General features: G+C 71.3%; 33 protein-coding genes, 1 tRNA gene, 1 CRISPR repeat array and 1 riboswitch (1 of these 36 only partly in view). Of the genes, 25 read left to right on the top strand and 9 right to left on the bottom strand.

Going from position 1 to position 43,256, the window contains the following annotated elements:
* From cas3 to ACIOGX_RS15105, 13 genes are all read left to right on the top strand, one after another.
* On the top strand, nt 1-677 hold the 3' portion of the coding sequence (gene cas3, locus ACIOGX_RS15045; RefSeq protein ID WP_401913276.1) for a CRISPR-associated helicase Cas3'. It extends 1,729 nt beyond the left edge of the window; the window shows 677 of its 2,406 coding nt (coding positions 1,730-2,406); the start codon falls outside the window, past its left edge; it ends in the stop codon at nt 675-677.
* Between the two features lie 10 nt (nt 678-687).
* Nucleotides 688-1,080, top strand: coding sequence for a hypothetical protein (locus ACIOGX_RS15050; protein WP_401913279.1), 393 nt, complete (start codon nt 688-690; stop codon nt 1,078-1,080).
* An 86-nt stretch (nt 1,081-1,166) separates the two neighbouring features.
* Nucleotides 1,167-2,831, top strand: coding sequence for a type I-E CRISPR-associated protein Cse1/CasA (casA, locus tag ACIOGX_RS15055; protein ID WP_401913282.1), 1,665 nt, complete (start codon nt 1,167-1,169; stop codon nt 2,829-2,831).
* Nucleotides 2,828-3,475, top strand: a complete 648-nt coding sequence (casB, locus tag ACIOGX_RS15060; RefSeq protein WP_401913285.1) for a type I-E CRISPR-associated protein Cse2/CasB — start codon at nt 2,828-2,830, stop codon at nt 3,473-3,475. The genes casA and casB overlap by 4 nt, the downstream gene beginning before the upstream one ends.
* Before the next feature lie 22 nt (nt 3,476-3,497).
* Complete coding sequence (cas7e, locus tag ACIOGX_RS15065; protein ID WP_401913288.1) at nt 3,498-4,679, top strand: type I-E CRISPR-associated protein Cas7/Cse4/CasC; 1,182 nt, start codon at nt 3,498-3,500, stop codon at nt 4,677-4,679.
* A 14-nt stretch (nt 4,680-4,693) separates the two neighbouring features.
* A complete protein-coding gene (cas5e, locus tag ACIOGX_RS15070) occupies nt 4,694-5,416 on the top strand; it encodes a type I-E CRISPR-associated protein Cas5/CasD (RefSeq protein ID WP_401913291.1) in 723 nt (240 codons plus the stop codon).
* 67 nt (nt 5,417-5,483) lie between these two features.
* Complete coding sequence (cas6e, locus tag ACIOGX_RS15075; RefSeq protein WP_401913294.1) at nt 5,484-6,137, top strand: type I-E CRISPR-associated protein Cas6/Cse3/CasE; 654 nt, start codon at nt 5,484-5,486, stop codon at nt 6,135-6,137.
* Between the two features lie 396 nt (nt 6,138-6,533).
* On the top strand, nt 6,534-7,091 hold the full coding sequence (locus ACIOGX_RS15080) for a type I-E CRISPR-associated protein Cas6/Cse3/CasE (RefSeq protein WP_401913297.1): 558 nt from the start codon (nt 6,534-6,536) through the stop codon (nt 7,089-7,091).
* A 12-nt stretch (nt 7,092-7,103) separates the two neighbouring features.
* On the top strand, nt 7,104-8,162 hold the full coding sequence (cas1e, locus tag ACIOGX_RS15085; RefSeq protein WP_401913300.1) for a type I-E CRISPR-associated endonuclease Cas1e: 1,059 nt from the start codon (nt 7,104-7,106) through the stop codon (nt 8,160-8,162).
* Between the two features lie 91 nt (nt 8,163-8,253).
* On the top strand, nt 8,254-8,568 hold the full coding sequence (gene cas2e, locus ACIOGX_RS15090; protein ID WP_401913303.1) for a type I-E CRISPR-associated endoribonuclease Cas2e: 315 nt from the start codon (nt 8,254-8,256) through the stop codon (nt 8,566-8,568).
* A gap of 263 nt (nt 8,569-8,831) precedes the next feature.
* Nucleotides 8,832-9,592: a CRISPR direct-repeat array (repeat unit 25 nt; unit sequence CGGACCACCCCCGCCTGCGCGGGGA).
* A 752-nt stretch (nt 9,593-10,344) separates the two neighbouring features.
* A complete protein-coding gene (locus tag ACIOGX_RS15095) occupies nt 10,345-11,418 on the top strand; it encodes a helix-turn-helix domain-containing protein (protein WP_401913306.1) in 1,074 nt (357 codons plus the stop codon).
* Between the two features lie 351 nt (nt 11,419-11,769).
* Nucleotides 11,770-12,567 (top strand): phytanoyl-CoA dioxygenase family protein, encoded by a 798-nt coding sequence (locus ACIOGX_RS15100; RefSeq protein WP_401913309.1) that lies wholly within the window; start codon nt 11,770-11,772, stop codon nt 12,565-12,567.
* Between the two features lie 139 nt (nt 12,568-12,706).
* Entirely contained in the window at nt 12,707-13,459 is a 753-nt protein-coding gene (locus tag ACIOGX_RS15105; RefSeq protein WP_401913311.1) for a DUF6309 family protein, read from the top strand.
* On the opposite strand, the gene ACIOGX_RS15110 is transcribed toward ACIOGX_RS15105, so the two are convergent.
* A complete protein-coding gene (locus ACIOGX_RS15110; protein ID WP_401913314.1) occupies nt 13,388-14,152 on the bottom strand; it encodes an SDR family oxidoreductase in 765 nt (254 codons plus the stop codon). The genes ACIOGX_RS15105 and ACIOGX_RS15110 overlap by 72 nt on opposite strands.
* A gap of 131 nt (nt 14,153-14,283) precedes the next feature.
* Here ACIOGX_RS15110 and ACIOGX_RS15115 point away from each other — a divergent pair, with 131 nt between their 5' ends.
* Both ACIOGX_RS15115 and ACIOGX_RS15120 read left to right on the top strand, forming a co-directional pair.
* On the top strand, nt 14,284-15,678 hold the full coding sequence (locus tag ACIOGX_RS15115; RefSeq protein WP_356509382.1) for a glutamate-1-semialdehyde 2,1-aminomutase: 1,395 nt from the start codon (nt 14,284-14,286) through the stop codon (nt 15,676-15,678).
* Nucleotides 15,679-15,797: 119 nt separating this feature from the next.
* The gene (locus tag ACIOGX_RS15120; RefSeq protein ID WP_356509384.1) at nt 15,798-16,010 is read left to right on the top strand and encodes a hypothetical protein; all 213 of its coding nucleotides are present in this window, start codon (nt 15,798-15,800) and stop codon (nt 16,008-16,010) included.
* A gap of 167 nt (nt 16,011-16,177) precedes the next feature.
* Here the strand turns inward: ACIOGX_RS15120 and ACIOGX_RS15125 are convergent, their stop codons facing one another.
* On the bottom strand, nt 16,178-16,924 hold the full coding sequence (locus ACIOGX_RS15125; RefSeq protein WP_401913437.1) for an HAD family hydrolase: 747 nt from the start codon (nt 16,922-16,924) through the stop codon (nt 16,178-16,180).
* Between the two features lie 65 nt (nt 16,925-16,989).
* On the opposite strand from ACIOGX_RS15125, the gene ACIOGX_RS15130 reads away from it, so the two are divergent.
* From ACIOGX_RS15130 to ACIOGX_RS15150, 5 genes are all read left to right on the top strand, one after another.
* Entirely contained in the window at nt 16,990-17,199 is a 210-nt protein-coding gene (locus ACIOGX_RS15130) for a hypothetical protein (protein WP_356509386.1), read from the top strand.
* A 61-nt stretch (nt 17,200-17,260) separates the two neighbouring features.
* Nucleotides 17,261-17,334, top strand: a tRNA-Met gene (locus ACIOGX_RS15135).
* A 455-nt stretch (nt 17,335-17,789) separates the two neighbouring features.
* Nucleotides 17,790-18,977, top strand: a complete 1,188-nt coding sequence (locus ACIOGX_RS15140; protein WP_383965662.1) for a PP2C family protein-serine/threonine phosphatase — start codon at nt 17,790-17,792, stop codon at nt 18,975-18,977.
* Nucleotides 18,978-19,374: 397 nt separating this feature from the next.
* Nucleotides 19,375-19,528: riboswitch (cyclic di-AMP (ydaO/yuaA leader) on the top strand.
* An 11-nt stretch (nt 19,529-19,539) separates the two neighbouring features.
* Nucleotides 19,540-20,565, top strand: a complete 1,026-nt coding sequence (locus ACIOGX_RS15145; RefSeq protein ID WP_401913319.1) for a M23 family metallopeptidase — start codon at nt 19,540-19,542, stop codon at nt 20,563-20,565.
* Between the two features lie 190 nt (nt 20,566-20,755).
* Nucleotides 20,756-21,700 carry an aldo/keto reductase gene (locus ACIOGX_RS15150; protein ID WP_401913322.1) on the top strand — a complete coding sequence of 315 codons (945 nt, stop codon included), beginning with the start codon at nt 20,756-20,758 and terminating at the stop codon, nt 21,698-21,700.
* Nucleotides 21,701-21,817: 117 nt separating this feature from the next.
* Here ACIOGX_RS15150 and ACIOGX_RS15155 read toward each other — a convergent pair whose 3' ends face one another.
* From ACIOGX_RS15155 to ACIOGX_RS15170, 4 genes are all read right to left on the bottom strand, one after another.
* Nucleotides 21,818-23,158 (bottom strand): PrsW family intramembrane metalloprotease, encoded by a 1,341-nt coding sequence (locus tag ACIOGX_RS15155; protein ID WP_356509392.1) that lies wholly within the window; start codon nt 23,156-23,158, stop codon nt 21,818-21,820.
* A gap of 130 nt (nt 23,159-23,288) precedes the next feature.
* Complete coding sequence (trmB, locus tag ACIOGX_RS15160) at nt 23,289-24,047, bottom strand: tRNA (guanosine(46)-N7)-methyltransferase TrmB (protein WP_401766145.1); 759 nt, start codon at nt 24,045-24,047, stop codon at nt 23,289-23,291.
* A gap of 109 nt (nt 24,048-24,156) precedes the next feature.
* On the bottom strand, nt 24,157-25,380 hold the full coding sequence (lhgO, locus tag ACIOGX_RS15165; RefSeq protein WP_356509394.1) for an L-2-hydroxyglutarate oxidase: 1,224 nt from the start codon (nt 25,378-25,380) through the stop codon (nt 24,157-24,159).
* Nucleotides 25,381-25,508: 128 nt separating this feature from the next.
* The gene (locus tag ACIOGX_RS15170) at nt 25,509-26,987 is read right to left on the bottom strand and encodes an MFS transporter (RefSeq protein WP_129769960.1); all 1,479 of its coding nucleotides are present in this window, start codon (nt 26,985-26,987) and stop codon (nt 25,509-25,511) included.
* 582 nt (nt 26,988-27,569) lie between these two features.
* Between ACIOGX_RS15170 and ACIOGX_RS15175 the strand changes: the two genes are divergently transcribed.
* On the top strand, nt 27,570-29,678 hold the full coding sequence (locus ACIOGX_RS15175; protein WP_356509397.1) for an asparagine synthase-related protein: 2,109 nt from the start codon (nt 27,570-27,572) through the stop codon (nt 29,676-29,678).
* Between the two features lie 259 nt (nt 29,679-29,937).
* On the top strand, nt 29,938-33,615 hold the full coding sequence (locus tag ACIOGX_RS15180) for an AfsR/SARP family transcriptional regulator (protein WP_401913327.1): 3,678 nt from the start codon (nt 29,938-29,940) through the stop codon (nt 33,613-33,615).
* 71 nt (nt 33,616-33,686) lie between these two features.
* On the opposite strand, the gene ACIOGX_RS15185 is transcribed toward ACIOGX_RS15180, so the two are convergent.
* Nucleotides 33,687-35,960 carry a sigma-70 family RNA polymerase sigma factor gene (locus ACIOGX_RS15185; RefSeq protein ID WP_401913330.1) on the bottom strand — a complete coding sequence of 758 codons (2,274 nt, stop codon included), beginning with the start codon at nt 35,958-35,960 and terminating at the stop codon, nt 33,687-33,689.
* Between the two features lie 243 nt (nt 35,961-36,203).
* Nucleotides 36,204-37,109 (bottom strand): TetR/AcrR family transcriptional regulator, encoded by a 906-nt coding sequence (locus ACIOGX_RS15190; RefSeq protein WP_401913333.1) that lies wholly within the window; start codon nt 37,107-37,109, stop codon nt 36,204-36,206.
* A 333-nt stretch (nt 37,110-37,442) separates the two neighbouring features.
* On the opposite strand from ACIOGX_RS15190, the gene ACIOGX_RS15195 reads away from it, so the two are divergent.
* A complete protein-coding gene (locus ACIOGX_RS15195; RefSeq protein WP_356509404.1) occupies nt 37,443-38,831 on the top strand; it encodes an FAD-dependent oxidoreductase in 1,389 nt (462 codons plus the stop codon).
* Between the two features lie 183 nt (nt 38,832-39,014).
* On the top strand, nt 39,015-40,805 hold the full coding sequence (locus ACIOGX_RS15200; RefSeq protein ID WP_401913336.1) for a SpoIIE family protein phosphatase: 1,791 nt from the start codon (nt 39,015-39,017) through the stop codon (nt 40,803-40,805).
* A gap of 56 nt (nt 40,806-40,861) precedes the next feature.
* Here ACIOGX_RS15200 and ACIOGX_RS15205 read toward each other — a convergent pair whose 3' ends face one another.
* Nucleotides 40,862-42,163, bottom strand: coding sequence for an MFS transporter (locus ACIOGX_RS15205; RefSeq protein ID WP_401913442.1), 1,302 nt, complete (start codon nt 42,161-42,163; stop codon nt 40,862-40,864).
* 142 nt (nt 42,164-42,305) lie between these two features.
* On the opposite strand from ACIOGX_RS15205, the gene ACIOGX_RS15210 reads away from it, so the two are divergent.
* Nucleotides 42,306-42,872 (top strand): MarR family transcriptional regulator, encoded by a 567-nt coding sequence (locus ACIOGX_RS15210; RefSeq protein WP_356509408.1) that lies wholly within the window; start codon nt 42,306-42,308, stop codon nt 42,870-42,872.
* The last annotated feature ends 384 nt before the right edge of the window (nt 42,873-43,256 follow it).

Here is a 43,256-nt window from a genome sequence, read left to right on the forward strand (position 1 = left end):
TGGCCCAGGCGATCTCCGCGCTGCCCGAGGAGAACCGGCCGGAGCTGGTGCTGCTGCATGCACAATTGACCGCCGCCGAACGCGCGGCGGCCGAGACCTTTGTGCGGTCCCGGTTCAGCCCGCAGGGCGGGAGGAGCGGAGAGCGGCCGACGAGTGCGATCGTGATCGGCACGCAGTTGCTGGAGCAGGGTATCGATGTGGACTTCGACGTGATGATCAGTGCGCTCGCGCCCGTGGACAGCCTCATCCAACGTATGGGACGTATTCAGCGACACAGTCGGCGTGGACCTCTGCTGCTGGCGTTGACCGGCGTAGAGGAACTGGAGAGCAAGGTCGTTTTCCCGCCGCGCACGACCGGGGTGTATGACGAGGCGGTGCTCCTGCGGACCTGGGCACTGCTGCGTGGCCGCGCGGAAGTGCGCTGTCCTGAAGACGTTCAGGCGTTGGTGGACGCCGTCTACGGCGAACAGACGGCGGTCACATGTCCTCCGGAGTGGCGCGGGCAGTGGGACCGAGCAGCCGCTCGGCACGATCGGCGCCGTCGTCGGGACGAGGCGGAAGCGGTGTGGCTGCGTCTGCCGCAGCCGCGCCAGGACTTGCAGGTGCAGGAGCTGACGCGACGGCCCGGAAGTGCTCGTCGTACACGTATCCAACGCGGCGAGCCCCGTGGGGCATGAGGAGAAGCCGGTGGAGGGCAGCGAGGTTCCGTCGTGGGACGCGGCGACCGCCGGCGTCGAGGTGGTGGTGACGCACCAGGTGCTCGGCACACACCTGGTGACGCCGCACGCCGGAGGCGACCCGTTGGATCTGGGGTGGGAAGGGCCGCTCCCGCGGGATGTCGTGGACGTGCTGCGCGGATCGTCGCTGCTGCTCCAGGCCGGCGGGGATGTGCCGCAGGCGGTGATCGAGGAGCTGTGGGAATGGCCGGTTCCCCTGCTGTTCAGGGGTTCTCCGTGGCTGCGTCGTGCCCGCGCGCTGGTACTCATCGACGGGCGGACCGAGGTCGCGGGAGCAGGCATCGGCTACCTGGCAGGCCTGGGTCTGTGGGTGGATGTCAATACCACCGATGAGACCGGATAGTCACCATCTGTGGCGTTCCCCCTTCGACTGTCAGAGGCGTCTGCAAGACTCATTCGCCGTTACGCAAGCTGACGTTGAGGGGAATTGTGAGCTTCGATCTGCTCAGTGAGCCGTGGCTGCCCATGGTGGACAGCGGAGGCGAACCCGTCGAGGTCGGTCTTCGCCGGGCGTTGTTGGAGGCGGGTGCGTTTCGTCGGCTGGCAGGGGAAGCCCCGACGGTGACGGCAGCCCTGCACCGTCTGGTGCTGGCGCTGGTTCACCGCGTCTACGGGCCGGCGAGTTCGGACGAATGGGCCCTGCTCTGGGCCGAGCCCGAAGGACTTCCGCCCGGGCCACTCGACGAGTACACCGCCAGACACCCAGGCGCGTTTGACCTGCTGCACCCCGAGGAGCCGTTCCTCCAGTGCCCGCCTCTGAAGGTCACAGCCCCTGGCACAGCGGGGAAGATAGTCGCGTTCCGCGCCACAGGCAGCAACCGCACGCTGTTCGATCACACGACCGCCGACGACCGCCTGACGCTGTCCCTCGCGGAGGCCGCTCGCTGGATGGTGACCACCCTCGCTTACGACACGTCCGGCACCAAGCAGAGCTTCACCACGGTCCGTATCTCCGAGGGGGGACTGGCCAACAGGTTCGGCACCGCACTGATGGAAGGGAAGACGTTCCACGAGACGCTGCTGCTGAACACAGTGCTCTACAACTCCGACGCCGAGCTACCGCTGGGCACCACCGCCCAGGACCGGCCCGCCTGGGAAGCACCGCCTCCTGAGCCGGAGCCTGACGAACGCCCTCCGTACGGCTGGACGGACTTGCTGACCTGGCCCTCGCGGCGCATCCTGCTGCACACCCGGCAGGAGAACGACGCGACTCTGGTCGACGGGGTTGTCCTCACCCCCGGCACGCGCCTCACCGCCGACCTGGACCGCGTCGAACTCATGGCGGGTTTCCGCCGCCCCTGGCTCAAGGGCAACCAGCAGGGCCGGATGGAGCCCGTCGCGCTGGACGAACTGCGAGGAATCTGGCGGCACAGCCAGGATCTACTGCTTTCCAGTGAGCGCCGGTGGTGGAACACGTTCCAGGCCAAACTGCGCGACCGCGACCTGCTGCCCGCCGAGGAACCCGAACGGCAGCGCCCGGCCGCGCTGAACCACATCGCCGAGTTGGTCGAAGACGGTCTGATCCCAGAGGAGACGGTCTACACCTTGCGGGTTTTCGGCCAACAGCTTGGCGACAGAGGCGGCGACACCTACTTCTGGCAAGAGGAATCGGTGCCCGCCCCGGTCGCTCTGCTGCGCGCGGAGAACGCCCGGATCGGCTACCTCATCGGATACGCCGTATCCCTGGCCGATGACCTCGGTGAGGCCTTGACCATGTTGCAACGCGATTACTACACCGCCTTTCACGGGGACCGCCCGTCGAAGGGCCGTCGGCAGGGCACGCCGGTCGAGGCAGTGACCGGTTACTGGCCGAGGCTGACCGTTCCGTTCGCCGACCTCCTGCGGGAGCTGGGCACGGCGGTGCTCTCCGGAGACAGCGAAATCGTCCCCATGGAGCGCTGGGGGAATCGCACGGTGGAACTGGCCGATCAGGACGCCCGACGCTGGCTGCACGGCACACCGCGCCGTGACCGGCTCGTTCTCGCCGCCGCTGCCTGCTGGGAGGCGTATGAAGAGCAACGTCAAAGCCTGGGGCGGGTCTTCCGCAATGGCCTGGACCGCTACAGCCCATCGCAAGAAGAGAGGGCCTCATGACAATCTCGGTCGTCAACAACTCCGCGCCTGCTTTACGGCAGCGGCGCGGAGCTTTCGTCACCCACCTCTACCGACTGCAGCGTGACCTCTCTTCGCCACACCGTCCGGTCGCCTCCGACGCCCGACGCCAGTTGGCCGTACTGCGCAGAGCCGGCAGCGGACCGCGCTACGAGGCCCAGGGCTACGAAATCCTCTTCGCCTTCGACCCACCGCGCGAGGAAGAGCGTATGTGGTTGACCACCGCGACGCTGTTCGCCCAGCACCCCCGACCACAGTTCGCCGAGCCGTGGCGCCGCGAGTCGATCGGCACCGCGATGGGCCTGCTGGCACAGCAGCGCCAAGGCTCGATCGCGCGGCGCTTCACCCAACTGGTGTCCGTGGAATCCGCAGCACTGCCGTATTACCTGAGGCAGGCCCTGCAACTGGTCGGCGACGGCTCTGTCGGGGTCGATTTCTACCGGCTCCTGGACGAACTGGTCGTCCTGCTCGGTAGCGACCGCACCAGTGCCGGCGAGGACCATCGGGCCCAGATCCGGCTGGACTGGGCGCGCGACTACAGCCGGGCCCAGCGCGGTACTCGGGGGCGCCGCACGACCTTGCCGCCCACAGCTTCCGCCCCTGTCCCCGATGCTCCGACCGACTGACCGCTTCATCCAAGGAACTTCCATGCTCATCGAGCTGCACCTGCTTCAGTCCTTCCCCGTGTCCAACCTCAACCGGGATGATCTCGGCCAGCCCAAGACCGCCCTGTTCGGCGGACACACCCGTGCCCGGATTTCCAGTCAGTCCCTCAAACGGGCCGTCCGGAATCTGTTGCCCCAGCATGGTCTGGATCTGTCCGAGACCGGTGTGCGTACGAAACGGTTACGTGACGCCGCCGGCGCTCTGCTGAAGAGCGCAGGCCGCGACGAGGAGCAAGCCAAGGACATCGTCCAGGCCGGCCTGGAAAGTCTCGGCTTCGGCGTCGACGCTCGCGGTCTGACCGAGTATCTTCTCTTCGTCGGTCACCCGGCCGCGAAGGCACTCGCCGAATACTGCGACCTCAATTGCGATCAGCTCGCCAAGGTGGTCGCCGCCAAGAAGGCCGCCGCCACGAAAAGCGCCGCGAAGAAGGCTGTCGCGGACGATGAGAAGAAGCCGCGAGTGGTCAAGTCGGGGAAGACCAAACCTGACAAGACTGCGATTGAGGCGGCACGCCGCATCCTGGATGCCACTCGCGCCGCGGATGTCGCTTTGTTCGGACGCATGATCGCCGACAATAAGGACTTCTCCGTCGACGCGGCTTCCCAGGTCGCTCACGCACTGTCCACTCATGCGGTCACTACCGAATTCGACTACTACACGGCAGTCGACGACTTCCGCCCCGGTGACGAGCCCGGCGCGGACATGATCGGTACGGTCGACTTCAACACCGCCTGCTACTACCGCTATGCCAACCTCGACCTCGGTCAACTCACCAAGAATCTCGCCTCTGACGCGGACCTTGTCACGCGTAGCGCCCAGGCCTGGCTGCATGCCTTCATCCATGCCGTCCCCGGAGGCAAGCAGAATTCCACCGCGGCGCGGACGATGCCCCACACCCTGCTGGGCGTCGTTCGTGACAACGGCGCCTGGAACTTGGCCAATGCCTATCTTCAGCCCGTAAGCGGAAGCGCTGATCTGATGGCGGCCTCCACCGAGCGCCTCATCCAGCACTTTCAGCAACTGAGTACCTTCTACGGCACCGACTCGGTACGCCGTACTGTCTTCTCCGCCATCGACGGACATCTGCCCGGGGTTCCGGAGAACGAGACCGCGCTGAACGTCGACGACTTCGTCACCCGCCTCGTCACCGCCACCACAAGCTGAACGGCGACGACGCCATGCCCATTCTGTTCCTGCATCTCGACGCTCCCATGCAGTCCTGGGGCACACGTTCCCATTTCGGCAGTCGCGACACCGCGACCGAACCTACAAAGTCGGGCCTTGTCGGACTTATTGGTGCGGCCCTCGGCGTGGCCCGTGATGACACCGAGATGATCAAAAAACTCGCCGCTCTCCGCCTGGGTGTGCGCGTCGATCGGGAAGGCACCCTCGAAGAGGACTACCACACCGTACAGAACGTTCCCAATACGACAGGTAAGGGCCACCGCGGCGTGATCACGCGCCGCTACTACCTGGCTGACGCTCTCTTCCTTGCCGCTTTTGAGGGTCCTGCCGAGGAACTCCACGCGATCCACCACGCTTTGGAACACCCGCGCTGGCCGCTGTTCTTCGGCCGTAAGGCATTCCCGCCGGCCCGTCCACTGGTCGTACCCCTGGGAAGCGAGCTGTTCCCGTCCATCACCGAGCAGACTCTGGAAGAAGCCCTCCATCAACACCCTTGGCTCGAGGCGGACACCGCCGTCCGTCATCGCGCCGCGCAGCCAGGCGAATCACTCTGGCTGCGTGCGGTTGTTGAAAGCGATCCCGCCCACCCCGAGGCCGAATTGCGCCACGACCACCCGGTCACCTTCGAGCAGAACAATCGTCGGCACCGTACACGCACCGTACGCACCTTCCACATCCCCGTCTCTCCTGGACTCCTCAGTCGTGCTCAGTCGTAGCCCGCACGCCCCAGCGCAAGAGAGCCCGGTCGCTGCACCAGGGCCGCCCATCTCGAAGGACAAGGACATGACCATCCTCTGGCTGACGCGCCTCGTGCTCGATCCGCGTAACCGCGAGGTCGCCAGAGACCTCGCGAGCGCCGTCAGTCTGCACCGTCGGATCATGTCGCTTTTTCCCGACAACGTCGGCAGCCAGGCTCGCCACGACCTTGGCGTCCTCTTCCGTGTCGAAGACGGTCCTGCGGGATCCCACTTGCTCATCCAAAGCGGTCATGAACCCGACATCAAGCGACTCCCCGACGGCTACGGGCAAGCCTGGACGAAACCCCTGACACCGATGCTGGACTTTCTCAGCCCCGGGCTCCCCCTCCGCTACCGCATCGCGGCCAATCCCATCCGCAAGCCGGGGAAGACCACCCGTGAGTTGTACGGACTGAAGCCCATCGTCCCGCTCAGCGGCGATGCCGCGCGCCAATGGTGGCTCCGACAGGCCCAGCAGTCCGGGCTGCATATCCACGCCGCCCACGCGTCACCCCTCAGCCCCGTTGGTGGACAACGCGCCAGGGGCCAACGCATCCACCACGCCCGCTGCCTCTTTGAAGGCACCGCCACTGTCGCGGATCCTGACCTGCTCCGCAGGAGAGTCGCCGAGGGCATCGGTCGCGGCAAGTCCTATGGCTGCGGTCTCCTCAGCCTCGCCCCGGCAGCGACGCTCAGTTAGCACACGGACCAGGGGAAACAGCGCCCGTACTCGTGGTTTTGCTCGGTACGGCCATTGGCCAGATCGGTGTCGTGGCTGTTTGCACTCCGGTCGCCGTCGAGCTGTGATCCATCGGTCTGGGTGATGGGATCAGCCGCGCGGCTCTTGGGGCGAGCTGAGGTGATCTGCGGCTACGAAGTGGCTGATGCTGAACGTGCGACTGTGCCTCAGCAGGATTTATTCGCCTGCTGAGGCACGTCAGTCGCTGCAGACATGACTCTCGTGCCGTTTCCTGCGCGACGCGGCAAGCAGGAGTGAGGCCCCGTCCCGTTGCGTCCCTGGTGGCCAGGAATGACCTGCGGCCGTAGTCGAAATCGCAAGGGTGCTTCTTTCCGACGGTGCCCTCGCCCCCCCCGCATGGTCCAGAGCCGCGTCGCTCCTGACCCCACCCGGCTTCCCCAGGGATACGCCGAGGTCCAGGCCAGGGACATGCACGCCCTCTTCGGCGCGCTGCGCCCCGGCCTCGTCGTGCGCTACCGGCTCCTCGGAAACACGGTCCGCTGGTGCGGTCGCAACAGCACGGCGGGCAGGTGGAAGCAGGCCATCCCGCTGCACGGCGAGGAAGCCGACCGCTGGTGGACGGAGCGCGCGACGGCCGCCGGTCTGTCGCTTTGTACGGTCCTCTCCGATTCGGCGGAGACGCTCAGCACATGGCACGCGGACGCCCGCGACCAAAACGCCGGGCAGAGCAAGGAAGAAGGCGGTGGGCGCCGGCCGGCGGTGGCCGGAGTGGTCGGTGGACGCCGCTCGCGAGAAGGGCAGGTACTGGTGCCCCGTCAGGCCACGCTGTTCGAAGGGGCCGCCGTCGTGCGCGACGCGGAGGCGCTGCGGGACGCGCTGCTCAACGGCATCGGCCGCAGCAAGTCGTACGGGTTCGGGCTGCTCAGCCTCGCGCCCGGCGTCCAGGACGGTTGAGGGCGACGCACCATGACCGACTCCCGCTCTCCGCACGACAAGGGCACAGCGCGCCGTCGTATCGCCGCACCCACGCTCGCCATGCTTCCCCGGGTGGGGGACTCCCTGTCGTTCCTCTACGCGGACGTGGTCCGTATCGTCCAGGACGACACCGGGGTCTGCGCCGAGACGACATCCGCGGACGGCGAGACGACCCGTGTCTACCTGCCGACGTCGGCGCTCTCCTGCGTCCTGCTCGGTCCTGGAACCTCCATCACCCAACCCGCCATGGCCACCTTCGCCCGGCACGGCACCACGGTGGTGTGCGCGGGATCCGGCGGTGTCCGCTGCTACTCCGCGACCACGTCCGACGCGCTCACCACCCGGTGGCTCGAACACCAGGTCCACCAGTGGAGCGACCCCGAACGCCGGCTGGCGGTGGCCAGGCAGATGTACCTCATGCGCTTCAACGACGAGGTCCCCGCGACGACGCCGCTCAACGCGCTGCGTGGCCTGGAAGGCCAGCGCGTCAAGGCCCTGTACCGGCTGCTCGCCCAGCAGCACGGCATCGGCCGGTTCCGTCGCAATTACGACCCGGCGGCCTGGGACGACCAGGATCCGGTCAACCTGGCCCTGTCCTCGGCCAACACCTGCCTGTACGGCATCGTGCACGCGGCTCTCGTCGCCCTCGGCTGCTCACCGGCGCTCGGCTTCGTACATCAGGGAAAGCAGCACGCCATGGTGTACGACGTCGCCGACCTCTACAAGGCGGAACTCACCATCCCGCTGGCGTTCTCCCTCCACGATTCGCCCCACCCCGAGGCCATGGCCCGCCGAGGCTTCCGCGAAGGGCTCCGCCTGTACAAGCTGATGCCGAGGATCGTCGCGGACGTACAGGCCCTCTTGGCGCCGGGCGAGGCGCGGCCATTGCCGGACGGGCATGCGGTGGAGATGGTCAACCTCTGGGATCCGGAGGTCGGTTCTGTTCCGGCGGGCGTCAACTACGCCCAGCAGGCGGACACCTCGTACGTCCCCGACGCCGACGAAGCTCCACCCGAGGCGGATCGCTCCCCGGAGACCGGATCGAGCTGACGCATGGAGCTCCACACCCGTGAGCTGCGGCTCCTACACGGCGGCTCCGCTTCCACGATGCCTCTGCCCGCCCCGAGGAAACCGGTGATTCATGCCGTCCATGACGGTTCTCTCCACCACATCCGTCCCTGACCACGTCCGCGGCGCACTCACCCGCTGGATGATCGAAGCCACCCCCGGCCTCTACGTCGGGACACTCTCGGCCCGCGTCCGCGACGAACTCTGGCGTGTGGTCAGCGCTTCGGTCGGCTCCGGTGCCGCTGTACTGATCCACCCGGAGGCGAACGAACAGGGCTACGCGCTCCAAACGGCGGGCGAACGCCGCAGAGCCATGGCTGATTTCGACGGCTTGACCCTGGTTGCTTTCCGCCCGGAGGAGTACCAAGAAATGACGGACCGCTCCTAGAGGCCCTGCTCAGGAGGTGTGCTTCCCGCGCGGGCGGGGGTGAGCCGTGCCAGACCGGGTCTCCGATGTACGTGAATCAGTGCCTCCTGCGCAGGGGGAGCCGGCACACCGCGACCTTGGCCAGACCACGGCCTCGCGCTTTCATTGCGGGCGAGGGGGAGGGGAGGAGGAACCGGCGTGGATCGCCGCCATCGGCTGGGGCGCTGAGTGCTTCCCCCCCGCCCGTGGCGGGGTGAACCGGTCATCGCTCCCAACCTCCATTGAAGGGTTCCCCCGCCTGCGCGGGGACCACCGAGGGGAGCAAGATCCCGTTATTTAGTGTGACGGAACACCCCCGCCCGCGCGGGGACCACGGACGCGGTCCGGCGGGTCTGCCCGAGCTTGTCGGAACACCCCCGCCTGCGCGGGGACCACGAACAGCGTGCGCAGGACCTCGGGCTGCTTGGCGGAACACCCCCGCCTGCGCGGGGAGCACCGAAGGCCTCCCCACCGAGCCCGAGATGCTGCCGGACCACCCCCGCCTGCGCGGGGAGCACCGCGCAAGTGGCGCACGTTCAGGGCTGCGAGGCGGACCACCCCCGCCTGCGCGGGGAGCACGGTCTCGCTGTAGACGACAGCCCATGGGGTGCCGGACCACCCCCGCCTGCGCGGGGACCACGTCCTGGGCCCTGATCCGCCGGACGACTGCCTCGGACCACCCCCGCCTGCGCGGGGACCACTCGTCGGCCCGGATGGCGTGGCGCACCTCCCACGGACCACCCCCGCCTGCGCGGGGACCACGGAAGCCTGCCAGACCGAATCTCCTGCTCGACCGGACCACCCCCGCCTGCGCGGGGACCACGATGCGGGCCGCTACATGGTCCCGGTCGGCAGAGGACCACCCCCGCCTGCGCGGGGACCACTGAGCGGGACACGGTTCACCCCGCTCCCCATTCGGACCACCCCCGCCTGCGCGGGGACCACCCTCGCTCACCGTGCCGGTCTGCGCCGCGCCGCGGACCACCCCCGCCTGCGCGGGGAGCACCCTTTTCGACCTGCGGCGTTAGAGAGGCTTTGCCGTTGCTTGACCATGGGTCGTTCTCACGCCTTCATGGTGTCAGAGGCGTGTAGTCGGTGGGGCGGCCTTGTCGTCGTAGCTGGACCGAATGCCCACCGGATCGCTCGACAAGCCGGCCAACCGACCTTGCCGGTCAGGGGGTTTGGGCGGCTGCCCGTTACGCCGAGCCGAGCCTCTCGCGCCTCCGCCTCAACCGCAGTTCAGGAATGCGTCCCGTGCCGGCGCCGCGACACGGGGCGGTACCGGGGCCGGGGCCGCGTGTAAGTGGCGGTGGGGGGTGGTGGCGTGGCAGGGGCAGTCGCAGCGGAGCGTTTCGATCGCCGGGCCCGTGCGCGACTGCCAGGGGAGGCGGGTCTCGCTCGGGCCGTGGCATTCCGCGTGCTCCTCGATGCGGCACGCCGGTGCCGTGTAGGCGGGCGCCTTCTGGGTCACTGGGCCGCTTCCACTTCGTGTCCGTCCGTCGTCGCGCGGGTTGCCGCGTCATCCGTAGGTGTTGCTTCCGCGCCGTGCCCGCTGGGCCGGGGCGGTGCCGCGGCACTCACCATGACAGCCCTCCCGCTACGCTCAGTCGCCCGTCCATTACTGGGCTCATGACAGTAGGGAGCGGCGATCACCGCTTGAAGTGACCACGGGTACGGGTAGCCGGCCGCGGTCCGCGTGCAATTGGGGGCCTCGTGCCGAACGTTCCGCGGTTCACCCTGACCGGCGGTCGGGAAAGTGTGCCGAGGGCTCGTGCGGGGATCGTGTCCGGCTATGTCCTCCGGATCATCCGTGAGCAGTTGGGGCTCACCCAGGACGCGCTGGCCGAGCAGTTCCGGGTGTCGGCCGACACCGTCGCCGGGTGGGAGTCGGGGCGGCGGGCGCTGACCGCCGTGCCCGTCGGGCAGCTGTTCGTGTACAGCCATCGGCTGATGAGGCTGGGCACCGTCCCCGCGCTCCTGCTTTCCCTGGAGCGCGCCATGGAGGCGGACGTCCTGCTCGCCGGTGCGCTGGACGGTGGTTCGTCGTACGAGGCCAACCCGCTGGGCGCGTGTGTCATGCGGCGGGATCTCGTCGAGGTGCTGGCCTGGCCGCTCAACGGGGTCGCTCCCGCGCATCTGGCCGCGCTGCCCGAGCCGCCGCGCCCCCGGCGCGGGCCGGTGCCCCGGGGGCCCGAGCTGGCGGCCGCGGACCGTCGCCGCTTCTTCTCGGAGATGCGGCACACCGCCGAGCGGGCCCGTGGGGCGGAGAGCTTTCTGCTGCGGCGCCAGGCCCTCTATCTGGCCGGCTACGACGACCGCGCCGACACCCCCGGCTGGCTGGCCCGCCAGCAGCGCACCGAACGGCCCGACGACTGGCTGTCGGGCTGGCTCAACTCCCGCTCGGTGGCGGCGGTCGCCGCCCGGCACGGCGACCGCGACCGGATGCGGTACTTCATCGACAGCGCCCTCGCCGACGACGACGCGGGCGAGGCCGCCAATCTGAACTACTGGGCGTACTGGATCGGCGAGGCACCGCACATCCAGCTCTCCGACGACTTCATCGCCGCCCGCACCCCGGGCCGCTGGCCGGGCGACAAGCTGATGCATCACCTCGTACGGGGGCTGACGCCGCGGCATGGGTTCTTCGACCTCAATGTCCACACCCTGTGGGCGTTGCTGGCGGCCCGGCCCAATCTGCTGCGGCCCGGAGGTGCGGCGGGGAGCGCGCTCAGTGCGTGTCTGCCGGCCCTCCTCGACGACCGGGAACTCCCGGCGCGCGCGAGGAGAGAACTCCAGGGCATCCGGTACGCGATACGGCTCGCCGAGGCGTGAGCATGGGTGTGGGTGTGGGTGTGGGTGTGGGTGTGGGTGTGGGTGTGAGGGTGGGTGTGAGGGTGGGGGTGGGTGTGAGGGTGGCGGTGGAGGTGCGTTCAGGCGTTGGCGTACGGAGGCATATGCCTGCGTGATAGCCGTCGCCTTTCCCGGTACGGCCGAAAATCGCCCGCCTAACGCCTTTCCGTTCGCGCACCTCTGCGCGCATTTCTCGCCACTTCGTCGCGCTTCGGCCATTGTCCCGCGCACCCGGTCTGCCGAGATGAATAGTTGGCTACCTTTGGGCGCTGCTCCGGACAAAACCGGATGCCGGGCCATTCGTGGAGAACGGAAAAGGAGGGGCATCGCACCATGCGCGAACAACTTTCCCCGGAACTCGACGAGAGCATGCTGGAGCAATTCCGGGAGCGAGGCTATCTCGTCCTTCCCGGATTTATCCCAGCCGATTCGCTGGCGTCCCTGGAGCGTGAAGTCGATCTCTGGGTGGACAGCGGTCTGCGAAAGCGTTCCATCGCCGCCGCGCTCGAACCCGAGGTGTACGGCGTGCCGGACATGGTGGAGATAGAGCTGGCGGCCCACGGCGAACTGGCCGTGCATCCGCCGCTGATGTCCTTGCTCGCGCGCCTCATGGGGCCGTCGTTCGTCTTCCACCATCTGCACAGCGACCGCCGCGCGCCGGGCGCCCCCGGCAAGGGCTGGCACCACGACTACGAACAGTCCCCGCAGCGCGACCGCGACCATCTCATGGTCCATGCCCTGCACTACATCGGCGGCCTCCAGCCGGCCATGGGCGGGCTCGCGGTCCTCCCGGGATCGCACCGCGAGGTCGCCGACAAATCGGCCCGTGCCCATCTCGGCACCGGCCCGCTGCCCTCCGAGGCCGTGATCGACGCACTGCCGCCCGGCTCCACGGTGGTGCTGCACTCCGCGCTGTTCCACGCCCGCCGTACGGCCCCCGGCGCGTCGGGCGGGCCCCGCTACATGATCGACGCCTCGTACTGCCAGACCGGCACGCGCTGGCCGCCGGTCAAGCCGTACTGGCGTCATCTGCTCGCCACCGCACGCGAGTTGGACCTCGGGCGGGGCCGGTGGCCGGAGCTCTTCGCCGAACGGCACTTCACCGAGTACGTGCGCGGCAGAGCCGGCTGAGTCCGGCCAGGGGAACTCGGGGAGCGCCGCCCGAACGCGGTCGCGTTCCGCCGCGTCCCGTCGAGTCCGGCGCACGAAGCGCACGAAGCGCGTGAAGCGCGTGAAGCGCACGAAGTGAGGGGAGTGAGGGGAACGTGTCATGAGAGTCATCGCCGCCGTCCCGTTCGCGTCCGTCCTGGACACCTTCGCGCGGGCGCATCCGCTCGACCGCGCCCACGAGGCCAACACCAACGACGAGGCCGAGGAGCACATCCGCAACGCCGAACTGTCCCTCGGGTCGTGGCGACGGGTGCTGCTCGACCGGGACGATCTGCTCCGCGTCGTCCTTCCCTGGCATCTGGGCGAGGGCGGCGAGCGGGAACTGATCCCCCAGTCCGGGCTGACGGTCGCCGAAGCGGTGGTGCGGCTGGACGCGGTGACCCGGCCGGATGCGGCGGGCGGCGCGTACGCCCGTACGAACCCGGTCTGCGCCCGCAAGCTCGCCGGCCTGGCCGCCGCGCCCTTCACCCCGCTCTTCCTCAGCACGCGGGCGGTGCCCGGCATCGACTACGCGGGACTGGTGGTACGGGAGGGGCTGATCCATCTGGACGGGCTGCACCGGGCACTGGCGTGGGAGCGCGCGGGACGCCTCACGGCCGGTACCCGGATCGAAGCCTTCCTCGCGTACGAGGAGGGTCTCGCGTACGAGGAGGGCCAGGGCCACGGGGAAGGCCAGGGCCACGAGGCGAGCCGGATCCACGAGGCGGGCCTCGCGTACGAGGAAGGCGGGGCCTACGCGGAGGGCCTCGCCTACCGGCGGGACCAAGAGTCCGGACACGCCTCAACCGCGGCCGACGTACGGCATCGCGCTGGGCAGGACGGCGACGGACTGGACATTCACGCCCACGGGTAGGTTCGCCATGACCAGCACCATCTCGACCACATGCCGTACATCCATCGTCGGCTCCACCCGCAGGGTGCCGTCCGCCTGCCGGACCGCCGGCTGCTCCCGGCCCACCGGTGTCACATTGCCGATGTCGATCTGCCCGCACGAGATGTCGTGACGGCGGCCGTCCAGCGAGAGCGAGCGCGTCAGTCCGGCCACCGCGTGCTTCGCGGCGGTGAAAGCGATCGAGTCCGGCCTCGGGACCTGCGCGGACGGGGCGCCGTTATTGATGATCCGGCCACCGCGCGGGGTCTGGTCCTTCATCATCCGGTACGCCGCCCGCGCGCACAGGAAGCTTCCGGTGGCGATGGAGTCCATGACGCGGTGCCAGTCCTCGACCGAGACGTCCTCGGTCGGTGTGTACGGCATGGTGTCCGCCGCGTTGTTGAAGAGGAGATCGATACGTCCGAAACGCGTCGCCACCTCGTCGAACAGCCGCGCTACCGAGTCCCCGTCCGTGATGTCGGCGGGCACCGGTACGGCGCGCGCCGCGTCCGCTCCGGCCAGCGTCGCCGTCTCCACGAGCGGGTCTTTCCGCCGCCCGGCCAGGACGACCGTCCAGCCGTCCGCCAGCAGTCCCAGCGCACAGGCGCGGCCGATACCGCTGCCCGCGCCCGTGACGACCGAGATCTTTTCGGCCAATTCAGCGGATTCAGTCATGCCGGACTTCCTTTCGCCGCATTCTGGATCTCCGCAGCGAGTCTGGACACCGTCCGCGATCCCGGTCAAGGCTGCGTGAAAGCCGAAGAGTTGTTCCCAGTGGGCGATGGCGCCCCGGACAGGAGTGACATATGGCCCGGCAGGATTTCTCCGGCGTTCCCGATTTCTCCGGGGCGCCGGCCGGAGCGGCGGCCCGGACCGTACCCGCTCTCGGCGGAACCGCCACGAGCAGCGCTCTGTTCGAACGTGCCAAGAAGTCTCTCGCGGGCGGTATCAGTTCCTCTTCCAGGCTGACTTCCACCGGCCCGCATCCCTACCCGCTCTATATAAACGGCGGTTCCGGGGCGCGCATTCGGGATGTGGACGGAAACGAGTACATCGACTTTCTCGCCGCGTACGGAAGCGCCGTTCTCGGCCATGCCCACCCCGCGCTCACCGACGCGCTGACCGGAGTCCTCGCCAACGGCCCCATGTTCGGCACCTGCAATGTGCCCGAGGTCGAACTGGCCGAGCTGATCCGCGCGATGGTCCCCTGCGCCGACCTGGTCCGGTTCGCCAACTCCGGCTCGGAGGCGGTCCAGGGGGCCGTACGGGTCGCCCGCGGCCACACCGGACTCTCCACGGTCCTCAAGTTCGAGGGCCACTACCACGGGTGGTCGGACACCCTCGCCGTCTCCAACCGGCCGCCCGAGGCGGCGGCGGGCCCGTACGCCGCCCCGCACTCCGTCCCGCACTCCCCGGGGATCCCGGAGGGCGTCACCGGCGATGTCGTCGTCTGCCCCTGGAACGACCCCGACGCGCTGCGCGCTGTACTCGACGCCCACCGCGGCCGGCTCGCGGCCGTCATCTGCGAACCCATCGTCGCCAACAACGCCTGCACCATGCCCGCCCCCGGCTATCTGCGGCTGCTGCGCGACGAGTGCACCGAGCGCGGGATCATCCTGATCTTCGACGAGGTCTGCACCGGCTTCCGTACCGGTCCGGGCGGCGCGCAGGCGCTCTTCGGCGTCGTCCCCGATCTGGCCGTCTACTCGAAGGCCCTGGGCGGTGGACTGCCCATCGCCGCGTTCGCCGGCCGTCACGAGGTGATGGCGGCGCTCGCCACCGGCCGGGTGAAGCACGGGGGTACGTACAACGCCTCGCCCCTCTGCGCCACGGCCGCGCTGGTCACGCTCCGCACGCTCGCCGACCCGGCCGTCACCAAGAGGATCGACGACACCGGGCAGCGGATTATGGAGGCCGTGCGCCGTGCGGCCACCGACCACCGCGTCCCCTGCGCGGTGCAGGGGGTCGGCGCGATGTTCCAGGTGGTGTTCTCGGACGACGGCGCCCCCACCCGCCACTACCGCGACACCCTCCGCCTCGACCAGCGGCGCTACGACACCTTCCGGCACGAGCTGCTGCGCCGCGGGATCCACACCAACGCGCACGGGCTCGCCTGCTGGTTCGTCTCGGCCGCCGTGACCGACGACGACACGGACCGGACGTGCGCGGCGATCGACGAGGTCTTCGCCCTCCTGCGCTGAAGACAGGCCCTGGCTCGGCCGGTCGTGATCCGCGGGTGTGATCCAACCGACAGCCCCCGCGGAAAAGAAGCGGGTCCCAGAGGCTGCGGACAGGGCGAGATCGACGCACTCTTGGGCCTATGAGTGATGCACCGATCGTCGTCCACCGGGCGTCAGGGACAGGCGGGCGGCGGGTCACGGTCCGTGGGCGGATCATGGGGCTCGCCCACTCCGACGACCATCTGATCGAATTCCTGCGCCTGGCGGGGCTGCCGGACGCCTGGGAACTGCTGGACGACCCCTCCTGGGTGGAGTGGCAGGGCGGTCCCGCGCACGAGTACACCGTGGTCTGAGCCGGGGTGGTGCCTGCCCACAGGGGGGCCTGGCGGTCCTGTCGACACCGTCAGTCCCAACCGGTCACCCGGTCCCGCCCGGTCACCCAGTCCCGCCCGGTCACCCAGTCCCGCCCAGCGACCCAGCCCCACGCAGCCCCACAGTCCACTCAGTCCCACCTGCCCCGTCAGCCCTGGTGGTCCGCCCGTTCCGCCGCCCGTTCCGCCGCTCGTTCTGACCGTTCCGCCGCCTGATCCGCCTGATCCGCCCGTTCCGCGTGGTCGGCCCGTTCCCTCTGCTCCGCCGCGATCGCCGTCAGCTGCGTCAGGTTGTCGATCCGCCAGTCCGCCGCCTCGATCACCTCCGGGTCGTCCGCCCACAGATAGCCCCACGGCCCCCGCCGCAGATGGGCGGCGCGCAGGCCCGCCTCCCGGGCCGGGAACAGGTCGTACGCGGGATGGTCGCCCACGTACACCGTCCTGTCGGGCGCCGCTCCCGACGCCTCGATGACGTGCGCGAAGAACTCCTGCGACGGCTTCTCCGCGCCCCACTCACCCGAGGTGGCGACGAGATCGGCGGGCAGATCGAGGCCGCGCAGCAGTTCTCCGGTCCTGACGGTCTGGTTGCCCGCGAGGACGACGCGGACGCCGAGGGCCCGGAGGCTCGCCAGGGCGGGCCGTACATCGGGATAGAGATCGGACTCGTCGAGATGGTCGCCGCGTCCGGCGGCCTCCCGGGCGCGGTACGCCTCGCCGACGTCCATGCCGGGCTTGATGAGGCGGAGGGCGTCGGTGTGGTCCCGGTTCTGGACGGTGGCGGCGCCGACGAGCGCGGAGATGGTGTGCCGGGGAATGCCCAGCCAGTCGGCCCAGGACGCCCAGTAGCGGTCGTCGCGGACGAGGGTCTCGCCGACGTCGAACACGATGGTTTCAATCACCGGTGTAAGCGTAGGGGGACACGCTCTGCCGATTGTCAGTGGCTGGCCGTAGCCTTGCTCCTATGTTCGCTTCCTCGTCCACTTCTTCCCCCGCTTCCGGTGACGGCGACTCGTTACGCGCTGTCAGGTCCGCCGCTGTCGTCAACGCGGAGATCCGTGCCCTGTGGGCGCGCGCCGGTGGCGCGCTGCCGCCCGCCGAGCAGGAGCGCTACCAGCGGCTTCTGGTGGAGTGGGCCGCCGCGGTCCGCGCCGATGTCGTCGAGGCGGCCTAGCCCGTCCGTGCGCCGCGTGGTGATGATCTTGCTCCGGATGGCGTAGAGTTGCATTCAACGGCGCGGGGTGGAGCAGCTCGGTAGCTCGCTGGGCTCATAACCCAGAGGTCGCAGGTTCAAATCCTGTCCCCGCTACTGGAAGAAAACGAAGGCCCGGATTCCTGGTGAATCCGGGCCTTCGTCGTGTCCGCCCGCGCGCCCGGACCGGCTGCCGTCCCGCCCGCGCCGGGCCCGGATCCCGGCTCCGCCTCGCCGACGCACGCTTCGCCGTCGACCATGACAAGTACGGTGAAGGTACGGCTGTGCTCGACCGGAACGCCGTGAGGGCGTACGCCGAGCGCCAGCCGACCGACTGATCGGGTCCGCCGGCCAGCCGGCGCGCCGGAGTATCGGCCGCCCGGCGGGTCCGCTCGCCGTAGCCCACTCGGCGGACGGCGAGTCGCCACCCAGGATGGCAGCGGCCAGCCTGGTGGAGCGCGGCACCGTCCGCAGCAGTCGGCGGACCGGGCAGGAGACCACTGGTGTGGAGACTGAGGAAGCTCGGAAAGGGCATCGGCGGCACAGACCGGCGGGCGGCTGACGACGGCGGTATCTGGTCCGGTCGCGGAACGGGTTTCTGGACGGCCGGCGACAACGTCCGCGGCGGCGGCCGGTATGCGGGAGGGCGCGGCCGTACCGGACGCAGGCTGGTGCGGGTGCTGCCCGTGCTGGTGATCGTCGCCGGGGTGATCTTCGACCTGGTGACCCCGACGCGCGTCACCGCGTCCCCTCTCTTCGCCGCGGCTCCGCTGGTCGCCGCCCCGTTCTATCCGATGGCCGGCACGCTCGTCATCGCCCTCGCCTCGCTGATCGCCGAGGTGGTGCTGCACATCCACGCGGACACCCAGTTCCAGGTGGAGTCGATCAGCGAGGTGCTGACGGTGGTGGTCGTGTCCCTGCTGGCGCTGTACATCAACGGTGTCGTGCGGCGCAGCGGTGAGCGGCTGGCCTCCGCCCGGATCATCGCCGAGACCGCCCAGCGCGCGGTGCTGCCCAGACCCGCCGAGCGGATCGGGGGGCTGCGGATCGCCGCGCGGTACGAGGCGGCGCAGGAGGGCGCCTTCATCGGCGGGGACCTCTTCGCCGTACAGGACACGCCGTACGGGGTGCGGCTGGTGGTCGGGGACGTACGGGGGAAGGGGCTGGACGCGGTCGAAGCGGTGGCGGTGGTCATCGGGTCCTTCCGGGAGGCCGCCGAGCAGGAGAGTTCGCTGGAGGCGGTCGCGCAGCGGCTGGAGCGGGCCCTCAGGCGGGAGGGGACGCGGCAGGACGCGCTCGATGTCTTCGAGGGGTTCACGACGGCCGTACTCGCCGAGATCCCGCACGACGAGGGTGTGGTGCGGCTGGTCAACCGCGGCCACCCCGAGCCGCTGCTGATGTGCGGCGACGGTGAGGTGCGGATGCTCGTCTCGACGGATCCCGCGCTGCCGCTCGGGATGAGCGAACTGGGTACGTGGCCGGACCGCGCCGAGCAGGCCCCGTATCCGGAAGGCGCGACGCTGCTCTTCTACACGGACGGGCTGACCGAGGCGCGCGATGCCCACGGGGTCTTCTACGTCCCGCGCGAACGGCTCGACGGACGGGTCTTCCAGGGGCCCGACGAGATGCTCCAGGCGCTCATCGACGACGTGCGACGGCACACGGGCGGCGGGAGCCAGGACGACATGGCGCTGCTGGCGGTCAGCCGGCCCTCGGAGGGTGAGCCGGAGCGGCGTATGACCATGCCCCTGGTGCCGTGAGACGGCCGGGAGCCGTCACCTGATCGCCGCCTGATCGTCAGCTGATCGCCGGATGGATCGATGGACAGATCGCGGGACGGATCGATGGACAGGTCACTGGACGGATCGCCCCGGATCGCCGGGCGGATCGCCCCGGTCGCCGGACGGATGAGCCCGGCCGGACGCCTCGCCACCGTCCGTAGTCGAGAGGTATCCCTCCGCATAACATTTGACACACCGTCAGAAAAGCCAGCCGTCCTGACGGGCCATCAACTCGTCCGATTGCGTTCCCGTCTGTCCCGGTACGTCCGATGCGAAGTCGTTAACGATCACCCGGAACAGCTTGGAATAAGGCCCGGGTCTCTATTAACGTTCGATAACGCAGCGCGGTCGTCCCAGCCGTCGCAAGAGATGGCACCGTGCGCACGCGCCGAATCCCGCAAGGGAACCGGGGAACCACCAATTGGGGTGAATCGGGTGTCTTGTGCCGCCTTGTGCGGTGGGAGCACTCGTAGGAGACCTTCCTGCTCCGAACCCGTCAGCTAACCCGGTAGGCGAGAAGGAAGGAAAGGAGTACGCCTCAGTGGCGTCCAACAAGCCTGCCCCCGAAGCCCTCTTCGAAACGCGCTCCCACGGCGACGCGCCGGACAGGGCATGGGGGGAATGGAATCCCACCGAGGAGTCCATACGGCCCGTACGCGGCCGGCACCGCGTCGCCAAGCAGCGCGGACTGGCCCGTAGCTCCACCGTCCTCGGCGTGGGCGTCATCGCCGCCGTCGGCGCGGGCGGCATCGCCACCGCTCAGGACAAGCCCGCGGTCTCCATATCCCTGCCCGACGCGATCGCGGACAATCTCCCGGACGCCAAGTCGCTGCCGGGAATGGGCTCGCTCGCCTCGGACGACTCCGACTCCGAGGTGCTCGCCGCCCCGCTCACCACCGCCGGGCTCACCGCCTCGGACACCGAACAGGGCGCCACCGACGCGGGAGAGGCGCTGCGCGCCCGTATCCTCCAGCAGGCCGAGGCGCAGCAGACCGGCGCCGACGCGGCGCAGAAGGCAGCTGCGGAGTCGGCGGCGGCCGAGAAGGCCGCGGCCGAGGCCAAGAAGCAGCAGACCGAGGCCGAGAAGAAGATCGAAGAGGCGAAGAAGAAGGCCGAGGCGGAGGCCAAGGCCAAGGCGGAGAAGGAACGGCTGGCCAAGCTGGCCGCCAGCTACGCGATCCCCACCTCCTCGTACACGATCACCTCGACCTACGGTCAGGCCGGCTCGCTGTGGTCCTCCGGCCAGCACACCGGCCTGGACTTCGCCGCGCCGACGGGCACCCCGCTCAAGGCCGTGCACAGCGGCACCGTCACGTCGGCCGGCTGGTCCGGCTCGTACGGATACCGCACGGTCCTGGAGCTCGACGACGGCACGGAGATCTGGTACGCCCACCAGTCCTCGATCAGCGTGAGCGCCGGGCAGAAGGTCAGCACCGGCGAGGTCATCGGCAGGGTCGGCGCGACCGGCAACGTGACCGGCGCCCATCTGCACCTCGAAGTCCACACGCCGGGCGGCTCGGGCATCGACCCGATGAGCTGGCTGCGCGGCAAGGGCCTCAACCCGTAGACCTCGCCTCCACGGGGTCTCCACCGGCCTTCTCCACGGGCCCGCGGGCGCGTGGACCAGCGGGCCCGCAGGCTTTCCGGTCCGCGGACCAGCGGGCCCGTGGGAATTTTCCCGCGGGTATTCCCCCATACGGCCCATATCGGTGCGCGGAGCGGAATAGGGCGGCTTCCTCGGGGAGTTGCAGCCGCCTATGACCGCTCTGCGCCCACTGGGCTCTTCCGATCTGCACGTCTTCCCGCTCGCCCTCGGCGGCAATGTCTTCGGCTGGACCGCCGACGAGACGGCCTCGTTCGCCGTCCTCGACGCGTACGCCGCCGCGGGCGGGAACTTCATCGACACCGCCGACCTGTACTCCGCATGGGTGCCGGGCCACCAGGGCGGTGAATCCGAGACCGTCATCGGCAACTGGATCGCCTCGCGCGGCAACCGCTCCGAGGTGCTGGTCGCGACCAAGGTCGGCGGGCACCCGCAGTACAAGGGGCTCCGGGCGGCCACCATCAAGTCCGGCGTCGAGGAGTCGCTGCGCCGGCTCCGTACGGACTACATCGACCTCTACTACACGCACTTCGACGACCCCGAGGTCCCGGTCGAGGAGATCGTCACCGCTCTCGACCAGCTGGTGAAGGCCGGCAAGGTCCGCGCGCTCGGCGCCTCCAACATCAGCGCGGAGCGGCTGGCCGCCTCGCTCGCCTTCGCGGAGCGCGAGGGGCTGGCCCGCTATGTGGCGCTCCAGCCGCACTACAACCTGGTCTCGCGGGACACGTACGAGGGCGAGCTGGAGGACACCGTCCGGCGTCATGGCCTCTCGGCCGTGCCGTACTTCGCGCTGGCCTCGGGCTTCCTCACCGGCAAGTACCGTCCCGGGACCACGGTCGACAGCCCCCGTGCCGACCGCGCGGCCGCGTATCTGGAGTCCGAGCGGGGCACCAAGGTCCTGACCGCGCTGGACCGGATCGCCGGGGCGCGGGGCGCCGAGGTCGCGACCGTCGCGCTGGCCTGGCTGGCGGCGCAGTCGACCGTGGTCGCACCGCTCGCGTCCGCGCGTACGACCGAGCAGCTGCCCGCGCTGCTGGCGGCGGCCACCCTTGAGCTGACGGCGGAGGAGCTGGCGGAGCTCACGACGGCCTCCGCCTGAGGCCCTCGTCCGGCAGGTTCCTCACCGGCCGGGCTTCTCACCGGCCAGGCTTCTCACTGGCCGGGCTTCTCACCGGCCAGGCTTCTCACTGGCCGGGTTGCTCATTGGTCAGGTTGCTCATTGGCGGTACGGGTTGTAGCCGTCGTAGTCGATGTACGGCGGCGGCACCCGCACCCGGCCGGTGGCCCGCGCCGCATAGGTCAGCGCGGGCCCGGCTATCTCCCTGCGCTGCCACAGATGGTGCAGCAGCTCCTGCTCGCGCTCGACGAAGTCCGGGCCCACCGCCCCGCGGTGGGCCCGGTGGCGCAGAAACGCCAGGGACGTCGCGAACGCCTCGTACTCGCCGACCGATCTGGCCGCCCGCGGGCCGTGCGTACGGCCCGCGAAGTCACGCGCCATGGTGCGCGCCCGCATGGAGGAGAGCGCGAGGGGCGCGGCCGGGGTCAGCCAGCCGGCCGCGGCGTACGCGGGAAGCTCGGACCCGATCGTGCGCAGCTCGCGCTGGCGGCTCCAGATCGCCAGCCAGGTGAGCAGGGCGAAGACCGGCACCATGAACACCCCGTACACCACATAGAAGCCGTACGGGCCGAAGACCGCCCCCGATCCGTTCCACAGCGCGTGCAGGCCCATCGCCAGGGCCAGACCGAGCAGCGGCAGGGCGAACCGGCGCATCCTCTGGCGGCGGGCCGCCGTCGCCGCCAGCCCGAAGCCGATGCCGGTGAGCACGGTGAAGAGCGGATGGGCGAACGGTGACATGACGACGCGGACGAAGAAGGTCGCGGCCGTGACGGAAGCCAGGCCGGAGTTGCCCAGGTGCTGGTCCTCGCCGAAGGCGCTGCCGAGATAGAGGATGTTCTCGGTGAAGGCGAAGCCCGTGGCGCTGAACCCCGCGATCACGACGCCGTCGACGAGCCCGGTGAAGGCCCGTCTGCGGAAGAGGAAGATCAGCAGGATCGCGCCGGCCTTGGCGCTCTCCTCCACGACGGGGGCTATCACCGTGGCACCGAGCGATTCCGCGCCCGCCGGGTCGGCGGTGGCGGTGGCTATCCACTCGGTCGCGAACGAGTTCGCGATGATCGCGACGAGGGCGGCGGCGAAGGCACCCCATGCCAGGGCGAAGACCAGATTGCGCCAGGGGCCCGGCTCGACCCGGTCCAGCCAGCGGAAGGCCGTGATGAGCAGCGGCACGGGCAGGACGGCCAGACCGAGGCCCACCAGGAAGCCCTGCGTGCCGGTCTGGTCCCGGACGAGGGCGAGGATCACCAGAGCGCAGAGGACGAGCACCGTGATCACGGCCCCCACCCGTACCGCGCGGCGGCGCCAGAACGCGCGGCGCGGCCGGTAGCGCCTGCGGGCGGGCTCCGGCACGGCGGCCCACAGCTCACCGAGCCGCTGCTGGCGCTCGTAGACGGGGATCGCCGGACGCGGACCGGGCGGCTGCGGGGACGGTTCTGACACCCAATGACCCTAACGAGGGGCACTGACACCTGGCGATGGTGCCCGCGTCACCGCCTCGGGTGACGCGAGCCCGGGTCCGTGGCTAACCGTGAGCCCGGGTCCGTGGCTTACGTGAGCCGGGGTACGTGGCTCACGCGAGCCCGGGTACGCGGCGGAACAGCAGGTCGTGCACGACATGGCCCTTGTCGAGCCCCTGCCCCTCGAACCGGGTCAGCGGACGGAAGCCGGGCCGTGGCGCGTAACCGCCGTCCCGCTGGGTGTTCTCGAAGTCCGGGTGCGCGGTCAGCTCCGCCAGCATCTGCTCGGCGTACGGCTCCCAGTCGGTCGCGCAGTGCAGCACGGCCCCCGGCTTCAGCCGGCCCGCGGCGAGCGTGAGGAACTCCCGCTGGATCAGCCGCCGCTTGTGGTGCCGCTTCTTGGGCCAGGGGTCGGGGAAGTAGATCCGCAGCCCGGCCAGTGACTCGGCCGGCAGCATCTCCCTGAGCAGGATGATCGCGTCGCCGTTGGCCACCCGGATGTTGGCCAGACCGTTCTCCTCCGCGAGCCGGAGCAGATTCCCCTGGCCAGGGGTGTGCACATCGACGGCGAGGATGCCGGTGCCCGGGTCGGCGGCGGCCATGCGCGCCGTTGCCTCGCCCATCCCGAAACCGATCTCCAGCACGACCGGCAGCCCGCCGAACATCTCGTCCGGGTCGAGAACCCGCTGCCCGTCGATGTCCATGCCCCAGTCGGCCCACATCCGCCGCAGGGCCTCGGCCTGGCCGGTGGTGACGCGGCTCCGGCGCGGCTGGAAGCTGCGGATGCGCCGCTCGAAGTGGGATCCGGCGGGGTCGGCCGCGGGGCCCGTGCCTTCGGGAAACATCCGGCTCATGGTGCGGTTCTCGGCCATCTCGTTCGTCTCGTTCACAGTGCCTCCGATTCTACGGAGGCCCGGATCCTGCCAGGGAGCCCCGAGCCCCGAGCCCTGGGATGCCCGGATCCTGGGAGACGCCCGCGGCTCAGTCCTCCGCCAGCCCCGCCAGCACCCGCCGCGCGACCTCCCGGCCGATGGGCAGCGAGGCGGTCGCCGCCGGGGACGGGGCGTTCAGGACATGCACCGTGCGCGGGGTCTGCCGGATCAGGAAGTCGTCCGCGAGCGTGCCGTCGCGCAGCACCGCCTGGGCCCGTACGCCGGCCGCCGCCGGGCGCAGGTCCGCGTCCGTGACCGCCGGGAGCAGCCGCCGTACGGCCGTCGCGAAGGCGCGCTTCGAGAGCGAACGGTGCAGCTCACCGGCGCCGTACCGCCAGTGCTTGCGCGCCGTGCGCCACGAGCCGGGCCAGCTGAGGGTGGCCGCCAGCTCGCCGGGGTGTACGTCCGACCAGGTGTAGCCCTCGCGGGCCAGCGCCAGGACCGCGTTCGGCCCGACGTGGACCCCGCCGTCGATGGAGCGGGTCAGATGCACGCCCAGGAACGGGAACGCCGGGTCGGGCACCGGATAGACCAGGCCCCGTACGAGATCCGGCCTGGCCAGCTCGTAGTACTCGCCCCGGAACGGCACGATCCGCATCCCCGGGTCGTCGCCCGCGAGCCGTGCCACCTGGTCGCACTGGAGCCCCGCGCAGTTCACCAGGGCCCGCGCCCTGACCACCGCGCCGGCGGCCGTACGGACCGCGACGCCCCAGGGGCGCCGGTCGATGGCCGTGACCTCGGATCCGTACCGTACGGACGCGCCCGCCGCCCCGGCCGACTCGGCGAGCTGCTCGGCGACCGCGACGAAGTCGCACACCCCGGTCGTACCGACCTGGATCGCCGCGAGACCGCGCACCTGGGGTTCGTACTCCGTGATCTGCGCCGGGCCCAGCTCCCGCACCGGAATGCCGTTCTCCCTGCCGCGCTGGACCAGGGCGTGCAGCCGGGGCAGCTCGTCGCGCCGCGTCGCGACGATCAGCTTGCCCGTGACCTCGTGCGCGATGCCGTACTCCGCGCAGAACTTGACCATCTCGGCGGAGCCGCGCACCGCGTACCGCGCCTTGAGCGAGCCGGGGCGGTAGTAGACGCCGCTGTGGATCACCCCGCTGTTGTGGCCCGTCTGGTGGCGGGCGGGGCCCGGCTCCTTCTCCAGCACGACGACCCTGGTGCCCGGAGCGGCGCGCGTGATCGCGTACGCCGTCGAGAGACCGACGATCCCGCCGCCGATCACCAGCACCTCGCAGTCGAAACCCACGCGTCCGCGTCCGCTCATGCGCGCCACCTCCCACCCCGATAGTGCACTGGCCCGCCGGAGACGCGCTTAAACCACCGCGATCGAACCGTTGACCGGTGGACATGTGTGTCATGCCTCGCGGACAGGTCCCGGCCGGGTGCCCGGGATCAGGCGGGCGCCACCAGCAGGGGCCGCGCGCGCTCCCGCAGCTCCACCACCCGGGGCTCGTCCCCGTACGGCTCCAGGCGGTGCAGCAGATCCCGTACGTACTCCGTGGTACGCGCGGAGGAGATTCGGTTCGCCACTTCCACGGCCCGCGTGCCGGCCGCGCAGGCCGCGTCCAGATTGCCCGACTCCAGCTCGGCGACGGCGCTCACCACCAGACGTAAGCCGTGCGAGCGTACGAACTCCTCCGTCGGCCGGGACAGCGCCTGCTCCGTGAACTGCCGTACCTGGCGCGGTGCCTTCAGGTCGCGGTAGCACTCGGCGGCGTCGGCCGCGAACCGGTCGTACGAGTAGAAGCCCAGCCACGACGGATCGGCGTCGCCGTCCCGGGAGCGCTCCAGCCAGCCCTCCGCCGCCTTCAGCGCGGCCCCGGCCGCGACCGCGTCGCCCGCCTTCGCGTGCGCGCGCGCCTCCACCAGCCGGAAGAAGCTCATCGTGCGGGCGGTGGCGAGACCGCGGTTGCGCTCCAGCGCCGCCTGGGCGAGATCCACGCCCTCGTCCGCGAAGCCGCGGTAGGTCGCCTGGAGCGACATGGAGGCCAGCACATAACCGCCGAGCGGTACGTCGGCGGCGGCGCGGGCCAGCCGCAGCGCCTGGATGTAGTAGCGCTGCGCGGCCTCCTGCTGGCCGGTGTCGAAGGCCATCCAGCCGGCCAGCCTGGTCAGTTCGGCGGTGGCCCCGAAGAGCCCCCGGCCCACCTCGTCGCTGTACGCGCCGAGGAGCAGCGGCGCCGCGTCGACCCGCAGACACTCGGGCACCATCGACGAACGCCAGTCCCCGCCGCCGTACTTGGAGTCCCAGCGCCGGGCGTCCGAGGCCGCCTCCCGCAGCTTGGCCACATCGCTGTGGCCCACGCGCAGCGGCGTGACCTCGCCTGTTCCCGAGGCATCGACGGCCCCCCCGCTCCCGCCATGCGCTCCCTGCGCCGCCTCCGCGACCGCCGCGTCACGGGCGACCGAGGAGTCGGCGGGTGTTATCAGCCACCGGGAAGCGGGTGTGGCGTAAGCGCTCACTGCGAAGGATCCGGCCAGCGACTGCCAGATGCCGCCGCTGCCCGCGCGGCGGCCCGCGAGGTCCAGCCGGTACAGCTCCGTCGCCGCGCGCACCGCCTCCCCCACGTCGCGCGGGAAGGCGAGCCCGACCTCGGGGGCCGGGTCGGCGTCCGCGAGACCGATCTCATGGAGTGGGACGGGACGTCCCAGCTTCGCTCCGATGGCGGCGGCGATGAGATGGGGCGCCGCACCCTGCGGAACCATCCCCTTCGACACCCATCGCGCCACGGAGGTCTTGTCGTAGCGGAGTGTCAGGCCGCGTTGCGCCCCGAGGTCGTTGACCCGCCGGGCGAGGCCGGCGTTGCTGATTCCCGCGAGGGCGAGAACGGTTCCGAGCTTTTCGTTCGGCCCGCGTAGCTCTCTGGACATGCGTCACCCCTCGGCACACAGACGCCCGCCGCTTCGCGGCATAGGCGCGCGGCATTCGTAAACCCAGCGTAGTTCGCCACATCCCGACCGTTAAGGGGCGGAGTTCCGGATGGCGGGATTGTTGTCCGTGCGATGATCGCGCCGCACGCCCCCGGGCGGCACGCCGTGCTCCGGCCGTGCAGCGCGCGCCCGGCCGTGCGCTCTTGGCCCCGGCGGAGCGGGAGCGCTTCCATGAGTCCTGCGTGGGTCGGCCCACTGCGTACTGGAACCAGTGGGCTGGGGGATCCCGCCGCCCCAATCCCCGCGGGCGGTGGATCAGTCCGGGAGGCGGGACACGCCTCCCGGACTGAACGTTTACCGGCGTCCAACTGACACGCCGGGTCCGGAGATTGGCTGAATGCTGTCTGTCCGCGGAGCGCCACATCTCCGCCAAATGGCCAATGCCAGGGGCGCATTCGCATTCCCACCCGCGCTTCCGTAGGCCCTCCTGTGCGCTGTTGTCATGGCAGCATGTTCCCGAACGGCTTCAGCTCAAGCGTTTCCAGCTTGGTCTGGACTTGTCCACAGGCTGTGGAGGCGGCGATGCGCTGGTTGGTGGGATGGAGCAGTATCGCCGCGCGTTTCGGTACGGCAGGGGCCGTCGGCCCGGTCGGTGACGGCTCCGAGAGCGGCAGCGTGCATCCCGTCGGATCCCAGCTCCTGTGGGGCGACCCGGATCCGCTGTGGGCCGTGGGCGACTGGCGGCCCGACGAGGTCAGGGTCGTCACCGTCGATCCCTTCACCCGGCTCGCCGTGCTCGGCTGCTGCGGGGCCACCGACGAGGAGCTGCGGGTCGGGCTGTTCGCCGCGCGCGGCGGCGCCCTGCGCCATCTCACCGCCTGGCCCGGCAGTTACACGGCCGTCGCCCAGATCGGCCGCCGCATCACCGTCGCCGGCGACCTGGCCGGGGCCCGGCCCGTCTTCTACACGCCGTGGGCGAACGGCACGGCGTACGCCACCGCCGCCCTGCCGCTCGCCGATCTCATCGAGGCGCAGCTCGACATCGGACATCTGGCCGCGCTCCTGGCCTGCCCCGAGACCCCGGAGGCGCTGCGCGACACCACCCCGTACGACGGCGTCAAACGCATCCCGCCGGGACACGCGCTCGTCCTGCGCGAGGGCTCGCGCGAGATCACCGGATACGAGCCGGTCGCCTCCCTCGCCGTCGCGGGGCCCCAGCGCGACCCGGACCGCGCCGTGGAGGGCGTACGGGACGCGCTCATCGAAGCCGTACGCGCCAGGCTGCTGGCGCCGCGCCACGCCCCCGAGACCCTGCCGCCCGATCCCGGGCCCGTACCCGGCATGGGGCCCGCGGACCGGCGCGCCGCCCGGGGCGGGCCCGTCCCCGGCATCGGCGCCGACCTGTCGGGCGGCAGCGCCTCCGGCACCCTCGCGCTGCTCGCCGCCGGGCTGCCCGGGGCGCCGGGCACGATCCTGGGGCACGGCACCGGCGCGGGGGAGCGGCTGCTCGCCGTCACCTTCAACGATCTGTCCGCGGGCGGCCGTGACGAAGCCGAACTGGAACGGGCCCGCGTCATCGCCGCCAACCCGCGGCTGCACCACGTCGTCGTCGCGGGCGGTGAGGAGGCCCTGCCGTACGCCGAGTTGGAGGGCCCGCTCACCGACGAACCGGGGCCGTCCCTCGTCACCGCGGAGCGGCACCGCCGCAGGCTCGCCGCGGGCAGCGCCGACCACTTCACCGGGGCCGGCGCCCGCGAGGTGCTCGACGCGCATCCGGCGCGCCTGGCCGATCTCCTGCTCGACCGGCGCAGACGCCATCTCCTGCACCCGGTCAGCGCGCTCGCCAGGGCCGAAGGCCCCTCACCGGCCTCGCTGTTCATCCCGCTGACCGTCTACCGGGCGGCCCGCCGGCTGGCGCGTACGCCGTACCGCACCGGTCTCGAAGAGGCCGCCGCCCGGCTCCCCGAGGCCAACAGAGGGGTGCTGACCGCCGCCGCGATCAGCCCGCTGGGGGCGTCGCTGGCCGCCCTCACCTGGTCCAGGCCCGGCCCCGCCGCCCGCTGGCTGACGGGGGAGGCGCTCGCGGAAGTATCGGTTCGCCTGATGTCGGCGTCGACCCGGCCCACCTCCGTACAGCGCCCCGGCGAGGCCCGCGCCCGCGCCGCGCTCGCGCGCCACGCCGCCGACCACCGCGTCTTCGAGCAGGCCGCGGAGATCCGCAGCCAGCGGCTGCACGCCCCGTTCCTCGACAACCAGGTGGTACGGGCCTGCCGCGATCTGCCCGAGGCGCTGCGGGTCCAGCCGGGCGCCCGCGCGGATGTGCTCCGTACGGTCCTCGCCGGGGCCGGTATCCACGACCTGCCGCCGGGCTGGGGCGCCACCTCCCGGGACGGCGCCGCCGCCGCGACGCGCGTGGGCCTGCGCGCGGCGATCGGCGAGCTGATCGACCTCTTCGACGCACCGCTGCTCGCGGACGCGGGCCTGGTGGAGGCCCGGGTCGTACGCAAGGCGCTGCGCGCGGCGGCCGAGGGCGAGCCGGTGCCCCTGGACGGGATCGCGGACCTGGTCTCCACGGAGCTGTGGCTGCGGCGGCTGCTGTCCCGGCGCGGCACCTGCTGGACGGGGACGGCGGCGCCGCGCCAGCGCGCGGTGGCGGGCGGCGTGATCCCACGGCCGACGCTGCACCAGTAGGGGCGCCGCACCAGTAGGGGCGCTGTACGAGTAAGGGCGCCGCATCGGTAGCCGGGCGAGGCGGCGCGGGGCCGGGCGAGGCGCCGGGGGCGGGCGCGGGGCGGCGCCGGGGGCGGGGCGGCGCCGGGGGCGCGGCAGAGGTCTGTGTCAGGTCCGTGTCAGGCGTCTTCCGCCTTGTGGCAGGCGTCTCCCGCTGAGGCGGCGCCGCTCCGGGAGAACCCGTCAGCCGTTGTCAGACCCTGCGGTCACAATGGGCCGCGTGCGGTATCTCATCCTTGGCGTCACGGAGGTACGTGACGGACACGGCGGGAGCCTGCCGCTGGGCGGACCCCGGCTGCGGGCGCTCCTCGCCGCGCTCGCGCTGCGCCCCGGCAGGCCCGTCGCCGTCGGGGAGCTGGTGGACGAGGTGTGGGGCGGCGAGCCGCCGCTGGACGCGCCCGCCGCGCTCCAGGCGCTCGTCGGGCGGCTCCGGCGCGTCCTCGGCAAGGAGGCGATCGATTCGGTCCCCGGCGGCTACCGGCTCGCGGCCGTGCCGGACGACATCGATCTGTACGTCTTCGAGCGGCTCACGCGCGAGGGGGCGGAGCGGCTCGACGCGGGCGATCCGCGGAGCGCCGCCCACACCCTGCGCGCGGCGCTCGCGCTCTGGCGTGGGGCGGCGCTCGCCGATCTGCCCGACCGGGACCGCGGCGTACGGCCCGAGGCCCAGCGGCTGGCCGCCCTCCAGCAGCGCATCGAGGCCGATCTGCGCCGGGGCGCCACGGCCACGCTCGTACCGGAGCTGAGGGAGCTGGCCGCGGACCACCCGTACGACGAGCCGTTCAGGGCGCAGCTCATCCGGGCCCTGTGGGCGGAGGGCCGGCAGGCCGACGCGCTCGCGGCGTACGAGGACACGCGCCGCGTCCTGGCCGACGGGCTCGGCGTCGACCCCGGTCCCGAACTGACCTCGCTGCAAAGGGAGTTGCTGGCGGCCACCGGAGCGGGCACCGCCTCACGGACGGCGGACGACCCCGCCCTCCGGGCCGCCGCCGATGTCTCTGATGTCGCCGACATGCGGCTGGTCGCCGACATCCCTCTGGCCGCGGACATCCCGGTGGCCGCCGACATCCCCGTGGCCGCGGACATCCCCGTGGCCGCCGACATCCCCGTGGCCGCGGACATCCCCGTGGCCGCCGACGTCTCCGTCGTCGCCGATCTCGCCGGCCGTGCGCCCGCGCCCGCCGGGGACAGCCGCGAGCCGCCCGGCAATCTGCGCCCCCGTCTGACCTCGTTCGTCGGCCGGGAGCGCGAACTCCACACCATCCGTGCCGATCTGCGCCGCTCCCGCCTCGTCACCCTCACCGGCCCCGGCGGTTCCGGCAAGACGCGCCTCGCCGAGGAGTCCGCGCCCCGGAACGCCTGGCTCGTCGAACTGGCCCCGCTGGAGCATCCCTCCGCCGTCCCCGGCGCCGTACTGAGCGCGCTCGGACTGCGCGAGACCCAGCTCGCCGCCCGCGACGGCCGCCCCGCCCAGAACGATCCGACCGCCCGGCTCATCGAACATCTCGCCCGCAGCGGCACGCTTCTCGTCCTCGACAACTGCGAGCATGTGATCGGCGCCGCCGCCGCCCTCGCCGAGACACTGCTCACCCACTGCCCCGGCCTCCGTATCCTCGCCACCAGTCGTGAGCCGTTGGGGGTGCCGGGGGAGTCGGTGCGGCCGGTGGAGCCGTTGCCGCCGGATCCGGCGCATCGTTTGTTCGCGGAGCGGGCTCGTGCGGTGTGGCCGGGGTTCGACGCGGCGGGGGATCCGGCGGCGGTGGCGGAGATCTGTCGTCGTCTTGACGGTCTGCCGCTGGCGATCGAGCTGGCGGCGGCGCGGTTGCGGATGCTGACTCCGCGTCAGATCGCGGACCGGCTCGATGACCGTTTCCGGCTGCTGACCAGCGGGAGCCGGACGGTTCTGCCACGCCAGCAGACGCTGCGCGCGGTCGTCGACTGGTCCTGGGACCTGCTGGACGAGCGGGAGCGTACGGTCCTGCGCGAGGTGTCCGTCTTCGCGGGCGGCTGGGATCTGACGGCGGCCGAGGGCGTGTGCGGCGGAGGGGCGGGCGTGCCCTCCGGCAGGACGGCGGGCGGCGTGGTGGGCGCGGGCGGCGCGGTGGGCGCGGTGGGCGCCCTGCCGGGCCGCGCGTCGCCCGGCGCGTTCCCCGGGTCCTCCGGCCGAGCGTCCCCCGACTCGCCCCGTGCCCCCGACGCCCCCGATGTCCCCGGTCTGCTGGGCGCGCTGGTCGACAAGTCCCTCGTCGTCGCCACCCCGGCCCCCGGCCCCGGCGGCGCGATGCGCTACCGCCTCCTGGAGACCATCCACGAGTACGCCACGGAACGTGCCGCCGAGACACCTGCCGTACGGTCCGCCGCCGAGCGCGCGCACACCGCGTACTTCACCGCTCTCGCCGAGGAGGCCGAGCCCCGGCTGCGCTCCGGGGAGCAACTCCCCTGGATCCGCCGCCTGGAGATCGACCTCGACAACATCCGGGCCGCCCTGCACCGAGGCGTCCTGGCGGGCGACGAGGAGACGACGCTGCGGCTGGTCTTCGCCACGGGCTGGTTCTGGTGGCTGCGCAACCACCGCACCGAGGGCCTCGCCTGGGTGGAGTGCGCGCTCGGCCTCGGCCCCGAACCGGCCGGCCCCGACGACCCCCGGTACTGGCCCCGGATGCAGCTCCAGGTGCTCCGGGTCTTTCTCGCCGGTGAGAGCGGCCAGACCGAGAAGCTCCGCACCGACCCGCACCACCGGGAACTCATCCGGCGGATCCGCGAGGTCTTCGGCAGACCGGGTCCGCAGTCCGCCCGCTTCCCCGGGCTCCTCTGGGGACTGATCGTCCACGGCAGCGACGAGAAGCTGGACATCCGCGCCGCGATGGACGCGTCCATCGCCAACTGCCGTGCGTACGGCGGTGACTGGGAGACGGGCGTGCTGCTGATGGGCCGTACGCACATGGTCGTCGACATGCCCGGCGGACTGGAGGGCGTCGATCAGGACCTGGCCGAGCTGCGCGAGCTGAGCCGACGCGTCGGCGACCGCTGGATGCGTGCCCAGGTGGCGAGCGCCGTCGGCGAGGCGGGCATGGCGCGCGGACGGTACGAGGAGGCGCGGTGCGCGTACGAGGAAGCGCTGCGGTTCGCCCGCGAGGTGGGGGCGCACGCCGAGGCGCCTTTGCTGCTCGCGCGCCTGGCCGAGCTGGCGTACCGCGCCGGTGACACGGCCGCCGCGGAGAGAAGACTCGACCGCGCCGCCGAGGAGGCCGAGCGCCATCAGGTCCAGGACGCCCGCGCCGTCGTCCCCTTCATGCGGGCGGTCTTCGCCCTGGACCGGGGCGAGGTCTCCCGGGCCAGACTGCTGCTGGACGAGGCGAGGTCCGAGAGCGAGCGCGGCACACCACCCCCGCTCTTCGCCGCGGTGGTCTGCGCGCTGGACGCGCGGATCGCCGCGTACGAGACGAAGGGGCCGGTGGCCGCGGCCCGTGCGCTGGCGGCCGTGCTGCGTGCGGCGAGGAAGAGCGGGCTGACGGACGCGATCGTCGCCCAGCTCGCCGAGATGGCGGCCCCGGTGGTGCTGCTCGCCGGTGATCCCCGCGTCGCCGTGCGGATCCTGGCCGCCGCCGGGACATGGCGGGCGGGCTGCCCGCGCTCCGTACCGGAGCTGACCGAGGCCCGGCGGGTCGAGACGCGCGCCCGCGCGGAGCTGGGCGCGCGCGAGTACGAGGCGGAGCACGAGGCCGGACGTGTCCTCACCCCCGCCCAGGTCGCCGAACTGCTGGAGCTGCCCGGCCACGCGCCGGCCCCGCCGCCCCTCCAGGCCCAGGAGCCCGAGCGCCACGGACGGCCCGACGAGCGCCACGGACGGCCGGAGGGACGGGACCGGGCCGACGGGGAGAACCGGGCCGACGGCTAGCAGCCGCGCGCTGGTCCGGGGGCGCTGGTCCGGGGGGCGGTGGTCCGGGCGCTCGTCAGGGCGCCGAGCCGTCAGCGGCAGCTGATCCGGGACCGCGCCCAGTCGGCGAGCGCCACCACGTCGAACGGCGTATGCGGCTCGACCACCAGCCGGATGGTCTTCCGCCCGGCGATCCCCACATCCACGGGTACGGCGGCGTCGCCCCCGCTCAGCACGGGCGAGCGCCAGAGCCGCGTCCCGTCGCCGTACAGCGAGAAGCGCACGGAACCGAGCCCCATCGTGAGATCGTCCACGCCGACCAGGGCCGCGTAGCGGGAGCAGCTCCGGTTGAGATCGATGGTGACCGACGAGGCGGAGTGCATGGTCACGCCATGGCCGTAGCGGGTGCCGCCGATCGACACGCCCGACCGCTGCCAGAGCCAGCCACTCGCGCCGAGCCGTACCTCCGGTTTGGAACCGTCGCCGAGGGGGCCGAACGCCAGTTGGTTCACCTGGAAGTCGGCCGGGGCCGGGGGCGGCTTCGGGCTGGGGGGCGGCTTCGGCGCGGGCGGCGCCGGTGGTTCCGGTTCCGGTTCGGGCTTGGGCGGCGGCTTCGGGGCGGGGGTCCGTGACGGAGTGGGCTTCGGCGAGGGGGAGGGCTTCTCGCTGGGCCGGGCGGTGGGCGTCGGCGCGGGCGGGGGCGGCTTGGGCGCGGCCGTTTCCGGCGGCTCGGGCGACGGGGACGGTTTCTGCGGTACGAGGGGCTGCGCGACCGGCGGCTTGGCTTTGGGGGGCCGGTCGGGTTCGGAGTTGTTCGCCAGCGCGAAGACGAGACCGGCCGCCGCGGCGACGGCCACCAGGCCGCCGATGCCGGCCTTCGCCGGGGCGCCGAGCCCCTCGGCCGCGACGGCTCCACCGCCCGCGCCACCAGCGGCCCCGCCCGCTGCCCCACCGGCTGCCCCGCCCGCGGCTCCGCCGGCTGCCCCGCCGGACGCTCCGGCGGCGGCGCCTCCCGAGGCGCCGGTCGCGGCAGCGGCGGCACCGGCGCCCGTCGCGCCCACGGCGGCGCCCGCCACGATCCCGGCCGCCTTCAGCGAGTAGCCGGCGGCGAACCAGCCGATCACCGCGATCGGCAGGACCACCAGGGCCGGGATCTCGGCGTTGAACTGGGCCAGCTCACCCGCCGCGAGGCGGCACTTGACGCACTCGTCCAGATGCTTGCGCAGCCCGCGTTCGGCACGCATCCGCAGCCCGCCGCGCGCATACGCCCCGAGCCGGTCCGCGTACCGGGAACAGTCGCCCTCCGCGATGAGCGCGGAGTTCACATGGGCCTGTAGATACGCCTGCTTGAGACCTTCGCGCGCCCGGCTGGCCAGCACGGCCGTGGCATTGGCGGACAGCCCGAAGAGCGGCGCGACCTCGCTCGGCGACTCCTCCTCCACCGTGGTGTGCCAGAGCACGGCCTGCCAGCGCTCGGGCAGGCTGCGGAACGCCTGCATGGCCATGGACTGCTCGGCCTCGCGCATCGCCAGGACGTCCGCGCCCAGATCGAGGGCGTCCGCGTCCGAGACCTCGGAGGCGCGCACGGCCTGCGCCGCGAACACCGCGAAGTCCTCGACCAGTTGCTCCCGTTTCGCGGACTTCGCCCAGGAAGCGGCCACGCGCCGTACGGTCGTCATCAGATAGGCGCGCACCGCCTGCTCGGGCCCGGCCCCGCCCCGTACCGCCTGCAAGGTACGGGCGAACACCTCGGCCGTCAGGTCTTCGGCGGTATGCGCGTCACGGCAGCAGGAGCGGGCGTAACGGCGCACCGATTGCGCGTGCCTGCGGAACAGCTCCTCGTACGCGTGGTCGTCGCCGTCCCGCATCCGCTGGATCAGATCGGCGTCCGACAGGGGCCGCCCGGCAGCGGGCAGTTCGAGTGTCGGCTGATCGACGGACCGATCCGCGACCGGTTCTGCGGGCTGCTCCACGGAAGAACCGCTGCTCCGTTCACGCTGCGGGGGCACGCTGGTCTCCGCCTCCGTGGGCCCGTTCGCACCGGCCGGACCGACGGCGCCACCGGTCGACGGACGCGGCGCACTGGCCCCGGCGCCCGAACCATCTGAACGGCCCGGAACACTCGGACCACTCGGACCACCCGGACCACCCGGACCACTCAGGACACCTGGACCACCCGGACCACTCGGGACACCCGGACCACCGCGATCCGCGCGCCCTCCCGAACTCCCGGGCTTCGGAGTCCTTTTGGGGCCGCCCTGGCTCGGCACCTGCCGTGCGGACGTCCCTTCGGGTCCCGTACCGCCCTCCGTAGCGCCGCCGGTTCCGCCGCCTCGAAGCGGCTTGTCCCGTCCGTCACCCTTCATCGCGGAAGCCCCCGTACGCACCCCTCTGACCCGAACACCGGGCCAGCGTGCCACAGCGCGCCGCGCCGCCCGGGGCCTTCGTGCCCGGCAACCACTCATCCGGGGCGGTTTCCCAGACGATCGCTTTAATCTTCACCCTTTCGGGGAAGGATCAAGGGCGTTTATCGGTAAGCCTGTTCGAGGCAGGAGAGGACGGTCACGAGGGCCGGACAGACCCTCGTGACCGGACGTACGGATGTCGCCTCACGCGGGCCGGGACCGCAGCCCCTCCAGCAGGATGTCCAGCAGCCGAGCCGAGGCCGCCGCCTGATGCGCGGCGTCCGGCAGCGCGGGAGCGGGCGTGGCTATCACCAGCAGCACATCGGCCACGGTCACATCGCCCCGCAGCTCACCCGCCGCCCGCGCCCGCTCCACCAGTTGCCCGACGACCTCCAGCAGTTCAACGGCGCCCGGGTCGTCCAGGTCCTCCGCCGACAGCCGCTGTCCGACCACCCGCAGCTCGGGCCGGCCGGCCTGCCGCTGCTGCGGCACCCGTGCCTCGTCCTGCGCGACTCGTCCCGCCACCGCGTCCGGCGCGACTCGTCCCGCCGACTCGTCCTCGGCGTCCGCGCCCACCCGCAGCACCTGCGGAGGCAGCAGCCGTCCCGCGCCCGACGCCACCGAGGTGCGCAGGAAGCGGGAGAGAGCCGACCATGGCTCGTCCTCCTGCCCCAGTGCCGTACGCGCCTGGTCCGTCAGCCGGGACGTCTCCTCCTCGGCTATCCGCCTGACCAGTACGTCCTTGCTCGGGAACCGCCGGTAGACCGTACCGACCCCGACCCTGGCCCGGCGCGCCACATCCTCCATCGGCGCCCCGTACCCCAGCTCGCCGAACACCTCGCGAGCCGCCCGCAGTACATGCTCCAGATTGCGCTGTGCGTCCACGCGGAGCGGCGCCGAACGGCCCGGCCCTCCGGACCCCGGCACCCCGGACCCCGGTCCTCCGGAACCCGTCACCGCGGACCCCGGCCCTCCGCTTCCACCTGTACCTGCCGTGCCCACGGCGGCACCTACTGTGCCCGCCGCGCCTGCCCTGTCCGCTGTCGTGCTCGTTCTTCCGCCGTCGTCCGAAACGACGGCAGCCTGCCGATGCGAATCCTGAATGTGCATAGCGTTCCCCCGGTAATGATGTCTCCCCCCGGAGACTCCCCGCCCTGACAGCCGAGGTCGCGGTCCAGTCACGAGCCGGACACCCCGACGAGGTACGAACATAGTTGAGCCCGGGTCAATTCAGAAGGGGGTGGTTCCGCACGGAGCGCCCCCCGATCGGAGCAAGGACCGGAAGGTGCCTGATTCACCCCCCTCCCACCCCCGCCCGCGCCCGCGCTGACCTGCGTTCCTCCGGCAATCCCCGCGCTTTTTCCCGCGCGGGACCGCGAACGGCCTCCCGTCACACAATCTGTCGCGCCTGTGGACAAACACCGGGGCCCGTTGCGTCATGGGATGGTGAAGGCTGAGAACTCCCGGGGGACGACCCCCGCTCCCTCGCCCGCCACGCGCGTTCTCGTGGTCGGCGGCGGCTATGTCGGGATGTACACCGCGCTGCGTCTCCAGCAGAAGCTGAAGAGCGGCGAGGCCGAAGTCGTCGTGGTGTCGCCCGACCCATATATGACGTATCAGCCGTTCCTGCCGGAGGCGGCGGCCGGAAACATCTCCCCCCGCCATGTCGTGGTCCCGCTCCGGCGGGTGCTGCCCGGCTGCACGATCCTCATCGGCGAGGCCACGGCCATCGACCACGCCAAGCGCACCGCCACCCTGCGGACCCTCGGCTCAGAGGAGGAGGGAACCGGCACGGTCGAGTTCACCTACGACGAACTCGTCCTCGCGCCGGGCTCCGTCTCCCGTACCCTCCCCATCCCCGGTCTGGCCGACCACGGCATCGGCTTCAAGACCGTCGAGGAGGCCATCGGGCTGCGCAACCACGTCATCGAGCAGATGGACATCGCCTCCTCCACCCGCGACCCCGCGATCCGCGACGCCGCTCTGACCTTCGTCTTCGTCGGCGGCGGATACGCGGGCGTCGAGGCGCTCGCCGAACTGGAGGACATGGCGCGCTATGCCTCGCGGTACTACCACAACATCAAGGCCGACGACATGAAGTGGATCCTCGTCGAGGCCACCGGCAAGATCCTTCCCGAGGTCGGCGAGGAGATGGGCACATACGCCGTGCGCGAGCTGCGCGCCCGCAATATCGACGTACGGCTCGACACCCGCCTGGAGTCCTGCGAGGACCGGGTCGCCGTACTGAGCGACGGCGCCCGCTTCCGTACCCGTACGGTCGTCTGGACCGCCGGCGTCAAACCGCACCCGATCCTCGCCGCCGCCGATCTGCCGCTGAACGAACGGGGCCGCCTCCGCTGTACGGCGAAGCTCTCCGTCGACGGCGTCGAGCACGCCTGGGCGGCCGGCGACGCGGCGGCCGTCCCCGATCTGACGGCGGACGAGCCCGGCACGGAGTGCGCGCCCAACGCCCAGCACGCGCTGCGCCAGGCCAAGGTCCTCGCCGAGAACATCGTCGCTTCCCTGCGCGGCGAACCCCTTCAGGACTACCGTCACGCCTACGCGGGCTCGGTCGCTTCCCTCGGTCTCCACAAGGGTGTGGCGCATGTCTACGGCCGTAAGCTCAAGGGCTATCCGGCCTGGCTGATGCACCGCGTGTACCACCTCAGCCGCGTCCCCACCTTCAACAGGAAGGCCCGCGTCCTCGCGGAATGGACCCTTTCCGGGCTCTTCAAACGGGAGATCGTCTCCCTCGGTTCGCTGGAGCACCCGCGCGCCGAATTCGAACTCGCCGCAGGAGGCGAACGTCCCGAACGCCCCAAGGACACGTAGAAGACGCGACTGGCCTCGTGGTCAGTGCGGTCGGCCACACTGGACGTGTGACCATAGGTGGGTTCACATCTGCACAGAGAGTGATCCGGCCCGCTCGGCGCAATCCGGCCCCGACGACCTGCCCCGGCTCGACCAGCCCGGCCAAGACGAACAGCACATCGACACCATGAGGCCTGAGATTCCGTGAACTTCACGCGTTGGAGCGCCCGGCTCCCCGGTACGCAACGCCGCGCCGCCGGGCGAACGGGCCGCGGTTCCGTGCCCGCGGCCCGTGGTGAGTACGAGCAGCGGCCCGACCCCGACCCCGACCCCGACCCGGAACCTGTGACGGACGTTCCCGCCCTCGAAGACCTCTCCCTGCGGGAGATCCTCGGCGGACTGCCCGCCCTGGTCGCCCTGCTGTACGGCCCCGAGCACCGCGTGGCGTATGTGAACGACGCGTACGCCGCCGCCTTCGGCCCGCGCCGGCTCGGTGCCACGGCCGCCGCGAGCTGCCCCGAACTGGCGGAGCTGGGGCTGTTCCCGCTGCTCGACCAGGTGCTCCGGAGCGGAAAGCCGCGCACGGTCAAGTCACGCAAGGTCCAGGTCCGCGGCCGGCAGAAGGATCAGGCCAGGGAGCACGGCAAGGAGCAGACCGCCAAGGGACAAGCGGCCAAGGGACAAGCGGCCAAGGGGCAGGCGGCCAAGGGGCAGGCGGCCAAGGGACAGGGCAGGGAACAGGCCGACAGCGGCGCCCAGGAAGGCTCGTACACCGTCACGTGCACCCCGGTCGACTGCCAGGGCTCCGGCGGCGTCCTCGTCTTCGCCGCCGATGTCACCGACCACGCCGAGGCGGCCGACCGCCTTCGCACCAGCGAGCGCGGACACCGCCGGACCGCGGTCACCCTCCAGCGCTCCCTGCTCCCGCAGGAGCTGGAGCAGCCCGACGATCTGCGCGTCGCCGCCACCTACCAGCCGGGCGGCGAGGACGCGGCGGTCGGCGGCGACTGGTACGACGTGATCACGCTCGGCGCCGGGCGTACGGCCCTGGTCATCGGCGACGTCATGGGCCGTGGCGTGCGTGCCGCCGCCGTCATGGGCCAGCTGCGTACGGCCGTCCGCGCCTACGCGCGGCTCGATCTCCCGCCGCACGAAGTGCTCCAACTGCTCGACGGACTCGCCGCGGAGATCGACGCCAGCCAGATCGCCACCTGCGTCTACGCCGTCCACGACCCCAACGAGGGGCGGCTCGTCTACGCGTCCGCCGGCCATCTCCCGATCCTGGTACGGGCGGAGGACGGCTCGGTCCAGCGCGCGGCGGACCCGACGGGCCCGCCGCTCGGCACCGGCGGCTGGCTGCACTCCTCCGGCTCCATCCCGCTCCCGCCCGGCTCCACGGCCGTCCTCTACACGGACGGCCTGGTCGAGCGGCGCGGCGAGGACATCGACGAGGGCGTCGCCTCCCTGGAACGTGCGCTCTCCGGCGCGAAGGGTTCGCCCCAGGTCGTCTGCGACCGGCTGATCCGCTCCCAGGGCGTCACGGCCGACCATGACGACGATGTCGCGGTGCTCGTCCTGCAACACCCCTCCCGCACCGGCCCGGACGCGGAGCTGTTCCACAACGCCGCGCTCGATCTGCTCGGCGGCATCGAGGCGGCCCCGCGCGCCCGCGCCTTCGCGATGGGGGTGCTCGCCTCCTGGCGCTTCCCCGTCGAGCTGCGCGATCTGGGCGTGCTGGCCACCAGCGAACTGGTGGCGAATTCCTTGCAGCACGGCACGCCGCCCATGCGTCTCAGACTCCGCCGTACCGACCGTCGGCTGATCATCGAGGTGACGGACGGGGACGACCATCTGCCGCGCCGCCGCCGCGCCGAACCGGCGGACGAGGCGGGCCGCGGAATCTCGATCGTCGCGACGATCGCCTCGTCCTGGGGATCACGCCGTACGCCGGGCGGCGGCAAGGCGGTGTGGTGCGAGTTCGCACTGCCGCACTGACCGCCCCTCCACCAGAGAGGGCCCTCCACCGGAGAGGGGTCAGCGCCGGAGAGGGGTCAGCGCGACGGCGCCAGGGCGGCCTCGGGCCCGGTCTCGGGCTGGTGCCGGACGACCACGCGTGAGGCGGACGCGAGCGAGGGCTGGTTCTGTACGGGGGTGAGCTGCCGCCCCAGCCGGAGGGCCAGCACGGTGATGCCGAGCGAGAACAGCACGAACGTCACGATGTACGGGCCGTGCAGCGCGGCCCCCATGGGACCGCCCACGGCAGGACCGACCGCCAGGGCGAGCTGCTTGACCAGCGCGAACGCCGAGTTGTACTGCCCGACCATCGACGCCGGGGCCAGATCGGCCACCAGCGGGGCCACGGTCGGCGACAGCATCGCCTCACCGAGCCCGAACAGCGCGTACGTCGAGATGAAGGCGACCGTCGCCACCATCTGACCGCCGTGCCCGAGCCCCGCGTACCCCGCGATGACCCAGGCGAGAGCCCAGATCAGCCCGACGGCCGCGATCACCCGGCTGCGCTTGCGGCGCTCCACCAGCCGCAACACCACGAACTGCGCGATCACGATCACCGCCGTGTTGGCGGCCAGCGCGATCCCGAGCGTCGACGGATCGATTCCGGCCGCCTCGGTGCCGTAGGCGGCGAGCCCCGACTCGAACTGCCCGTAGCAGGCGAAGAACAGCACGAACCCCAGCACACACAGCTGGAGCATGGCCCGGTGGCTCAGCAGCGCCCGCATCCCGCCACCCCGACCGCCGGCACCGGCGTCCTGGGGTACGGCACCCGCGAGGGCGACCGGCCGGGGCAGCCGGACGGTCAGGGCGATGCCCGCCAGGACGAGGAACATCACGGCCTCGATGGAGAACAGCAGCATGAAGCTCCCCGGCCTGCTCTCGTCGACGAGCTGCCCGCCGATCAGCCCGCCGACCCCGAGCCCCAGGTTCGCCAGGAAGAACTGCGTCGCGAACGCCCGCGTCCGTGTCGTGGGCGACGAGCACCAGACGATCATCGTGGCCAGGGCCGGCTGCATGACGGCCGTACCGGCACCGAGAAGCGTGGCCGACAGCACGGTCGCCGGGACGCTCCCGGACACCCCCATGGCCAGCGCGCCCACGGACGCCAGCACCGCGCCCCCCACCAGCACGGGCAGCGGCCCGCGCCGGTCGATGACCCGGCCGGTGAACGGCAGGACGACCAGTGCCGCCATGGCGAAGACCGCCAGCACGGCACCGGCCGTACCCGCGCCCAGGTCCCGTACCTGAGCCACATACACATAGAGGTACGGAACCGTGAACCCCAGCCCGAACGCACTCAGCGCGTTCCCTGCCTGGATCCGGCGCATCGCAGCGCCCATCGCCCTGGTCACACTCACCTGCCTCAGAGGATCGAAGAACTCGAAGAACTGAAGTCTCAAGACTTCAAAGCTAAAGTTAGGGTCTTAACAATACACATCGAAGGACTTCAACGCCAACAGAGATGCGTGGCATACTGCCCCGATGTCCGACACCCCCGAGAAACCCGGTACGCCCGGCCCCCAGGAGCCGAGCCTCGACGAGCAGATCGCCGCCTATCAGCGCGAGTTCCGGGATCTCGACCCCCAGGTCGAGCAGATCGTCTCGGCGCTCGGCCGGCTGAACCGCCGTATGCAGGTGGCGTACGGCAGGCAGGTCTCCGACCTCGGTATCAGCAACGCCGAGTGGGAGGTCCTCAAGACCCTCGTGCTCGCCGGAGCCCCCTATCGCCTGGGCCCCGGCGAACTCGCCAAGCGCCTCGGCCTCACGCCGGCCGCCATGACCCACCGCATCGACCGCATGGCGGGCGAGGGCCTGGTCACCCGCGACCGCGACGAGAACAACCGCGTCCGCGTGATCGTGGAGCTGACGGACGAGGGCCGTACGAAGTGGCTCGCCGCGATGAGGATGGCCTCCGAGTTCGAGGAGGAGCTGCTCCAGGACCTGTCAGGGGACGAACGCGGAGTCCTCGGCGAGATGCTGATCCGCCTCCTGCGCCGCGTGGAACACGCCCAGCCGGACGCGGGCGGGCGCCTGACGGACCTGGACTAGGACAGGGGCGGATGCGGGCGGGGGTGCGGGGGTTGAGGCTGGGGCGGGGTTGGTTTGACAGGCCCCTGGCCGGTCCGTAAGGTTCTTCGAGTTGTCACGGGGCCGGAACGGTTCTGCGACAGCCAATCCCGCCGCAGCAGCGGCACCCAAACTCAGCACGATCTCCCAGCCGGGATGAATTTCGGCATGCCGAAATTAATTTCGAAGACTCGATTATGAGTCGTCTGCGGAATCCGCTAGAGTCTGGGACGTCGGAACGGTCCAACAGCCGGGATGACAAGCCCACTTCGACTGGGAATCAGGCCCGAAAGGATCTGATAGAGTCGGAATCGCCGGAAAGGGAAACGCGAAAGCGGAAAACTGGAAGGCGGCCCCGCTCCGACG

It is taken from the genome of Streptomyces sp. NPDC088147, assembly GCF_044741565.1.
GTDB lineage: Bacteria > Actinomycetota > Actinomycetes > Streptomycetales > Streptomycetaceae > Streptomyces.

Excerpts from the sequence above, each read along its gene's own strand:
- ACIOGX_RS15195 (WP_356509404.1), top strand. The coding sequence starts at position 37,443 with ATGGTGAAGGCTGAGAACTCCCGGGGGACGACCCCCGCTCCCTCGCCC.
- ACIOGX_RS15150 (WP_401913322.1), top strand. The coding sequence starts at position 20,756 with ATGACCGCTCTGCGCCCACTGGGCTCTTCCGATCTGCACGTCTTCCCG.
- ACIOGX_RS15190 (WP_401913333.1), bottom strand. The coding sequence starts at position 37,109 with ATGCACATTCAGGATTCGCATCGGCAGGCTGCCGTCGTTTCGGACGAC.
- cas2e (WP_401913303.1), top strand. The coding sequence starts at position 8,254 with ATGCCGTCCATGACGGTTCTCTCCACCACATCCGTCCCTGACCACGTC.
- ACIOGX_RS15120 (WP_356509384.1), top strand. The coding sequence starts at position 15,798 with ATGAGTGATGCACCGATCGTCGTCCACCGGGCGTCAGGGACAGGCGGG.
- cas5e (WP_401913291.1), top strand. The coding sequence starts at position 4,694 with ATGCCCATTCTGTTCCTGCATCTCGACGCTCCCATGCAGTCCTGGGGC.
- ACIOGX_RS15110 (WP_401913314.1), bottom strand. The coding sequence starts at position 14,152 with ATGACTGAATCCGCTGAATTGGCCGAAAAGATCTCGGTCGTCACGGGC.
- ACIOGX_RS15105 (WP_401913311.1), top strand. The coding sequence starts at position 12,707 with ATGAGAGTCATCGCCGCCGTCCCGTTCGCGTCCGTCCTGGACACCTTC.
- ACIOGX_RS15175 (WP_356509397.1), top strand. The coding sequence starts at position 27,570 with ATGCGCTGGTTGGTGGGATGGAGCAGTATCGCCGCGCGTTTCGGTACG.
- ACIOGX_RS15080 (WP_401913297.1), top strand. The coding sequence starts at position 6,534 with ATGGTCCAGAGCCGCGTCGCTCCTGACCCCACCCGGCTTCCCCAGGGA.
- cas7e (WP_401913288.1), top strand. The coding sequence starts at position 3,498 with ATGCTCATCGAGCTGCACCTGCTTCAGTCCTTCCCCGTGTCCAACCTC.
- ACIOGX_RS15210 (WP_356509408.1), top strand. The coding sequence starts at position 42,306 with ATGTCCGACACCCCCGAGAAACCCGGTACGCCCGGCCCCCAGGAGCCG.
- ACIOGX_RS15170 (WP_129769960.1), bottom strand. The coding sequence starts at position 26,987 with ATGTCCAGAGAGCTACGCGGGCCGAACGAAAAGCTCGGAACCGTTCTC.
- casB (WP_401913285.1), top strand. The coding sequence starts at position 2,828 with ATGACAATCTCGGTCGTCAACAACTCCGCGCCTGCTTTACGGCAGCGG.
- ACIOGX_RS15100 (WP_401913309.1), top strand. The coding sequence starts at position 11,770 with ATGCGCGAACAACTTTCCCCGGAACTCGACGAGAGCATGCTGGAGCAA.
- trmB (WP_401766145.1), bottom strand. The coding sequence starts at position 24,047 with ATGGCCGAGAACCGCACCATGAGCCGGATGTTTCCCGAAGGCACGGGC.
- ACIOGX_RS15130 (WP_356509386.1), top strand. The coding sequence starts at position 16,990 with ATGTTCGCTTCCTCGTCCACTTCTTCCCCCGCTTCCGGTGACGGCGAC.
- ACIOGX_RS15115 (WP_356509382.1), top strand. The coding sequence starts at position 14,284 with ATGGCCCGGCAGGATTTCTCCGGCGTTCCCGATTTCTCCGGGGCGCCG.
- cas6e (WP_401913294.1), top strand. The coding sequence starts at position 5,484 with ATGACCATCCTCTGGCTGACGCGCCTCGTGCTCGATCCGCGTAACCGC.
- cas1e (WP_401913300.1), top strand. The coding sequence starts at position 7,104 with ATGACCGACTCCCGCTCTCCGCACGACAAGGGCACAGCGCGCCGTCGT.
- ACIOGX_RS15205 (WP_401913442.1), bottom strand. The coding sequence starts at position 42,163 with ATGGGCGCTGCGATGCGCCGGATCCAGGCAGGGAACGCGCTGAGTGCG.
- ACIOGX_RS15185 (WP_401913330.1), bottom strand. The coding sequence starts at position 35,960 with ATGAAGGGTGACGGACGGGACAAGCCGCTTCGAGGCGGCGGAACCGGC.
- lhgO (WP_356509394.1), bottom strand. The coding sequence starts at position 25,380 with ATGAGCGGACGCGGACGCGTGGGTTTCGACTGCGAGGTGCTGGTGATC.